Annotated in this window: 51 protein-coding genes and 1 tRNA gene (1 of these 52 only partly in view); 23 read left to right on the forward strand and 29 right to left on the reverse strand. The window is 65.8% G+C overall.

The window, feature by feature from the left end:
• The 9 genes from ACIBG0_RS30545 to ACIBG0_RS30585 form a co-directional block, all read right to left on the reverse strand.
• Positions 1-683 carry the 5' portion of an exopolyphosphatase gene (locus ACIBG0_RS30545; RefSeq protein ID WP_397037122.1) on the reverse strand. Its footprint begins 265 nt before the window's first position, so 683 of the gene's 948 nt are visible here — the first part of the coding sequence; the start codon lies at positions 681-683; its stop codon lies off the left edge, out of view.
• A 372-nt stretch (positions 684-1,055) separates the two neighbouring features.
• Positions 1,056-1,586: a DUF501 domain-containing protein gene (locus ACIBG0_RS30550; RefSeq protein ID WP_397037123.1), complete on the reverse strand. Its 531-nt coding sequence runs from the start codon at positions 1,584-1,586 to the stop codon at positions 1,056-1,058.
• Positions 1,583-2,218, reverse strand: a complete 636-nt coding sequence (locus ACIBG0_RS30555) for a septum formation initiator family protein (RefSeq protein WP_397037125.1) — start codon at positions 2,216-2,218, stop codon at positions 1,583-1,585. The genes ACIBG0_RS30550 and ACIBG0_RS30555 overlap by 4 nt, the downstream gene beginning before the upstream one ends.
• Before the next feature lie 17 nt (positions 2,219-2,235).
• Positions 2,236-3,522, reverse strand: a complete 1,287-nt coding sequence (eno, locus tag ACIBG0_RS30560) for a phosphopyruvate hydratase (protein ID WP_397037127.1) — start codon at positions 3,520-3,522, stop codon at positions 2,236-2,238.
• Between the two features lie 157 nt (positions 3,523-3,679).
• Positions 3,680-4,405, reverse strand: a complete 726-nt coding sequence (locus ACIBG0_RS30565) for a lytic transglycosylase domain-containing protein (protein ID WP_397037128.1) — start codon at positions 4,403-4,405, stop codon at positions 3,680-3,682.
• 213 nt (positions 4,406-4,618) lie between these two features.
• Positions 4,619-6,211, reverse strand: coding sequence for an ABC transporter ATP-binding protein (locus ACIBG0_RS30570; protein ID WP_397037130.1), 1,593 nt, complete (start codon positions 6,209-6,211; stop codon positions 4,619-4,621).
• Positions 6,208-7,065: an ABC transporter permease subunit gene (locus ACIBG0_RS30575; protein WP_397037132.1), complete on the reverse strand. Its 858-nt coding sequence runs from the start codon at positions 7,063-7,065 to the stop codon at positions 6,208-6,210. The genes ACIBG0_RS30570 and ACIBG0_RS30575 overlap by 4 nt, the downstream gene beginning before the upstream one ends.
• A 28-nt stretch (positions 7,066-7,093) precedes the next feature.
• On the reverse strand, positions 7,094-8,017 hold the full coding sequence (locus tag ACIBG0_RS30580) for an ABC transporter permease (protein WP_397037134.1): 924 nt from the start codon (positions 8,015-8,017) through the stop codon (positions 7,094-7,096).
• Positions 8,017-9,534 carry an ABC transporter substrate-binding protein gene (locus ACIBG0_RS30585; RefSeq protein WP_397037252.1) on the reverse strand — a complete coding sequence of 506 codons (1,518 nt, stop codon included), beginning with the start codon at positions 9,532-9,534 and terminating at the stop codon, positions 8,017-8,019. The genes ACIBG0_RS30580 and ACIBG0_RS30585 overlap by 1 nt, the downstream gene beginning before the upstream one ends.
• A gap of 301 nt (positions 9,535-9,835) precedes the next feature.
• On the opposite strand from ACIBG0_RS30585, the gene ACIBG0_RS30590 reads away from it, so the two are divergent.
• The 6 genes from ACIBG0_RS30590 (at position 9,836) to ACIBG0_RS30615 (ending at position 17,147) form a co-directional block, all read left to right on the forward strand.
• Complete coding sequence (locus tag ACIBG0_RS30590; RefSeq protein ID WP_397037136.1) at positions 9,836-11,029, forward strand: TauD/TfdA family dioxygenase; 1,194 nt, start codon at positions 9,836-9,838, stop codon at positions 11,027-11,029.
• Positions 11,001-12,011, forward strand: a complete 1,011-nt coding sequence (locus ACIBG0_RS30595; protein WP_397037138.1) for an ornithine cyclodeaminase family protein — start codon at positions 11,001-11,003, stop codon at positions 12,009-12,011. Before ACIBG0_RS30590 ends, ACIBG0_RS30595 begins: the two co-directional genes overlap by 29 nt.
• Before the next feature lie 149 nt (positions 12,012-12,160).
• The gene (locus ACIBG0_RS30600; protein WP_397037254.1) at positions 12,161-13,522 is read left to right on the forward strand and encodes an alanine racemase; all 1,362 of its coding nucleotides are present in this window, start codon (positions 12,161-12,163) and stop codon (positions 13,520-13,522) included.
• A 51-nt stretch (positions 13,523-13,573) separates the two neighbouring features.
• Positions 13,574-14,605, forward strand: a complete 1,032-nt coding sequence (locus ACIBG0_RS30605; protein WP_397037139.1) for a PLP-dependent cysteine synthase family protein — start codon at positions 13,574-13,576, stop codon at positions 14,603-14,605.
• A gap of 150 nt (positions 14,606-14,755) precedes the next feature.
• On the forward strand, positions 14,756-16,162 hold the full coding sequence (locus ACIBG0_RS30610) for an MATE family efflux transporter (RefSeq protein ID WP_397037141.1): 1,407 nt from the start codon (positions 14,756-14,758) through the stop codon (positions 16,160-16,162).
• Positions 16,163-16,229: 67 nt separating this feature from the next.
• Entirely contained in the window at positions 16,230-17,147 is a 918-nt protein-coding gene (locus ACIBG0_RS30615) for a putative PEP-binding protein (RefSeq protein WP_397037142.1), read from the forward strand.
• Here ACIBG0_RS30615 and ACIBG0_RS30620 read toward each other — a convergent pair.
• Positions 17,129-17,704 (reverse strand): TerD family protein, encoded by a 576-nt coding sequence (locus ACIBG0_RS30620; RefSeq protein ID WP_040695304.1) that lies wholly within the window; start codon positions 17,702-17,704, stop codon positions 17,129-17,131. The genes ACIBG0_RS30615 and ACIBG0_RS30620 overlap by 19 nt on opposite strands.
• 75 nt (positions 17,705-17,779) lie before the next feature.
• Positions 17,780-18,265, reverse strand: a complete 486-nt coding sequence (locus ACIBG0_RS30625) for a hypothetical protein (protein ID WP_397037144.1) — start codon at positions 18,263-18,265, stop codon at positions 17,780-17,782.
• Between the two features lie 655 nt (positions 18,266-18,920).
• Between ACIBG0_RS30625 and ACIBG0_RS30630 the strand changes: the two genes are divergently transcribed.
• Positions 18,921-20,363, forward strand: coding sequence for a stealth family protein (locus ACIBG0_RS30630; RefSeq protein ID WP_397037255.1), 1,443 nt, complete (start codon positions 18,921-18,923; stop codon positions 20,361-20,363).
• On the opposite strand, the gene ACIBG0_RS30635 is transcribed toward ACIBG0_RS30630, so the two are convergent.
• The 6 genes from ACIBG0_RS30635 to ACIBG0_RS30660 form a co-directional block, all read right to left on the reverse strand.
• A complete protein-coding gene (locus tag ACIBG0_RS30635) occupies positions 20,314-21,264 on the reverse strand; it encodes a phosphodiesterase (protein WP_397037146.1) in 951 nt (316 codons plus the stop codon). The two genes, ACIBG0_RS30630 and ACIBG0_RS30635, sit on opposite strands and share 50 nt — an antisense overlap.
• 363 nt (positions 21,265-21,627) lie before the next feature.
• Positions 21,628-22,719 carry a glycerol dehydrogenase gene (locus ACIBG0_RS30640; RefSeq protein WP_397037148.1) on the reverse strand — a complete coding sequence of 364 codons (1,092 nt, stop codon included), beginning with the start codon at positions 22,717-22,719 and terminating at the stop codon, positions 21,628-21,630.
• 159 nt (positions 22,720-22,878) lie between these two features.
• Positions 22,879-23,574 carry a MazG family protein gene (locus tag ACIBG0_RS30645; protein WP_397037257.1) on the reverse strand — a complete coding sequence of 232 codons (696 nt, stop codon included), beginning with the start codon at positions 23,572-23,574 and terminating at the stop codon, positions 22,879-22,881.
• A gap of 95 nt (positions 23,575-23,669) precedes the next feature.
• On the reverse strand, positions 23,670-27,284 hold the full coding sequence (gene mfd, locus ACIBG0_RS30650) for a transcription-repair coupling factor (RefSeq protein ID WP_397037149.1): 3,615 nt from the start codon (positions 27,282-27,284) through the stop codon (positions 23,670-23,672).
• Between the two features lie 218 nt (positions 27,285-27,502).
• Entirely contained in the window at positions 27,503-28,150 is a 648-nt protein-coding gene (locus tag ACIBG0_RS30655) for a TetR/AcrR family transcriptional regulator (RefSeq protein WP_364341149.1), read from the reverse strand.
• Between the two features lie 181 nt (positions 28,151-28,331).
• Complete coding sequence (locus ACIBG0_RS30660; protein WP_397037258.1) at positions 28,332-28,946, reverse strand: TetR/AcrR family transcriptional regulator; 615 nt, start codon at positions 28,944-28,946, stop codon at positions 28,332-28,334.
• Between the two features lie 410 nt (positions 28,947-29,356).
• On the opposite strand from ACIBG0_RS30660, the gene ACIBG0_RS30665 reads away from it, so the two are divergent.
• From ACIBG0_RS30665 to ACIBG0_RS30690, 6 genes are all read left to right on the forward strand, one after another.
• A tRNA-Gln gene (locus tag ACIBG0_RS30665) sits at positions 29,357-29,427 on the forward strand.
• Between the two features lie 116 nt (positions 29,428-29,543).
• Positions 29,544-31,034, forward strand: a complete 1,491-nt coding sequence (gene glmU / locus ACIBG0_RS30670) for a bifunctional UDP-N-acetylglucosamine diphosphorylase/glucosamine-1-phosphate N-acetyltransferase GlmU (RefSeq protein ID WP_397037151.1) — start codon at positions 29,544-29,546, stop codon at positions 31,032-31,034.
• Positions 31,031-32,011 (forward strand): ribose-phosphate diphosphokinase, encoded by a 981-nt coding sequence (locus tag ACIBG0_RS30675; protein ID WP_397037153.1) that lies wholly within the window; start codon positions 31,031-31,033, stop codon positions 32,009-32,011. Before glmU ends, ACIBG0_RS30675 begins: the two co-directional genes overlap by 4 nt.
• A gap of 221 nt (positions 32,012-32,232) precedes the next feature.
• Complete coding sequence (locus ACIBG0_RS30680) at positions 32,233-32,493, forward strand: hypothetical protein (RefSeq protein WP_397037154.1); 261 nt, start codon at positions 32,233-32,235, stop codon at positions 32,491-32,493.
• A 39-nt stretch (positions 32,494-32,532) separates the two neighbouring features.
• A complete protein-coding gene (locus ACIBG0_RS30685) occupies positions 32,533-33,234 on the forward strand; it encodes a hypothetical protein (protein ID WP_397037156.1) in 702 nt (233 codons plus the stop codon).
• A gap of 108 nt (positions 33,235-33,342) precedes the next feature.
• Complete coding sequence (locus ACIBG0_RS30690) at positions 33,343-33,993, forward strand: DUF2461 domain-containing protein (protein WP_397037157.1); 651 nt, start codon at positions 33,343-33,345, stop codon at positions 33,991-33,993.
• Positions 33,994-34,021: 28 nt separating this feature from the next.
• On the opposite strand, the gene egtD is transcribed toward ACIBG0_RS30690, so the two are convergent.
• From egtD to egtA, 4 genes are all read right to left on the reverse strand, one after another.
• Positions 34,022-34,993: an L-histidine N(alpha)-methyltransferase gene (egtD, locus tag ACIBG0_RS30695; RefSeq protein ID WP_397037159.1), complete on the reverse strand. Its 972-nt coding sequence runs from the start codon at positions 34,991-34,993 to the stop codon at positions 34,022-34,024.
• Positions 34,990-35,823: an ergothioneine biosynthesis protein EgtC gene (gene egtC / locus ACIBG0_RS30700; protein ID WP_397037161.1), complete on the reverse strand. Its 834-nt coding sequence runs from the start codon at positions 35,821-35,823 to the stop codon at positions 34,990-34,992. Before egtC ends, egtD begins: the two co-directional genes overlap by 4 nt.
• Positions 35,824-35,941: 118 nt before the next feature.
• Entirely contained in the window at positions 35,942-37,282 is a 1,341-nt protein-coding gene (gene egtB, locus ACIBG0_RS30705) for an ergothioneine biosynthesis protein EgtB (RefSeq protein WP_397037163.1), read from the reverse strand.
• A 55-nt stretch (positions 37,283-37,337) separates the two neighbouring features.
• Complete coding sequence (gene egtA / locus ACIBG0_RS30710; protein ID WP_397037165.1) at positions 37,338-38,669, reverse strand: ergothioneine biosynthesis glutamate--cysteine ligase EgtA; 1,332 nt, start codon at positions 38,667-38,669, stop codon at positions 37,338-37,340.
• A 267-nt stretch (positions 38,670-38,936) separates the two neighbouring features.
• Between egtA and ACIBG0_RS30715 the strand changes: the two genes are divergently transcribed.
• On the forward strand, positions 38,937-40,115 hold the full coding sequence (locus ACIBG0_RS30715; protein WP_397037167.1) for an aminotransferase class V-fold PLP-dependent enzyme: 1,179 nt from the start codon (positions 38,937-38,939) through the stop codon (positions 40,113-40,115).
• Entirely contained in the window at positions 40,116-41,033 is a 918-nt protein-coding gene (locus ACIBG0_RS30720) for a ribonuclease Z (protein WP_397037168.1), read from the forward strand.
• A 61-nt stretch (positions 41,034-41,094) separates the two neighbouring features.
• Here the strand turns inward: ACIBG0_RS30720 and ACIBG0_RS30725 are convergent, their stop codons facing one another.
• Complete coding sequence (locus ACIBG0_RS30725; protein ID WP_397037170.1) at positions 41,095-41,682, reverse strand: TetR/AcrR family transcriptional regulator; 588 nt, start codon at positions 41,680-41,682, stop codon at positions 41,095-41,097.
• A gap of 113 nt (positions 41,683-41,795) precedes the next feature.
• Here ACIBG0_RS30725 and ACIBG0_RS30730 point away from each other — a divergent pair, with 113 nt between their 5' ends.
• Both ACIBG0_RS30730 and ACIBG0_RS30735 read left to right on the forward strand, forming a co-directional pair.
• A complete protein-coding gene (locus ACIBG0_RS30730) occupies positions 41,796-42,476 on the forward strand; it encodes a lysophospholipid acyltransferase family protein (RefSeq protein ID WP_397037172.1) in 681 nt (226 codons plus the stop codon).
• A 125-nt stretch (positions 42,477-42,601) separates the two neighbouring features.
• The gene (locus tag ACIBG0_RS30735) at positions 42,602-44,239 is read left to right on the forward strand and encodes a fatty acyl-AMP ligase (protein ID WP_397037174.1); all 1,638 of its coding nucleotides are present in this window, start codon (positions 42,602-42,604) and stop codon (positions 44,237-44,239) included.
• Positions 44,240-44,251: 12 nt separating this feature from the next.
• Here ACIBG0_RS30735 and pth read toward each other — a convergent pair whose 3' ends face one another.
• Together pth and ACIBG0_RS30745 are read right to left on the reverse strand one after the other, a co-directional pair.
• Positions 44,252-44,833: an aminoacyl-tRNA hydrolase gene (gene pth / locus ACIBG0_RS30740; protein WP_397037176.1), complete on the reverse strand. Its 582-nt coding sequence runs from the start codon at positions 44,831-44,833 to the stop codon at positions 44,252-44,254.
• A gap of 24 nt (positions 44,834-44,857) precedes the next feature.
• Positions 44,858-45,466, reverse strand: coding sequence for a 50S ribosomal protein L25/general stress protein Ctc (locus tag ACIBG0_RS30745; RefSeq protein ID WP_397037178.1), 609 nt, complete (start codon positions 45,464-45,466; stop codon positions 44,858-44,860).
• A gap of 302 nt (positions 45,467-45,768) precedes the next feature.
• Here ACIBG0_RS30745 and ACIBG0_RS30750 point away from each other — a divergent pair, with 302 nt between their 5' ends.
• Positions 45,769-47,412, forward strand: coding sequence for a peptide chain release factor 3 (locus ACIBG0_RS30750; RefSeq protein ID WP_397037180.1), 1,644 nt, complete (start codon positions 45,769-45,771; stop codon positions 47,410-47,412).
• Positions 47,413-47,472: 60 nt separating this feature from the next.
• Here ACIBG0_RS30750 and ACIBG0_RS30755 read toward each other — a convergent pair whose 3' ends face one another.
• Together ACIBG0_RS30755 and ACIBG0_RS30760 are read right to left on the reverse strand one after the other, a co-directional pair.
• A complete protein-coding gene (locus ACIBG0_RS30755; RefSeq protein WP_397037182.1) occupies positions 47,473-48,027 on the reverse strand; it encodes a nuclear transport factor 2 family protein in 555 nt (184 codons plus the stop codon).
• Between the two features lie 99 nt (positions 48,028-48,126).
• The gene (locus tag ACIBG0_RS30760; protein ID WP_397037184.1) at positions 48,127-49,005 is read right to left on the reverse strand and encodes an Abi-alpha family protein; all 879 of its coding nucleotides are present in this window, start codon (positions 49,003-49,005) and stop codon (positions 48,127-48,129) included.
• Positions 49,006-49,337: 332 nt separating this feature from the next.
• Between ACIBG0_RS30760 and ACIBG0_RS30765 the strand changes: the two genes are divergently transcribed.
• Complete coding sequence (locus ACIBG0_RS30765; protein ID WP_397037186.1) at positions 49,338-50,660, forward strand: DUF445 domain-containing protein; 1,323 nt, start codon at positions 49,338-49,340, stop codon at positions 50,658-50,660.
• Positions 50,657-51,580 carry an Abi-alpha family protein gene (locus tag ACIBG0_RS30770; RefSeq protein ID WP_397037188.1) on the forward strand — a complete coding sequence of 308 codons (924 nt, stop codon included), beginning with the start codon at positions 50,657-50,659 and terminating at the stop codon, positions 51,578-51,580. Before ACIBG0_RS30765 ends, ACIBG0_RS30770 begins: the two co-directional genes overlap by 4 nt.
• Positions 51,581-51,729: 149 nt before the next feature.
• Here the strand turns inward: ACIBG0_RS30770 and ACIBG0_RS30775 are convergent, their stop codons facing one another.
• Complete coding sequence (locus tag ACIBG0_RS30775; protein ID WP_397037190.1) at positions 51,730-53,592, reverse strand: ABC-F family ATP-binding cassette domain-containing protein; 1,863 nt, start codon at positions 53,590-53,592, stop codon at positions 51,730-51,732.
• 271 nt (positions 53,593-53,863) lie between these two features.
• Between ACIBG0_RS30775 and ACIBG0_RS30780 the strand changes: the two genes are divergently transcribed.
• On the forward strand, positions 53,864-54,712 hold the full coding sequence (locus ACIBG0_RS30780) for an LLM class flavin-dependent oxidoreductase (protein ID WP_397037191.1): 849 nt from the start codon (positions 53,864-53,866) through the stop codon (positions 54,710-54,712).
• A gap of 58 nt (positions 54,713-54,770) precedes the next feature.
• Here the strand turns inward: ACIBG0_RS30780 and ACIBG0_RS30785 are convergent, their stop codons facing one another.
• The gene (locus ACIBG0_RS30785; protein WP_397037193.1) at positions 54,771-55,706 is read right to left on the reverse strand and encodes a 4-(cytidine 5'-diphospho)-2-C-methyl-D-erythritol kinase; all 936 of its coding nucleotides are present in this window, start codon (positions 55,704-55,706) and stop codon (positions 54,771-54,773) included.
• A gap of 76 nt (positions 55,707-55,782) precedes the next feature.
• Positions 55,783-56,547: an SDR family oxidoreductase gene (locus ACIBG0_RS30790; RefSeq protein WP_397037195.1), complete on the reverse strand. Its 765-nt coding sequence runs from the start codon at positions 56,545-56,547 to the stop codon at positions 55,783-55,785.
• A 76-nt stretch (positions 56,548-56,623) separates the two neighbouring features.
• Between ACIBG0_RS30790 and ACIBG0_RS30795 the strand changes: the two genes are divergently transcribed.
• Together ACIBG0_RS30795 and ACIBG0_RS30800 are read left to right on the forward strand one after the other, a co-directional pair.
• On the forward strand, positions 56,624-57,271 hold the full coding sequence (locus ACIBG0_RS30795; protein ID WP_397037197.1) for a TetR/AcrR family transcriptional regulator: 648 nt from the start codon (positions 56,624-56,626) through the stop codon (positions 57,269-57,271).
• A 112-nt stretch (positions 57,272-57,383) separates the two neighbouring features.
• Positions 57,384-57,590, forward strand: coding sequence for a heavy-metal-associated domain-containing protein (locus tag ACIBG0_RS30800; protein ID WP_397037199.1), 207 nt, complete (start codon positions 57,384-57,386; stop codon positions 57,588-57,590).
• Positions 57,591-57,671 lie beyond the last annotated feature (81 nt).

Consider the following 57,671-nt stretch of genomic DNA (forward strand, 5'->3'; position numbering starts at 1 on the left):
TCGAGGGCGACCGCCGCGATCGTAGTCATGGTGCCCGCGACGCCGACCCAGGTATGCGCACCCTCGACCGGCACCATGGCGAATGCCTCATCCAGTCGTTCGGTGGCGAATGCCCGTGCGGCGGAGACCTCTTCGGCGGTCGGCGGATTGCCCGGCAGGCATCGCTCGGTAATGCGGACGCAGCCGATATCGGCGGAGAATGCGGCACGCACACCATCGCTGTCGCCGACGACGAGTTCGGTGGATCCACCGCCCAGATCGACGACAACGAAAGGTCCTGCCTCGCTGGCCAATTCACCAACCGCACCGCTGAAGGACAGCCGCGCTTCCTCGTCACCGGTGATCACCTCGGCCTCCGCACCCGCCACCACGGTGCCGAGTTCGGCACGGGCCATGGCGAAAAAGTCCTCGCGGTTGGCGGCATCGCGAGTCGCGGAGGTCGCGACCATCCGCACTCGACTGACCCCCGCCTCCCGCATCAGCGCGACATAATCGGCGAGCGCAACCCTGGTGCGCTCGATCGCCTCCGGCGCGAGTGCCCCCGTCGCATCCACCCCCTGACCCAGCCGCACAATGCGCATCTCCCGATGCACATCCACCAACCGCCCATCGCCGAGCACCTCGGCGATCAATAGTCGGATCGAATTCGTCCCGCAATCAACTGCCGCTACCCGATCACTCATGCTCAGCTCCGCTCCTATCAGCCACGGCCAATCTCCCACTCGCGCTCACCGGAGCGCCCGCTCATCCCAGCACCTCCGCCGCGCGCGTCAGCGGCCGCGCACATCGCACCGCCCACTCTCATTCCAGCGGCCGCGCACATCGCAGGACCCCCGCACAATCCCACGCCCGCCCATGTCGGAGCGGCCACGTTCATCAGAGCACCAGCACTGATCGCAGCATCCACGCTCGATCCAGCACCCGCGCATTCCAGTGCCCTAGCGCCCCACGGCACTTTCATGATCGGGGCGCCTGAGCCGTTTTCATCGCCCACGCTCACCACAGCGCGCACGTTCCTTCCAGCGCCGGTGGTCATTTCGAGCGCGGCGGTCATGTCATTGCGCGTCGGTCGGGGCGTGGGGCGGCTCGTATTTCGGCCAGTCCGCCGGGATGGCGGTGCCGCGGAGGCCCCTATCAGCCGCCAGGGATACCGCTTCGTCGCCGAAGGGGTTTACGCCCGGCCCCTTGGCGAGGGAGTGGGCGATGAGGACGTGCAGGCATTTCACTCGTTCGGGCATACCGCCGCCGGTGAAATCGGTGCCGAGGGATTCGATCTCATCGCGCTCGGCGAGGTAGCTCTCGTGGGCGGCGCGGTAGGCGGCGGCCAATTTCGGGTCAGTGGTGAGGCGTTCGGTCATTTCCCGCATGACGCCCGCGGATTCCTGCCTGCTCGCCTCAGCGGTGAGGCGCGGATCGGTCAGGTAATAGAGGGTCGGGAAGGGGGTGCCGTCGGGCAGCCGCGGCGCGGTCTTGACCACCGCGGGCAGACCGTCCGGGGTGCGGTAGGCGACGGCGAGTACACCGCGCGGCTCGCGTCCCAACTGCTTGGCGATGATCTCGAGATCGCGGTCGTTCGGTGCGCTCACCTGGGTCCTTCCGGTGCTGGCTGCGGAGCGGCGGGTGCGGCCGCGGGCGCCGGGGCCTGCTGCGGTTGCGAAATACTGCGCCACAGTTCGGTGTACCAGGGCTCGGGCGCCTTCGACTGGGTCGGTGCGGCGGGCGGCGCGGGCGCTTCGATACCCGGCACCTGGACGATATAGGGCGTCTCACCCGGCATCACCAGCCGCAACCGGTCCCTGGCCTCGGAGCGCACATAGGCCGGATCCTGTTGCTGCGCGCGGCGATCCCGCAATTTGGCGAGATCGGCCTCGAGTTCGATGCGCTCCTGCGCCAAATGCGCGGCCTCGGCGCGCTGGGTGAAATATGTGCGTAGTGGCACAGCCAAAGTCAAGGCGAGTGCGCACAGAACAATGGCCAGGATGACCGCCTTACCGGTGGACAGGCCGAGGATGGTGCGATCGTGCTTGTCCTCGTGCCCACCGGAGCGCAGCCCTATCTTCTGCGGCTTGGTCTTCTCGGCGGCTTCGGACCGCCTGCGGGTCGTCCGCTTCGGTGCGGCCGCCGGCGATTCGGCGGCCGGGCGCGATCTGGCAGAGCGCGACGTGCGGCGATTCCCCCGTCCGGCCGGACTGGATCCACGCGCACGCCGCTCTGTCATACCGCTCCCCTAGCTGGCTAGCCTTCGAACGCGAACCGCGGGAACGCGACGTCACCCGCGTACCGTGCGGAATCGCCCAGCGCGTCCTCGATGCGCAGCAGCTGGTTGTACTTGGCGACGCGCTCGCTGCGCGCCGGGGCACCGGTCTTGATCTGACCGCTGCCGACCGCGACGGCAAGGTCGGCGATGGTGGTGTCCTCGGTCTCGCCGGAGCGGTGGCTCATCATCGTTTTGTAGCCGTTGCGGTGCGCGAGCTCGACGGCATCCAATGTTTCGGTCAGCGTGCCGATCTGGTTGACCTTCACCAGCAGCGCATTGGCCGCGCCCTTGGTGATGCCCTCCTCCAGGCGCTCCGGGTTGGTGACGAACAGGTCATCGCCGACCAGTTGCACCTTGTCGCCGATCTGATCGGTCAGCGCGACCCAGCCGTCCCAGTCGTCCTCCGAGAGCGGGTCCTCGATGGAGACCAGCGGGTATGCGGTGAGCAGTTCGGCGTAGAACTGCGCCATCTCGGCGGCCGAGCGGACGCTGCCCTCGAACTTGTAACCGTTGCCCGCGGTGTAGAACTCGGTGGCGGCGACATCGAGTGCGAGCGCGACATCGGTGCCCAGCTTCAGGCCGGTTTTCGCGATGGCGACACCGATCAGGTCGAGCGCTTCCTTGGTGCCAGCGACCGAGGGCGCGAAACCACCCTCGTCACCGAGACCGGTGGACAGACCCTTGGCCTTCAGCACCGACTTGAGCGCGTGGTACACCTCGGCGCCCCAACGCAGCGACTCCTTGAAGGTGGTCGCACCGATCGGGGCGACCATGAACTCCTGGACGTCGACGCCGCTGTCGGCGTGCGCACCACCATTGAGGATGTTCATCATCGGCACCGGAAGCACATGCGCATTCGGACCGCCCAGGTAGCGGAACAGCTCGAGGCCCGAGGATTCGGCGGCGGCGCGGGCCACCGCGAGCGAGACGCCGAGCAGGGCGTTCGCGCCGAGGCGGGACTTGTCCGGTGTGCCGTCCAGATCCAGCAGGACCTGGTCGACGGTGCGCTGCTCGACCGCGTCCAAGCCGATGACGGCGGGCGCGATCTCGTCGAGTACACCCTCGACGGCCTTCTGCACACCTTTGCCGCCGTAGCGCTCGCCGCCGTCGCGCAGTTCGACGGCCTCATGCTCACCGGTAGAGGCACCGGAGGGCACGGCAGCCCTGGTCAGGGTGCCGTCGTCGAGGGCGATCTCGACCTCGACAGTGGGGTTTCCGCGAGAATCGAGGATCTCGCGAGCTCCGACCTGTTCGATGATGGCCACGAAAACGACACTCCTTCGGCTGTTGGCACGGTAGGTCTGACGGGAAGGGCCGTGCGCCTGCGAGCCTAGCGTCCTCGACGATTGCGCAGTAACCGGCACTCCGACGAATCGCATCGCACTGTCGCGACGAGCACCTGTTGCTTCCTCCGACGAGTGCTCATGCCCGGCGCCCGACGCTGTAGGCGGCAGCGCGATCGCGGACGGTCAATAGATAGGCATTGGACTGGTTGTAGGTCAATAGGGCCTGTTGCCAGCCGCGCTCGGAGGTCAGATCGCCACCACTCGCGCACAAGTAGCGGGCCGCGGTGAGTGCGGCGTCATCGATATTCTGCGGATCGGCGACGCCATCGCCGTTCGCGTCGACACCCCAGCGCTTCCAGGTCTCCGGAATGAATTGCAGTGGGCCCAACGCCCTGTCGAACTCCGGATCGCCGTCGAGCATGCCGGCGTCGGTGTCCTCGACCAGTGCTACTCCCGGCGCACCGTCGAGTGGGATGCCGATGATCGGCGGGCGCACGGTGCCATTCGCGTCGACCGCCGAACCGCGATGGGTGCCGTGCTTACTTTCCACGCTGGCGATTCCCGCGATGGTGGTCCAGGCGATGCCGCAGTCGGGCCGGGACCGACCCATGATTGCCGCAGCGTAGCCGTAGGCTTCCAGCGCGACACTCGGAATGCCGAGTTTGTCGGATTGCTCGTCGGCCCAGTCGCGCAACTGCGCTGCGGTGCGGCCGGGCGCGTCCAGATCGATCAGCGGTAGCGGCGTACCAGGGCCGGGCGGAATGCCTTCGGGAATCGGCGGCAGATTGCGTTCGGCACCGCAACCGGCGAGCACGAGGGTCACCATAGCGGCGACCAATACGCCGGTCAGCTTCGCGAGCATTCCTCCATCATCCGGATTCGAACGACCACCCCCGCGAAGCATGCGTCGCGGCAAGCCCGAATTCATATGTCCCTCCCCCTGCAGACCCAGCATGCCCGGGGGGGGCATGCGCTCCGTGAACCGAGATTACCGAGCAGATCGTCGATTACGCAGCCACCGATTCGTCCTCGCAGAACTAGCGCGCATCACGCACAACGCGTGTGCGGGAAACGCCTAGCCGAGCAGTTCGTGGGTCGCGGTGTGTGCCGGAGTGGTGAGGACCGCTGTCGCCGAGCCTGACTCGACAATGCGCCCGTGGTCGAGGACGACGAGGTGCGAGCAGTGCCCGGTGACCAGGGTCATATCGTGGGTGATGACGAGCAGGCCGGTGCCGTGTTCGGCGCGGATGCGGTCAAGCAGGGTCATGATCGAGACAGCGGTGTTGTGGTCCAGTGCCGAGGTGATCTCGTCGCAGACCAGGACGGCGGGCTCGGCCGCGAGTGCCCTGGCCAGCGCCACCCGCTGGCGTTGGCCGCCGGAGAGTTCGTGCGGGTAGCGGGTGGCGAGTTCCGGTGCGAGTTCGACCGAGTCGAGTAGCTCGGTAATGCGCTGCGCCAACTGTCGTTTCGCAATCCCGCCGATTCGGCGCAGCGGACGGCCGAGGGTCTGCGCGACGGTACGCCGAGGGTTGAGCGCGGACCGGGGGTTCTGCGTAACCAGCTGAATACCGTTGCGACCGTCGCGAGTGCGACGACCCGGTCCGACCGGGATCGATTCACCCCGCAATACCAGCGATCCGGTCGCTTCCGGGTGCAGGCCGGCGACCACCCGAGCGAGAGTGGTCTTACCTGCTCCAGACGCTCCGACGATCGCCAGCGCCGCGCCGCCCGGCAGCACGAAATCAATGTCCGCCAGCACCTCGTGCCCGCCGATCGAGGCGCCGATATCCTGCGCACGCAGAATGGGTCCCGCAGCCGACTCCACCGTCCTGGACCGCACCGCTACCGCCGCCCACCCGCCGCTCGGCTGCGGAGCCGAGCCTCCGGTGTCGACGTCGAGCGCAAGCTCCGGAGCCGTCGCCACCCGCCCGATCGACGCGGCACCCCCATTCGATTGCGATGAAGTCGACATCCCGAAACGAGCCGGCAAGGGTGTGCGCCCGATCACATCGGAATGCACCGCACCCAACTCGACCACATCATCGGCGATCGCTTGGATAGTCGCGGTGTCGTGCCCGGACAGCAAGATCGCCGCAGCGCGCTGAGCGGCGACATCGGCGAGCACACGGGCGATTTCGGTGCGCAGGGATCCGTGCAGCCCGGCCAGTGGTTCGTCGAGAATAAGGATCCCGGTATGGCGAACCAGCGCACGCGCGAGGGCCACCCGGCGCTGCTGACCGCCGGAGAGTTCGCCCGGGCGACGGCGCAAGTGCTCATCGGATAGGCCGACCAGCTCCAGGGTCTCGGGCACGGCGGCATCGGGATGGCGAACCTCGTTCAGCAAGGCACGCACCCGCATCAATGGATTGAGCGCCGAGCCGGGATCCTGTCCGACATAAGCGATATGGTCACGTCGGAACTGTTGCAGTGCACCAGGATTCAAGGCGAATATGTCGTGCCCGGCCACAACGGCCGACCCCCCGGATCGCCGCGCTCCCGCTGGCAAGTGCCCGAGCAGTGCCCGCATCAACGTGGTCTTGCCCGATCCGGACGGACCGGTCAGGGCGGTGACCTTACCCGCCGCGACGCGGAAACTGATGGGCTCGAACAACTTTTGACCATTCGATCCGCATACTGTCAACGCATCGACGACGACCGATCGATTCATCCCCGCTCCTCCCCAACCGGCGACTCCGCACCGGCCAGTGTCTCGGACCCGCGCGTTACCCGGATAGCCCGTCGTCGCGGACGATGTTGATCGAACGAGGTCACCGCGAGATTCACACTGACCGCGACCACCGCGATCGCCAGGCTCGGCGCCAGCACGGACCAGGGGTTGAGGAGCATGCCGGAGGAGTTCTCGCGCACCATGACCGCCCAGTTGCTCGCGCCCAACGTGGTCGGCAGCTGCAGAAACGATGCGGTGCTGACCACATACACGCCCTCTACGAAGCGAAGACCGAGTTGCGCGGCCAAGACCTCGCGCAGATTCGGAATCACCTCGCGAAATACCAAGTGCGGCAGAGTTTCACCGCTGGCTTGGGCGACCTCGACATAACCGCTCGCCGCAACTCCGGCGGCGGCCGCGGCAAAAACCCTTGCGCAGTAGGGAGTTCCGAAGAGCAGCGCGACCACCACAAGACCGTAGACACCTGCATCGGGCCACGCCGTCAGCACCAACAAGATCCCGAGCACGGCCGGCAGCAGGATCGCGAAATCGGCGCCGCCCTCGATCAATGCACCGACCCGTGGACGCAGTGCCGCGACGGCACCGAGCACGCACGACAACCCCGTCACCGCGAGCGCGATCACACCCGCCAGCAACAGCAGACCCCAACCGCCATAGAGCAGTTGCGCCAGCACATCCCGCCCGAGCCGGTCGGTACCCAACAAGGTGTCCGCACCCGGCCGCGCGAACGGTATCCCGATCGCCTCCTCGGCAGATCGAGTCGCCAGGCTGGGCCCGAGCGCGGCAGCGATAACCACCACCAGCGCGGGCAGTACCGTGAGGAAACGCTTCATTTGCGACCTCCGGGTCGTCGGAATCCGGTCATATCCGCCCCCGCACTGCCCAGGCCCGAACCCCGTCCGCCATCGCCAACATGGCCATGATGACCACCCCGGTCAGCGCCACCACCGCGGCGATCAGGGAGGTGTCCCGATCGGCCACCGAACCCGCCAGCACCGCACCCAGTCCCGGGTAGTTGAAAATGGTCTCCACCACCAGCGCACCACCGAGCAGCATGCCGACCGTGGTCGCGAAACTCGCCACAATCGTCGGCAGCGCGAATGGCAGCACATGCCTTGTGAGCACGGTGGTTGTCGAAAGTCCGTCCAGCACCGCAGTTTCCACATGCGGCGAGCGCGCGGAATCGAGTAGCGCTGCGCGCACCACCCGGGTGTTCCAGCCGGTCTGCGGTATCGCCAGTGCGAGCACCGGCAGCACCAGCATGTCCGGACTGGCCGGAAAACCGGAACGCCCGGTAATGGTGACGGCGGGCAACCAACCCAGGCCCAACGAGAACGCCAGGATCAACAAGGTCGCGATGACGAACTCCGGAATCGCCGCAGCCGCAGTGGTGCTCGGCTGCAACAACCGGGTAGTCGGCCCGCGCCGCGCCGCCCACCAGCTGCCGAGCAGCAGCGACGCGACCACCGTCACCAGGAACGCGAGCCCACCGAGCAGCAGCGTCGGCGGAAACTTGTCGGCCAATAGCTCATTGATCGAACGCCCACGCGCGGTACGACCGAAATCGCCGGTCACCACACCGGATATCCACTCGAGGAAGCGCATCGGCAGCGCACGGTCGAGGCCGAGTTCGTGTTCCTTCGCCGCGATCTGCTCCGCGGTGGCGTCGCGGCCGAGCACCGCGCGGGCGGAATTGCCCGGCAGCAGGTCGACTGCCGCGAACACCGTGGCCAGCAGCGCGACCAGCAGGACGACGCGCCGGATAAGGAGTCGCGCGAAGGACATCACTCCGCGAGCCAGGCTCGTTCCAACTGCACCCTGGCGAAGCCGCCGAGGGTCGGCACATCACGCACCCGGGACGTCGCGATATCGATACCGTCGGCCATGCCCCACACCAGATAACCACCGCGGGCGTACTGGATCCGCTGCACGTCTCGGCAGGCAATCGTGTATGACGAGTCATCGGGAGCAGCAAGGGCTTTCGTGGTGGCGGCGTCGAATTCCGCATCCTTGAACGCGGTTTCGTTGCGATTGGAAGCCGAGGACATCAGCTTGGTCGCGAAGAAAAGTGTGGAATCATTGGTGCCCCAGGAGACCGTGTACAGCGGCGCCTTCAACCAGGTCTGGTCGTAGAAGGTGTTCGACTCCTGCGTCACGACATCGAGGCGCAGCCCGATATCGGCCAGCTGGGTCGCGATCACCTTCGCCGATTCGACCTCGCCCGGCGCCTCGGCCTTGGTGAGGAACTGGTAGCTGCGCCCGGTATCGAATCCGGCATCGCGCAACAGCGACTTCGCCCGATCCACATCGCGGACCCGCTGCGCGACCGTGTTGTCGTACAGCGGATCACCGGTGCCGAGGATGTCGTTCGCGACCGTGCCGTAACCCGAATGCACCTGATTGACCAAGGCCTTGCGATCGACGCCCAACCGAATGGCTTCGCGTACCCGCGCATCGGCGAACGGTCCGTCGGAGGTCCGCATCGCGACCCCCACCATGGTGTCGTTCGATCGCCGCACCACCCGCAGATCGCCGCGCCCCTCGGCGGTGCGTCCCGCGATCGCACCAACATTCGATGCCAGATCGATCTGACCGCCGAGCACCGCATTGCCCAGCGCCGTCACGCTGTCGAACATGGTGACCTCGATGGCATCCAGCAGTGGCACCGGACCGTGCCACCGATCGTTGCGCACCAGCCGGGCATTGCCACCTTGATAGGACTCCAACCGGAACGGCCCGGTGCCGATGGCCTTGGTGAAATCGGTGGTGTCCTTCCTGACCGTGAAGGTCATCAACCGAACCAGCAGCGGCAGTTGCGAGTTCGGCTCCGGAAGCGCGATGACCACCCGATTCGGGCCGTCCGCGGTGATGTCTTCCACGGCGGCAGGCATTTTCGACGCACCGCCGACGGTCCGCAGTCGACGCAGCGACCACACCACATCATCGGAGGTGACGGGGGTGCCGTCGTGGAAGGCAGCGCCATCGGCGATGGTGAAACTCCAGCGACGTCGCTGCGCATCGGCTTCCCACCGACTGGAAAGGCGCGCAGCAACATTCGGGTTCGCGCCCGGTACCGTGAGCGCGTCGTAGACCAGCGAGGTGATGAGGAAGTCGCTGTCATTGCTGAGATTCGCATGCGGATCGCGTTCGATGCGCGCCGCGCTGCCGAGCGCACCGACCCGCAGGGTGCCGCCGCGCCGCGCCGGGCCGTCCGAATTGCCGCCGTCCGAACATGCGGCGACCACCAGCACCGCGCCGACACCGAGTCCCGATCGCAGGAGTTGTCGTCGATTCCATTCCATGGTGCTGCCTTCCTCGAACCTCAACGAGTAACCCTCGCGCGACCGCGAAACCTAGCGCATCTAGCTAGGACAGGCTAGCCTAATAGAGTTCCGGGCGTTGAGTTTTGCCGCAGCACAGCTATCCACCACCAGCTCGAAGACGATGCCGCAAATTAGCCACAATCTGTGATCTCAGACATGCGTATGTGCTATTTTCGAGACTTGCTTAGGTAAGCCTTGCTTTAGATGGCAAGACCCACTAGCTTCGCAGATCGAATCGTCATACCCCGCTTTTCGACCCGATGCGAAGAAGGGATTCCTGGTGAAAGGCGTTCTCTCCGAACGTAAGACGCTTCACCCACTGGATATCGAACGGCGCGAGCTGCCGACCACCGCCGCACAAGCGGTGCGCGCGCTCGCCCGTGAGATATGTATCACGCTCGACACCCGGCCCGATGGCACGGCCGATATCGCGCGCACGCTGACCGATCCGGCATTACTCGAGCAAATCGATGCGCGCGTCAGCGAGTTGCCCAACGCGGTGCGCGTCGCCATGCGACCGCCCGCCACCGCCGCGGGCGCCACGATCGTCGGCAAATTGCCTTTGCGCGATACCGAATTCGGCCCGACGCCACCGAGTTGGGTCGAGGCGGCCCGCTGGAGTGGTGAATCGGGCCGCCCTGCGAGCTCATTCGAACTCGATATCGCGATGCTGCTGCTGGCCCGCAGCGCCGGTGAACCGTTCGGCTGGCAGGGGCAACAGGGCGGACGGCTGGTCAACAACATCGTGCCATCGCCGGGTCACGAACACGAGCAATCCGGCGCGAGTAGTAAAACCCTGCTCAGCCCGCATACCGAGGACGCATTCCACCCGGAACGCGCCAATCTGCTGATGCTGGTCTGTCTGCGCAATCCGGACGGCGTCGGCACCACCGTCTCGTCGGTGCGCCGGACCGAGCTCTCCGATGACGAACGCCGACTACTCGGTACGCCGACCCTGCCGATCCTGCCCGACGTCTCCTACGGCACCGGGCACGAGCACTACTGCGCACCGCCGTTGCCAACCCTGTGGGGCACCGAATCGGGCTATGACACAGCAGATTTGACGCTTCGCTACGATCCGGCATACACCCCGCTCGACGATGCCGATACCGAATTCCGGCTGGCGTACGCTCGGCTCACCGCGGAACTCGAACGCGTCTGCGTCACCGCTGCTCTGGCCCCCGGTGAGCTACTGCTGGTGGACAATGATGTGGCCGTGCACGGTCGGGTACCGTTCACCGCGCGCTACGACGGCACCGACCGTTGGCTCAAGCGCGTCAATGTCCGCCTGCCCGAACGCCGACGGCGGTCCGCCGAGGCCGACGAAAATGGTTATGGGCAACGGATCGTCGCCCCGTTCCGAGCGGCAAGCAACCCGCTCGCGATCGACGGTGTACCGGCCCGGGCCGACACCCGGACCGCAGTAAGGCTGGATACGACACAACATGATCGAGGAACCGTTGAGCACCCGTGACCGGAGCACACCACTGCGTGTGCTGAGCCGAAGCGACCTCGCGGACGTGCCCATCACGCCCGCCGATGTCGTGCGCGCGGTAGAGGACGCGTATCTCGCCTTCGCAGCGGGTGATTCGGATAATCCCCGCAAACTCAGCGTGGCGAATCCGGACGGCTGGTCGGTGGCCTACGCCATGCTCGGGCGCGACGGCCGCCGCCGGGTGGTCGCGATGAAGACCTCCTACAAATTCGATCCCGGTCACGACCGCAGCACCAAGCGCTACTACACGACCATCACGCTCTACGACGACAGCACGGGCGCACCGATCGCCATGATGGACTGCGCCAGGGTCGGCGCACTGCGCACACCGGCGGTTTCGGCGCTGCTGGTGCGCGAGACCGCGCGCCGTGGCGCGGAGAGCGTGCTGCTGATCGGCACTGGTACTCAGGGCCGAAACGCGCTGCCGCACTTGCTCGCCGCCAATCCGCAGCTGCGCAAGCTGATGCTCTACGGCACCCATCCGGAGGGGCTGGCGGCGGTGCGCGACTACCTCGCCGCATACAACCCGCACGCATTGCTGGAGACCGTCGAGGACCCGCGCGCGGCCGCCGGTGTCGCCGACGTGGTGTTGGCGACGGCGGGGCCGGGTACCGAAGTAGCGATCGAATCCGATGATCTCGCACCGGGTTCCACCGTCGTTCTCGTTGGCTATGGCCTGGCCCCGTCCACCCTGGTCGACGCCGATCGGGTAATCGCGACCAGCGCCGAGCAAATGGCGCTGACCGGCACCGATATGGCCGGTCCTGACGGCAGGTTGCGCGGCGTCGACGCCGAACTGCCGCATATCCTGAGCCGCCGCGCGATCGCCCGACGGTCCGATGACGAGCGGATCTTCGTCTACAACAGCGGGTTGGTGTTGACCGATATCGCGGTGGCACACGCACTCGCCGAACGAGCCATTGCCGAGGGCCGCGGCACGGAGGTGCCCCTGTGGGACTAGACATCAGCGCCGTCGAGTTCGACAAGAAGGTCCGCGACCCCGGCACCGCCGAACCCGACGGCACGCTGCTGTTCGACCACGGCTCGATCCGCGACAAGGTCGAACTCGGCGACCGTCCGGCGAGCACCGGCGCTGCCCCCGACCCCGCCGTGCTGGCGGCTGTGCAGGGACTGCTGAGCATTTGCGCTCCTGCCCTGCCCGCACGCACCGATGACTTGGAGCGCAGGCTACTCGCCGATCCGAATCTGCTCGGCGATATCGCCTTTGCGATCGGCGGGCCGTTCCATGTGATGTATCCGTCCCGAGTGGCACTGAATATCAACGGGTTCCAGCGTGCATTCGAACAGGCCGGTGTGGATGGCGTTGTCTACTACGGAAAGAAGGCCAACAAGGCGGCCTGTGTGTCTCGCGCCTGCGCCGAATATGGTGCTGGCGTGGATGTTTCCAGTGTCGGTGAACTGAATGCCGCACTGTCACATGGCGTTCGCGGTGACGAGCTCATGGTCACGGGCCCTGCCAAATCCGACGACTTGCTGTGGTTGGCGGTGCGGCACCGCGCATTGATCGCCGTGGACAGCCTCGACGAGCTCGACAGGTTGGCTGGGTGCGCCACCCCGGCCGCCGCGGCTCGCGTGCTACTTCGCGTGCTGCCCACCGGATCCGCAAGCCGATTCGGCATGACCGCCGCGGAATTGGACCGCGCGATCTCGGTGATCGGCGCATCCGGAACCGTCGGCCGCGAATCGATCCGACTGCAGGGCTTCAGCTTCCACCTTTCCGGCTACGACGCCGTCGCACGCGCCGAACAGGCCGACGAATTGATCACCCGCTGTCTGGATGCCCGCACACTGGGGCATCCGGCCAGCACCATCTCCATCGGCGGCGGATTCGGCGTCGATTATGTGTCCGAGAGCGCCTGGTCGAAGTTCACCGAACACGCCAACAGCCGGTGGTTCCATGCGGGGAAGTCCTTCGATTCGTACTACCCCTACCATTTCCCGGCACCGGGTCCGGCCATGCTCACCGCCATTCTCGAACACAATTCGCTCGCGGAACGGTTGCGCGACAACGATATCCGACTCGCCATCGAACCCGGTCGGGCACTGCTCGACCGCGCGGGGTCCAGCGTCTTTCGAGTGCAGGGCAGCAAAACCCGCCACGTCGACGGTGCCCCATACCAACTGCTCACCGTGGACGGAACCAGCCTGAGCCTGTCCGAGCAATGGTTCGACAGTGAGTACCTCCCCGATCCCATACTGTGGCCGCCGCGTCCTGGCGAGCTCACCCCGACCTGCGTCGGCGCGGCAAGCTGTCTGGAGTCCGACATGCTCAGCTGGCGGCGCATCCCGTTACCGCGACGAGCCGAGGTCGGCGATTTGCTGATCTACCCCAATACCGCTGGTTACCAAATGGATTCGAATGAATCGGCCTTCCATGAATTGCCGATTCCGCCGAAGGTGGTGCTGCACGACACCGGCGATCGACTCCGCTGGACGCTCGACGCCGGATGATCCGGCACCCCATTCGACCAATACCCTTACGGCCCGAACGAGGAGACCTCAATGCCGCTCGTCACGCGCGTGACGGATCTGATCGGTCGCACCCCGCTATTCGAACTGGCGACCACCCCGACCGGCACCCGGCTGCTGCTCAAACTCGAGCAGTTCAATCCGACGGGTGCGGCCAAGATCAGGATGGCGCGCGCGATGATCGACGATGCCGAGCGGCGCGGTTTGCTGAGTAATGGCGGGCATATCATCGAATCCACATCCGGGAATACCGGGCTCGGCCTCGCGGTAGTAGCCGCCGAACGTGGGTATCGCTTCACCGCCGTGGTCGATCACCACGCATCTAAGGACAAGCTGCGCGCGATGCGAGCAATGGGTGCGGAATTGGTATTCGTCGCCGATGAGGGCGATGACAACCTGGCCACCTCGGCGCGGGAGGACCTGGCCGAGGCAATGGCGGCCGGACAGTCGGATGCGTACTTCACCGAACAGCACAACAACGACGCGAACGCGGTCGGGTACTACGCGGTGGCCGAAGAATTGCTGGAGGACGTGGAGCGCGTCGATATCCTGCTCTCCGCGGTGGGCACCGGCGGTTCGCTGTTCGGCACCGCGACCCGACTGCGCCAACTCGGGTGCACGCCACGGGTGATCGGTGTGGAGCCCGTCGGATCGATTGCCTTCGGTGGGCCGGGCGGCCCGTACTGGCAGTCCGGCACCGGCACCCCGCCCGGCGCCACCATCGGCACCGCCGTGGACTACGCGCTGCTCGACGAGGGCGTCAAGGTCTCCGATATCGCGGCTTTCGCTACCGCCCGCGCGGTGGCGGCCGAACTCGGTCTGATGATCGGCGGCTCCGCGGGCGGCTCGGTACACGCGGCGCTCACCCGTCTCGAGGAGTTCCCGCCCGGCTCGACCGTGGTCACCATCGTCTGCGACGGCGGCGAGAAATATCTCGACACCGTCTTCGACGACGAGTGGATGCGCGAGCGCGATCTACTCGACGCGGACACCGAAAGCGATGTGCGCGCTATGCTCGGCCGCTACGCTCCCGCCCACCGCGACCAGCTCGTCGAGGCGCGATGAAGCACATGCGTGCTTTCGATCACCGTTGCGCGACATCCCGCACGTCTGAAATGATCATCCAGTTAGGGTTACCTAAATTTCGGAAGCTCAGCGACGAGTTGGGATTGGACTCATGACGATCGGTTCAGCGATTCGACCGGTGGAGGTGCGATGGTGAATCTGTCCACCTTCCGGGCTGATGGGCGACAGCTCACCGCACTGGCCGCACCGATCGCGCTCACCCAGCTCGCGCAGATCGCGGTGTCCACGACCAATATCGCGCTGATGGGCACACTCGGCGTCCGCGACGTCGCCGCGGGCGGGCTGGCGATGGTGCTGTTCAACCAAATCCGCACCATGTGCGTCGGGTTGATCACCGGCACCGGTAATCAGATCGCGTCCTCGGTGAGTGCCGCGGATAAGCGCGGCGAGTCCGCGGACGGTGAGGTTCGCGATATCGTCCGGTCGAGTTTCCTGATCGCCACCTTCGCCGGGATCATCGGCGGTGCGGTGCTGATCGGACTCGGCTGGTCACTACAGTGGCTCGGCCAGGACGCGGGCGTGCTCGCCGACGCGCGACCACTCATGCTCGCCCTCGCACCCGGACTGCTGCCCTGCCTGTGGTTCCAAGTGCTGCGGCAGTACACCGTCGGTATGCAGCGTCCGCAAGCGCTGCTGCTGGTCACCCTCGGCTCGGTGGCGCTGAACCTCGTACTGGCCCTTATCTTCATGCACGGCTGGGTCGGACTGCCCGCACTGGGATTGACCGGCATCGGCATCGCGTCCTCATTGGTCCACCTGATCACCTTCGCCGCCTTCTCGGCGATGGTGCGCGCCGATGCCACGCTCGGTGCGACCCTGCCGCGGCGTCCGTGGCCGGTGCACATACAGACCATCCAGGCCGAGCTCGGACTGGGTACGCCGATCGCACTCACCTACGGTTCGGAGGCGGGCATGTTCTCCGTGCTCGCCCTGGTGATGGGCAGCATCGGACCGGCCGCGCTGGCCGCGCACAATGTGGTCTACCAGATCATCTACATCGTCTTCCAGGTCGCGATCGGTCTGTCGCACGGCGCGTCCATTCTGGTCAGCCATGCCGTCGCGCGTGACGAATTCGGCCACGCCCGCGCGCTGGCTTGGCTGGCGCTGCAACACGCGGGCATCGTCGCCGCGCTCACCGGCGTGGTCTATATCGCCGCGCCGAAGCTAGTGCTGAGCCCCTTCCTCGAACCGAGCGACACCGCGACGGTGGAGCTGGCCCGCTCGCTACTGCTCATCGGCATCGTGCTCCAATTCTTCGATGCCGCACAGAACATCGGTACCGGCCTGCTGCGCGGTCTGCAGGAAACCAAGGCAGGCTTCCGCCTTTCCCTGGTCGGCTATTGGCTCGTCGGCCTGCCCACCGCGCTGCTGCTGGCTTTCCCGCTCGGCCTCGGCGCCGCGGGGGTCTGGTGGGGTCTGAGCGCGGGCCTGGCCAGCACCGCCATCCTCATGCTCCGCCGTTACTTCGCCCTGCTCGATACCGCCGCCTCCGCCCGCCCCCATCCGCTCCCACAATCCCTACCCACCCCGTCCTGACCTCGTGAAATCCGGAGTCAACGGGCGGCGGAAAAGTGTTGTGCAGCAACCTGATAGCGTGCGGGGAATGCGGCAGAGCCTGGCATTGAGTTGTGAGCGGATCTCCGCTGAACTGCTCGACCACTTCGATGGGGTCGGGATGGTGCGCGGCGAGTACGTGTTCCGCGCGGCCGGGAAATATCCGACGCCCGAATCGGTTTCCGGTTACCTCGTGCCATACCTGCGCCATATTGCGAGACGGACCAGCGGCACCACGATCTGGTATCGAACGATGGAAGCCGATACCGCCGAATGCAATATCCTCGACGGCGTCGAAGAGATCATCGACGAGCCGCATAAACTGCTCGGCCTGCGCGGTATTCGCCGAGCGCGTCGCTTTCCCGACGCATTCGTCGCCGAACTCGAGGGCATTGCACAGGTGCGTGACGAGGGCGCGGATATCGGCGTGCTTTTCCCCTTCGTCACCTATGTCGACGAATTGCAGTGGGCTATCGAGCAAACCAGGGCCGTGATCGGCGACTGCCCGGTCGCCACCATGATCGAGATACCGTCGCTGCTGCTCGAGGTCGACCGGGTGGTCACCACCGGAGTGTCACGGGTGGTGATCGGCTGCAACGATCTGTCCTCGCTGCTGCTCGGCCAAGCCCGCGCCACGCTGCGGCCGGTTCGCCCAGTACCGCCGCTGCTGCGCGCGATCGAACGCGTCACCATGGTGGCCGCCGCCGCGGGCGTGCGGACCGCGGTCGCGGGTTATCTGCATCCCGACCTACTCGCGGCCTGCGCTGACCTCGGCGTCGACGAATGCGTGCTGCACTACTCCGATCTGCCCGAAGTGCTGGGCGAGCAGTTCGCGGACCTACCGGATCTCGATGTGCTACAGGCGATCAAGCGCAAGACCCGCGCCGCGATCGCGCTGTACGAGGCGGAGCGGGCGGCCGGATCCGATCCCGACCACCCGCACGCCCATCAGACGTTGACGCCGTAATCGCGGGCGATACCCGCGAGCCCGGAGGCATAGCCCTGACCGATGGCACGGAACTTCCATTCGTTGCCGTACCGGTACAACTCCCCGAACACCATGGCGGTCTCGGTGGACGCGTCCTCGGTGAGGTCATACCGGGCCAGCTCGGCGCCCGTGGTCGCATCGACCACGCGGATGTAGGCGTTGCGGATCTGGCCGAACGACTGGCCGCGTGCATCGGCGTCGTGAATGGACACCGGGAAAAAGATATTGGTGATCGTCGGTGGCGTCGCCGCCAGATCGACATTGATCACCTCGTCATCACCTTCGCCCTCGCCGGTGAGGTTGTCACCGGTATGTTCGATCGTGCCCTCGGGCGAGCGCAGATTGTTGTAGAACACGAAGTGCTGATCCGACAGCACGCGCTGATTCGGCCCGGTGGCGAGCGCACTCGCATCGAGGTCGTAATCGGCCCCGGTGGTCGTTCGCACATCCCAACCGAGCCCGACCGCAACCTTGGTGAGGTTGGCGGCCTGCTTCGACAGCGAGACATTTCCGCCTTTGGCCAATGTGACGCTCATGATCCCCTTCCATTCGACGCGTTCGCGCCGCCTTTCATCACGATTATTACTCTGTACCGGACTGGTTGTGCCGGTTCAGTTCTGGATATCGGCCCAGGCGCGCAATGTCTGCACGCGCCCTTCGAGCGCATGCAATTCGCTCGCGTCCAGTACGGTGCGCTCGATTCCATGCGCCACCGCGAAGGCCGACTGCCGGTGGTCGTCAATGACTTCGACATCGATCTGGACCGCGACATAGTCTGTCGCACCGGGCATTTCCTCGGCGATAACACTCGCCTGCCCGCGCGCGCACAACGCGACATTGCCGCCGCCGAGAATCAGCAGTGCGACATCGGGCCGTTCGCGTAGGCGGGCCAGCGAACCGCGATCGAATTTCAGGCTCAGCAGGATTCGCCGATCATCCGCCCGCACCGGCCAGGACACCGGAATCGCATGCGGCGCTGGATCGGTGGTGACCAGCACCGCGATCGTCTCCTGGGGCCATTCCGGGAGTACGTCCAGTTCGGGATGATCGGCCGTAGAGTGGTCTTGACGTTGCACGGGGCTCGCTCCGGCTGCCATGTTCGTCACCTCTTGATCGCTGCAACGCGGCGGGCTGTGCCACGTTGCCCGCAAGTCTAAGGTGCTGTGTCCCTTGTTCGCTGACGCTGCGACCTTTGTCCGAAGTGCTCTCAGCCACCTCTCAGGACACCGATTCGGTGTCGTAGCGTCCCGACGCCAGCTCCTCGAGGATTATGCGGTGAGGCTACCCTCATCCGAAAGGGACAATTCCGCCCAGGCACCTGTCCGGGACACCACAGCCCTGTCCGGTTGACGGGCCGTCACAAGTCGATGCATCATTTCTGACAGCACTCTGTTCAGCAGATGCTTCTCCATTTCGCCGGCCGACGACTGTCCGGCCCGGCGTGCTGCTCCGGTCCTGCTCGGCCGCTGTGCCGTGCCGCACCGGCAGCACTACCCCAAGCAGACGCGATGGCGTCCGGCCGTGAGTGAGGTGAGAACGACATGGTGTACCGATCGTCTGAGACTCGGCTGATCACTTCGTTCCTGCACTACGGCATCGTCCCGAACTTCTGAATTCGGCCGCGCCGGGCGCGGCAGCCGAGGACGGCGCCGACGGCGTCGTCCGCAGCGGTGCTCGGGTGTAGCGCGGCACCACAGGACATTTCGGCACATATTCGGACGTGGGAGCAGACACATGGTTGATATCGGGGCAATGGATTCCGAAGCGGTCGATATGGTGGCGTGGCCGACGGCGGGCAATCTCGTCGTCTCGCCCGCGATGCTGGACGATCTGGGTTATCTGCGGGGCGAGTTGGCGGCAGCGGAGGTGCCGTTCCTGCTGATTCGCGATGGCGAACATCGGCTGGCACTGGCCGCGGATGCCGCACACCAGAAGATGGTGCGCCGGGTCACGGCCGCCGCGATCGCCGCGGGTTTCGCGTGTGCCGAGGTGGGGCACAATGTCTTTCGGTTGAGTCGCGATGCCGATCCGGCGCATTACGTGGATCTGGAGCTGTGGGAGTACCACGGCGACACCGTCGAATGCCCGCGGCCGAACGCCTTCACCCGTACTGTGTTCGACCTAGCCGATGTCGAACGCACGGAAATCCGCCTGTTCGAACGCAATTGGCCGACCTTGACGGATATGTTCGCGCCACAGCCGACCGATGTCGGATTCGATATCGATCTGGTGTTCTCCTGGGTCGATGGCACCGATCCCGAATTCCGGGCGCGCCGTGCCGGAATGCTCGCCCAGGTCGTGGTCGGCGAGGGTGATGACGCGGACGCTCGAATCCGGCAGATCGACGAATTGAAGTACGCACTGCGCTCGGTGTACAAGAATGCGCCGTGGATCCGCCGGATCTTCATCGCAACCGATTCCGCGGTACCGGAATGGCTCGACGAGCATCCGCGGGTGACAGTGGTGCGCGCGGTCGATCACTTCAGCGATACCAGCGGCCTGCCCACCTTCAATTCCCATGCGGTGGAATGCCAACTGCAGCATATCGATGGGCTCAGCGAACATTTCCTGTACTCGAACGACGATATGTTCTTCGCCCGACCGGTGCGTCCATCGATGTTCTTCAGCCCGGCCGGGGTGAGTCGGTTCATCGAGGCAGGCACCCGCATCGGACCCGGCCGAAATAACGAGCGGCGCAGTGGTTTCGAGAATGCGGCGCGGGTGAACCGGGAACTGCTCGCCGCGCGATTCGGACATGTCATCACCCGACATCTGGAACACACACCGGTTCCATTGCGGCGCAGCGTACTACTCGAAATGGAGCAGGAGTTCGCGACCGAATTCGCACGGACCAGGGCGAGCAGATTCCGTGCGGCAACCGATATTTCGGTGACCAACTCGCTGTACCACTACTACGCCATGCTCACCGGGCGCGCGGTGCCCCAGGAGATGGCGCGGATGCGCTATGTCGACACCACCAGTGAACGTGGGCTCGCACTGCTCGACGGACTCGCGCGACATCGGGATATCGACTTCTTCTGCCTCAACGACGGCAGTTTTCCGGAGGTCGCGGAGGCCGACCGGGTGCGCGTGGTGTCGGAGTTCCTGGCCGTCTATTTCCCGGACCCCGCGCCGTGGGAACGGGTCAGTGCACGGCCTCGTCATCTTCCGGAGTCTGCGCCTGGCGCCGCATGACTCGCGGAATGCGGGCGGCCGGCGGGATCACGATGCCCTCCTCGGCGAGCTTGCGCGCCGCCTCTTCCGGGGTGGATGGCGAGCCAACGGTCGGGCCGCGATCGATCGGGACCACTGAGTGGACGATGGTGTCCGGGTAGATGTGCACGTAGTTGAAGGCCTGGGCGCCATCGCGGCCGCGCAGGCCGCCCTCGGCCACGGCCAGATCCTGGCTGTAGCAGGTCGCCGAGGCGACCGAGACCGGGATGCCCGCGAAGGTGGCGCTGGTCGAAAAGTGCAGGTGTCCAGCAAGTATCGCGCGCACATCGGTGCCGTCGAGCACATCGGCCAGCCTGCGCTGATCGCGCAATTCGACGGTGACGGCGAGATCGAGCACGCACGGTACCGGCGGGTGGTGCATCGCCAGAATCGTGCCGAAGGGGGCTGGTTCGGCCAGTAGCGATCGCAGCCAGGCCAGTTGTTCGTCACGGATTTCGCCGTAGTGGTGGCCGGGGACGCTGGTGTCCAGGGCGATGATGCGCAGGCCGTCGATCATGTGCACCCGGTCCAGCGGCTTCGTCGACGGACGCTCACCGAGCAGGGTACGACGCAGTTCGCCGCGATCGTCGTGATTGCCGGTGACCCAGACGATCGGCGCTCGCAATCGGCGCGCGAACGGTTCCACGATGCCGCGCAGCTTCTCGTATGCGTCGGGCTCGCCCCTATCGGTGAGGTCACCGGTGAAGACGATCGCGGTCGGGCGGATGCGGCTGGCCGCGGCCTGATCGAGCAACTGTCGAAGACGCTGATCCGCGTCCACGTCGCCGTACAGCGCGTCGTCACCGCCGATCAGATGGGTATCGCTGAAATGGAACAGCACGTGATTCGGTCGCGGGTGCTCCGCGACTCTGCTGGTGGGCACCGGACCGAACGTCCTCCCCGGCGGATTCGCCCGCCATTGGCTTCGGGTTCCATCGCCAGGATAGCGAAGCCGTATTGACAGACCGCCAGCCCACGGTGACAAACTGCTTGCGGGTAGGTGAGAGTTCGGTGTCATTGGAGCCCGCCGCAATCCGATTACTGCGGCCCCGGGACTGCAGCCCGCAGCGGATCCCGCGCGAAATTCCACTCCCGCTGATTGCGTGAGCGAGCACGCTCGTCGTCGAGCTCTGGGGTTCGTCGGCAAGCTCGAGGTCGAGCCGAATTCAGCCGAGAAGTCCGTGCGGAGGGGCCTTAGCAGCGATCCTCGACAACGGTCCGATCGTCGCGGCTGAGACGTCGGCGCTTACTTTCTACCGAGGGTGTCGGCGGTGCGGAGGGCGTCCAGGACCATGGGTGTGTCGACGGGGAAGGGTTCGTTGTGGATGGTTTCGCCGGGGGCGGTGGCACGGGTGGCGATGGCGGTCAAGGTTCGGTTGTCGGGGTCGGTCAGGCCGAGGGCGGCGAAGGTGGTTGGTAGGCCGACCGATGCGCAGAATTCGAGGACCGTTGAAATCTCTTCGGTGGGAGCGCCTTCCAGGACCAGCTGGGTGAGGACGCCGAAGGCTACCTTTTCGCCGTGCAGGTACGGGTGGGTTCGGGGGGCGGCGGTCAGCCCGTTGTGGATGGCGTGCGCGGCGGCGAGGCCGGAGGATTCGAAGCCGAGGCCGGAGAGCAGGGTGTTGGCTTCGACGATGCGTTCGAGGGCCGGGGTGACGGTGTGGTTGCGCACTGCGGCGAGTGCGTGGGTTCCGTCGGCGAGCAGGGTGTTGTAGCAGAGCTCGGCCAAGGCGGTGGCACTGCGGGTGGATGCGCCGCCACGCATATTCCGGACTCGGGCGGCACTGCAGGTCCGCGCCTCGAACCAGGTCGCGAGCGCATCGCCCATCCCCGCGGTGAGCAGCCGCGCCGGAGCATGCGCGATAGCGGAAGTATCGACGAGCACCAAGGCGGGATTGCGCCGAACCAGCTGATAAGCCTCGAATTCCCCAGCGTCGGTATAGATCACCGACAACGCACTGCACGGCGCATCACTGGATGCGGTAGTAGGACAACTGATCATCGGCAGTTCCAGGTCATCCGCCACCGCCCGCGCCGTATCGAGCACCTTGCCGCCACCGGCCCCCATGACCACCGTGCTCCCACTCTCCTGCACGGCCGCGCTCACCCGCGCGATCTCCGCCCGACTGCACTCACCCCCGGACCGATGCACCGAATACTCGATCTTCGCCTCGGTCAGCGACTCCCGCCACGTCTGTGCCAACAATCGATACGCACTCGACCCCGCCACGATCATCACCGGCCCCCCGATCCCCAACCGCGTCATCTCCGCCCCGAGCGCCGTCGTCGCATCTCGCCCCTGCACATAGTGCCCCGGCGAAGAAAACACACTCAGCATCTGCCACCTCCCGATCCCGGGTACCGCCGATTCGCCCATACCCCGGCTGCCCGACAGCCGACTCCGTATCGCAAACGCTACGCGCCCTATAGCCCCGCTGACCGCGGTTGAGCCATCAAGCCTCGATGCCGAGTGACCGTCACGGGGCTTCCCGACCTCCTACTGCGACCAGTACTTGCGCCAATCGGCAGCCGATAAAGGAGCACGTTCGCCGCGGGCGGCTTCGGCGGCGTCTTCGGCGGCGCGGATTTCCGATGCGAACGACAACGTTGCCTTGCGAAGGCGTTCTTCGGCGCTGTCCTCGCCGCCCAACTGGACAGTGCGAAGGGTATCGGGGATCAGGTCTTCGGGCAGGCCCGCCTTGAGACTGCGCGAGCGGATCTTCTCGGCCAAGGCGAGGGCAGGTTGGGCCATGGCTATGCCGTCGAGGCATGAGCGGCGGGACTTTTCCGCGGATTTGCGTTCCTCCCAGGCTTTTTCCTGGGCGGCGATTTTTTCGGCGATGGTGGCCGACGGGTCGATGGGCTCGTCGGCGAGGTGCGGGCTGCGGTTGACGAGTTTGGTGACCAGCGCGGCGGCGACATCGTCGACAGTGAATTCGCCTGCGGCCTGCGCGATCCGGGAGTGGAACAGCACCTGCAGCAGCAGGTCGCCGAGTTCTTCCTTGATGGTTTCGGCGTCGTTGTGCTGGATGGCGTCGAGCAGTTCGTAGGTTTCCTCGAGCAGGTAGGGACGCAGCGAGTCGTGGGTTTGCGTCACCTCCCAGCCGCCGAAATTCCACAGCCGGTCCATCACCTCGACAGCGCCCGCCAGCCCCGCCGCCACCACAGCGGTATCGGTGCGGCCCGATACCATGGACGCCCGCCCCGACACCGAGTGATCCTCGGTTCGTCCAGCCTCCGCCGCCGCATGCCGGGCGGCCCGAAGCACGGCCTCGTCGCGGTTCGAACTCATCGAGCCGCCGTGGCTTCGGTGGCGACCCGCAGCTCGACGAAGCCCTTGGGCTTGCCATCCAACTGCAGCAACAGGTCGGCAACGAATTGCAACAGGACGACGTCGCGCACCCGGTCCGCCCCCACACTGTCCTCCACCCGAGGCAGCGGCAGTTGCACAACCCCACTTGCCGCGCGATAGCCCGCGCTCGGGTACAGGCGCTTCAAACGCATCTGCTTGGAGTCGGGCAGACTCATCGGCGAAACCTTCAATGTGGTTCCGGTGACCGCGATTTCGGTGACATCGTATTCGCGGGCCAGCAGGCGCAGTTTCGCCACCGACACCAACCGGCCGACCTCGACGGGCAGCGGCCCGTACCGGTCGACCAGTTCCTCGACAACCGACTCCAGCGCCGGACCATCTTGCGCCGCGGCGAGTTTGCGATAGGCCTCCAACCGGAGCCGATCGCTGGTGATGTAGTCGGGTGGAATGTGCGCATCCACCGGCAGGTCGATGCGAACCTCCTTGACCTCCTCGGTGGTAATCGGCTTACCGTCGGCGGCGGCCCGATATGCCTCCACCGCCTCACCGACCAGGCGCACATACAGGTCGAATCCGACACCGGCCACATGCCCGGACTGTTCGGCGCCCAGCACATTTCCGGCACCACGGATTTCGAGGTCCTTCATGGCCACCGCCATACCCGCGCCGAGATCGGAGTTCTGCGAAATGGTGGCGAGCCGGTCGTAGGCCGTCTCGGTGAGCGGCTTCTCCGGCGGGTAGAGGAAGTACGCGTACCCGCGCTCACGACTGCGGCCGACGCGCCCACGCAACTGATGCAGCTGCGAAAGACCCAGAGCATCCGCGCGTTCCACGATCAACGTATTCGCATTGGAAATATCCAACCCGGTTTCGATGATGGTGGTACAGACCAGCACATCGAATTCGCGCTCCCAGAACCCCTGCACGGTCTGTTCGAGCATGTCCTCGTTCATCTGACCGTGCGCGACCAGCACCCGCGCCTCGGGCACCAGATCCCGAATCCGCTTGGCCGCCTTATCGATCGACGACACCCGGTTGTGCACATAGAAAACCTGGCCGTCGCGCAGCAGCTCACGTCGAATCGCCGCGGTCACCTGCTTGTCGTTGTACCCACCGACATAGGTGAGCACCGGATGCCGCTCCTCCGGCGGCGTGAGGATGGTCGACATCTCGCGAATGCCCGCCAGACTCATCTCCAAGGTGCGCGGAATCGGCGTAGCGGACATGGTCAGCACATCGACGTGCGTGCGCAGCGCCTTGATGTGCTCCTTGTGCTCGACACCGAAACGCTGTTCTTCGTCCACGACGACCAGGCCGAGATCCTTCCACCGCACCCCCGTCTGCAGCAGCCGATGTGTGCCGACCACGATATCGACGGAACCGTCGGCCATCCCCTCGAGCACGGCCCGGGATTCGGCCGGATCGGTGAAGCGGGACAAACCCTTCACGGTCACCGGGAATCCGGCGACGCGTTCGGTAAAGGTCTGCAGATGCTGTTGCGCCAGTAGAGTTGTCGGCACCAGCACGACGACCTGCTTACCGTCCTGCACCGCCTTGAAAGCGGCGCGCACGGCGATCTCGGTTTTGCCGTAGCCGACATCACCGCAGACCACGCGGTCCATCGGGACCGCCTTCTCCATATCGGCCTTGACCTCGGCGATGGCGGTCATCTGGTCGACGGTCTCGGTGAATGCGAACGCGTCCTCCATCTCCTTCTGCCACGGACTGTCCGGACCGAACGCATGCCCCGGTGCCGCCTGGCGCGCGGCGTACAACTGCACCAGCTCACCGGCGATCTCGCGAACCGCCTTGCGCGCCTTGCGTTTGGTATTCGCCCAGTCGGACCCGCCGAGCTTGGACAGACTCGGCATCTCACCGCCGACATAGCGCGAGAGCTGATCCAGCGATTCCATCGGCACGAACAGCCGGTCACCCGGCTGACCACGCTTACCGGGCGCGTATTCGATAACCAGGTACTCTCGCCGCGCCCCGCCGACGGTGCGCTCGATCATCTCCACGAACCGGCCGATGCCGTGCTGATCGTGCACCACCATGTCCCCGGCATTCAGCGCCAGCGGGTCGACCTGGTTGCGGCGCTTTGCCGGTAGTCGCTTCCCCTCCGCCGGCGCGGTGACCCGGTTGCCGGTGAGATCGGATTCGGCGACGACAACCAGACCGGCGTCATCGAAGACCAACCCGTCGTGCAGCGAACCGCACAGCACACCGACGAGTCCGGGTGCCGGTTCGGCACCGGCTGCCAGCGCAGCCGCGGGCACCTCGGCATCCGAGAGGCGTTCCAGAATGCGTTGCGCCGTACCCTGACCCGCGACGACCACGACCGCGCGCCCACCGGTCAGCACATGCGCGCGCAATGACGCGAAGATCGTCGCTACCAGCTCATCGGAGCCGCGCGCGGCCGGACCGGCCAGCACCGGCAGCACGACCTCGGCGGGATCACCGGAGGTCAGCGGGCTCAGCGTCCACCAGGGCAGACCGTGTGCGTTTGCGCTGTCATGGATTTCGGGCAGCGCACGGTAACCCGAGGCGGCCAGATCGAGTCCGTGCCCGCCCAGCGGCGCCGCACCGCCGAACGAAGCCGCGGTCCACGATGCCTCCAGGAACTCCTCACCGGTGCGTACCAAATCGGCGGCGCGGGTGCGAATCTTCTCCGGATCGCACAGCAGCAGCTGGGTGCCCTCCGGCAAAACCTCGGTGAGCAGCCGCAATTCGCCGGGCTGCAGCACCGGCAGCAGCGCCTCCATACCTTCGACCGGAATGCCCTCCGCGAGCTTCTCCAACATCTCGACCAGCGCCGCATCGGCGGCGTTGGCCACCGCGACCTCGGCGGCACGATCGCGAACTGCCGGGGTGAGCAAGAGTTCTCGGCACGGCGGCGCGACGACCAGATCCACCGTCAGATCGGTCAGCGAGCGCTGGTCGGCGACCGCGAAGGGCCGCAGCTCGGTCACCTCGTCGCCCCAGAACTCCACGCGCACTGGATGATCCGCGGTCGGCGGGAACAGATCGAGGATGCCGCCGCGCACCGCGAACTCACCGCGCTTACCGACCATATCGACGCGGGTGTAGGCGAATTCGATCAGGCGCAAGAGCAGTTCGTCGAAGTCGAACTCCGCGCCGACGCGCAGCACGATCGGTTCGATATCACCGAGGCTCGCGGCCATCGGCTGCATCAGGGAACGAACGGTCGTCACCACGACCCGCAGCGGTTCCGGGAATACCGGGTCCTCCGGATGCGCGAGCCGCCGCAGCACCTCGAGCCTGCGGCCAACAGTGTCGGCACCCGGTGACAGCCGCTCATGCGGCAGCGTCTCCCACGACGGGAACTGCGCGACCGCCGCGCCGAGGATTTCCTCCAGCTCAACCGTCAGATCATCGGCTTCCCGCCCGGTGGCCGTCACCACCACCAGCGGCCGCTGGGCCGCGATCGTCGCCGCGACGAACGGGCGCACCGCCGACGGCCCGACCAACTCGACCGGCGACTTCCCGACGAGGTCAGCGACGGTCCGCAGGGCCGAATCGGCCCCGGCCACCGCGGCCAGTCCGGCAAGAGGTGGACGGTGGGTGGACATCGAACACTCCCTGAGCTCGGGCGGGGTTTTAGGACGGCCAACCGAGTCTAGGCTCCCCCGCCTCCCCGAGTCTGCTGCCGGTCGTCAGGTGCCACGACACCGTCGTAGCGGGCCAGCGGTCGAGCGGGAAGTAGAGTTCTGGGCGTACCCGACGAGTTACCCATGCGCTCACGAAATCAGTCGACCAGTCACAACCTACCAACGCCCTGTGACAAGTTTTATGGCACGTAGCGGCGTAGGCGACGGGCGGCGAATTCGCGGAAGTACGAGAGCTTCTCCGGGGGCACGATCGACGGGAGCAGGAAGTACCAGGCCCGTTCCATCCGCGTCGCCATCTGATCGATCGAATCGGTGCCGACCGCCGTGATATGCACGCCCGCGGTCATTTCCTGCAGCAGCAGGCCGATCACCTCCGCGTCCAGGTCGGCCTCCAGGTCGCCCTGGGCGATAGCCCGCTCGGAGAGAACACGGTAGGTATCACCCCAGGTCTTGGCGATATTGTCGCCCTGGGCACCGCGGTAGTCGCCGATCTGATGGGTCAGCTTGAGCATCGCGCCAACCATCGGATCATTCATGGATAGGTCCGCGACGACATAGGTGATCCCGATACATGCCTCGAGTGCGGGCACTCTGGGATCGAAGAAGCCCTGACACGAACTGACCAGGCGTTCATTGCCCTGGTCGACCACGGCGCGCGCTAGCTCTTCCTTCGAACCGAAGTGAAAGTACAAGGCGCCCTTGGTCACGTTCGACTGCGCGATGATCTCGCTCAGGCTCGCATTCGCATATCCCAAGCGCAGAAAGACATCGGCAGCGCCCGCCAGGACGGAATCGCGGGTGATCTCCGCGCGCGCTTGCCTAGCCATCAGATCCGCCTGTCATCCTTAAAACCAGCCATCCTGAAGTAGACCGACATCCCGAAGTAGACCGACTTACCGCTCGAACAGCACCCTGAGGATGGGTGAACCGTACCACCAGGCGAGCGCCCGCCAGGGAATTCGAGCATTCGGACCGGCATACCGCGCAATTCATTGGCTAACAATGCGGTCAGTCCCCCGTACCGGCGCGCCATTCCGAGCTCAGCTGCGGGTGGGCTTCCAAATGACTGAGTCCGTTCCAGCACAGATTCACCAGATGTGCCGCGACAACCTCTTTCGACGGTGTGCGCTCGTCCAGCCACCACGTGGCGGCGGTCGAGACCATGCCCACCAATGCCTGCGCGTACAAACCGGTCAGACTGGTATCGAAACCGCGACGCTCGAAATCGCCGCCGAGAATATGCGCGACCTGGTTGGTGGCCTCGTTCAGCAGGCTCGAGTAACGGCCCTCCGCGGTAGCTGCGGGCTGATCGCGCACCAGGATTCGGAATCCGTCGGTGCGTTCCTCGATATAGGTCAGCAGAGCGAGCGCGACCCGTTCGAGCCGGATCCTGGATCGGTTCTGCGTGAGCGAGGAGGTGATCATGTCCAGCAACATCGACATCTCGCGGTCCACGACAACGGCGTAGAGCCCCTCCTTGCCGCCGAAGTGTTCGTACACCACGGGTTTGGAGACCTGGGCCCGCTGTGCGATCTCCTCGATCGATGTCGCGTCGTAGCCGCGCTCGGCGAACAATGCGCGACCGATCTCGATCAACTGCTGCCGCCGCTGAGTTCCCGTCATCCGCGGCCGGGACACCTTGGGCGGCTCACTGGAAGACACCGTCCCGCCTCCTCGCGCATGCCAATAATCGTCGACACCAACTGTTCCAGACAGCTCTTGGTTCCCTGCCGTCACCCCCGGTCTCGCCAGCGCGACAACTGATCTCGCATGAACGTGGGTAACTCGTCGGATATGCCCAGAATCCGGCCCCTACCTGGCCGACGGCCCGCGACGAACTGGCGGAGCACCCAATGGCCGGTAAAAGTTCCGGGGAAGCGTTCGCCCAGATAACGCGACCGGTGTGAACAGGTTGCGGAGACGGGTATGCACTAATTCGGCGAAGCAGTTCGACTAACCGGAGGTCTTCATGCGAGGATTCATGCCGTGCCGCTGGCGCAGCGGCGGGTTTCGCAGATCCGCCGGTGTGACGATCCGCCGTAGTGTAATGGCAGCACCTCTGATTTTGGTTCAGATAGTTCAGGTTCGAGTCCTGGCGGCGGAGCACACCGGCACGATGGCTTATCGTTGGCCGCGCACATCGCTGACCAAGCACGACGACAGCGCTGACCAAGCACGACGACAGCCCCAAGCACGATGACAGGCAGCCGAGGGAGATCCATGCCACAGCAGACCGCCGTCGTCGTTCTCGCAGCCGGTGCCGGGACGCGAATGCGGTCGAAGACTCCTAAAGTGCTGCATTCGCTGGCCGGTCGAAGCATGCTCGCGCACGCGCTGCATGCGGCCAACGAGATCGACCCCGCGTTCCTCATCACCGTGGTAGGACACGATCGAGAACAAGTCGGCGCCGCGGTCGCCGCCGTCGCCGCCGACCTCGGCCGCGAGATCACCACCGCTATCCAGGAACAACAGCTCGGAACCGGCCATGCCGTGCAGTGCGCGCTCGCCGCTGTCCCCGAAGATTTCACCGGTGATCTGCTGGTCACCTCGGCCGATGTGCCGCTGCTGGACGGACACACCCTGTCCGCGCTGCTCGACGAACACCGCAGCTACACCGAACGTTCCGCGGTCACCGTGCTGACCTTCGAACCGGACGACCCCAACGGCTACGGCCGCATCGTCCGCAATGCCGACGGCCAGGTCACCGAAATCGTCGAACATACCGACGCCACTCCGGCGCAGTCGGCGATCACCGAGGTAAATTCGGGTGTCTACGCCTTCGACGCGACCGTGCTGCGCACCATGATCAGCCGCCTGTCCACCGCCAACGCCCAGCATGAGCTGTACCTGACCGATGTGCTGCGGCTGGCTCGCGAGGCCGGACATCCGGTGCATGGCGCCCGGTTGCTCGACGCGGCCAAGGTCACCGGCGTCAACGACCGGGTGCAGATGTCCGAGGCCGCGCGCACGCTCAACCGCTACATCCTCGAACGGCATATGCGCGCCGGGGTCACGATCATCGATCCCGCGACCACGTGGGTCGACGCGAGCGTGCGGATCGCCAGGGATGCCGAAATCCGGCCGGGCGTGCAGTTACTCGGTGGCACCGTCATCGGTGAGGACGCGGTGATCGGACCGGATTCCACACTCACCGATGTCATCGTCGGCAATGGCGCACACGTTGTTCGCACCCACGGTGATCAGGCCGTGATCGGCCCCGGTGCGAGTATCGGGCCGTTCAGCTATCTGCGTCCCGGCACCGTTGTCGGCGATTCCGGCAAGCTCGGCGCATTCGTCGAAACCAAGAACGCATCGATCGGCGCGCACTCCAAAGTGCCGCACCTCACTTATGTCGGCGATGCCACCATCGGTGAGCACAGCAACATCGGCGCCTCCAGCGTTTTCGTCAATTACGACGGTGTGAAAAAACATCACACCGTGGTCGGCTCGCATGTGCGGACCGGCAGCGACACCATGTTCGTCGCGCCGGTGACGGTGGGTGACGGCGCGTATACGGCGGCAGGTACTGTGCTGCGTAGAAGCGTTCCGCCGGGGGCACTCGCGGTTTCAGGCGGGCCGCAGAAAAACATTGAGGGCTGGGTGCAGCGCAACCGTCCGGAGACGGACGCGGCACGGGCGGCGGCGGAAGCCATCGCTGCCAAAGAGATGTCGGGTCAGGCAATCGAGCAAAAGGATGGCAAACAGCAGTGACCGCGTCATGGATCGACAACCAGAAGAACCTGATGCTCTTCTCGGGACGCGCCCATCCTGAGCTGGCCGAGCAGGTGGCCAAGGAACTCGACGTCCACGTCACACCGCAGACCGCGCGTGACTTCGCGAACGGCGAGATCTTCGTCCGGTTCGAGGAGTCCGTGCGCGGTTCGGATGCCTTTGTGTTGCAGAGCTTTCCGGCTCCGCTGAACCAGTGGCTGATGGAACAGCTGATCATGATCGACGCGCTCAAGCGCGGTTCGGCCAAGCGGATCACCGCGGTGCTGCCGTTCTACCCGTACGCCCGTCAGGACAAGAAGCACCGCGGCCGCGAGCCCATCTCCGCCCGTCTGGTCGCCGATCTGCTCAAGACCGCTGGCGCGGACCGCATCATCACCGTGGACCTGCACACCGATCAGATCCAGGGCTTCTTCGACGGCCCGGTCGATCACATGCACGCGCAGCTGCAGCTGGCCGAGTACGTGCGCAACAACTACAGCCTCGAGCACATCACCGTGGTGTCCCCCGATTCCGGTCGGGTGCGCGTCGCGGAGAAGTGGGCCGACTCACTGGGCGGCTCGCCGCTGGCGTTCATCCACAAGACCCGCGACCCGCTGGTGCCGAACCAGATCAAGGCCAACCGCGTGGTCGGTGAGGTCGAGGGCCGCACCTGCATCCTGATCGACGACATGATCGACACCGGTGGCACCATCGCCGGCGCTGTCAAGGTGCTCAAGGCGGCCGGCGCCGGTGATGTGGTCATCGCCGCGACGCACGGCGTGCTGAGCGATCCGGCCGCCGAGCGCCTGGCGAACTGCGGCGCCAAGGAGGTCGTAGTCACCAATACGCTGCCGATCAGCGAGGAGAAGAAGTTCCCGCAGCTGACCGTGCTGTCGATCGCGCCACTGCTGGCTCGCACGATTCGCGAGGTCTTCGAGAACGGTTCGGTCACCGGACTTTTCAACGGCAACGCCTAGATTGCTCGACCGCCTCCTCGGATACTCAGGCCATACCAGCTGCGTACAGCTCCTGCGCCGAGTGGGTGGCTTATTCTCGCGCTTGCCCGATGAGTTGCCCATGTGCTCGGGAAATCAGGCGTTACGTGGAAGTTTGTAAGAATGGCGGCTCGGACATGGTCCGAGCCGCCATTGCCTTACCGCTGCCGTTTGCCCGCGACGGCGAGGGGGATACTGGGGGTATGGACCGTGACCCGCTCGATATGGACATGGGGGACGACGACCAGGAAGACGAGATCCGCGCATACCGGCGCAATGTCGAGGATCCGCCCGATGACCTGCGCATTCGCTACCGCGAAAATGATGATGACGGTCGACTGGGCATCGGTGAAGAACTCGAACAGGAGTGGACCCCGCGTGGTCAGAAATCCGAACTCGCCGAGGAGGACGAGCGGCCGGCCGAGGTCGCCGCGATAGAGATCGTCGACGATTCGGACCTATAGCCCGCCGCCCCGCCGACCGGACGATATGAGGAGAGTTCGATGACCACTCCGCAGCATCCCGAGCGAGACGATGCTTCGCCCGAGAAACCGGCCGACAAAACGAACGAATCCGAGTCGCTCGACCCCTCGGGCACCGCTTGGGCCGCCCCGGCCGCCAGCGGACCGTGGGAGGCGCAACCCATCGAACCCGCCGAGCCGCTACCGGCCCAGCCCGCTGTTGGGGATTTTTCGGCGCGACCATGGAGTGCTGGGCCGGGCGCGCAACCACCGGCCCAGCGCGCGGCCGCCGAAACGGCCCCCGATCTCGTCGTACGACCGCAACCGTCGAACCCGGTGTCGGGTGACCCAGCGCCGGAGTGGGCGCAACCGGAGCCGTGGGATGACGCTAGCGCGGCACGTTACGACCAAGACCGGCCCGGCACCGTCTATCCGCCGATCAACGATTCCACCACGCCGACCACGCTCGGCGGCTACCCCCAAGACTCCTCACAGTCGTACACACCGGGACCGCGATCGGGTTCCCAGCCGCTGTCGATCATCGGCTTCGTCTGTGCGGGCATCTCATTGCTCTTCTGCCCCTACCTGTTCGGCCCGGTCGGCATCATTCTGGGGATCATCGGTCACAAAAAGGGCGAATCCCTCGGTAAATGGGCCGCCATCGCATCCGCCATCTCCCTGATCATCGGAATCATCCTCTTCTACGCGGTCTTCAGCGGGAGCATGATCCCGGACACCGAATGACCATGTTGGATAGCGTCCCAGCGAATGGCAGCCGGCGGGGTGGGCAAGGCTAGCGGGATGGCAGCAGTCGGCGAAGCCAACCGGGTGAGTACGGCTAGCGTGGTCAGCATGAGTCGATTCGGTGGGTTCCCACTCGCAGGGCTGGACTTTTACGAGGATCTGGAAGCCGATAACTCGAAAGCCTTCTGGACCGCCCACAAAGATGTCTATGAGGAGTCGGTCAAGGCGCCGATGGTCGCGCTGACCGCGGAGTTGGAGGCGGACTTCGGGACCGCCAAGATCTTCCGCCCGTACCGGGACGTGCGCTTTTCCAAGGACAAGGTGCCCTACAAGACGGCACAGGGCGCGGTGGTCAGCGTGGCACCGGGTACGGGCTGGTATGTGCAGATCAGCGCGGCCGGACTCTTCGTCGGCGGCGGATTCTATGCGGGATCGCCCGCCCAGATCGCCCAGTTGCGCGCCACGATCGATGACGAGGTCCGCGGGCCGGAACTCGAGGCGATTCTGGCCGAGCTCACCAAGGCCGGATTCACCATCGGCGGCGAGCAGCTGAAGACCAAGCCGAAGGGGTACGACGCCGACCATCCGCGCATCGATCTGCTGCGGCACAAATCGTTGACCTGCAGTAAGGAATACGGCGCACCGCCCTGGTTGGACAAACCCCGCGCCGCGAAGGAGGTCCGCACCGCCTGGGAGACGATGCGGCCCTTCATCGAATGGCTGGGCGCGGTGGTCAGTGGTGCGCCCGCCCGGACCTAGGGGATGGCAGGCGGTGGGGCGGGCAACCTCAGCCGCGGGCGGCTAGGACCAGGGCGAAGCGGTCCTCCGGATCGGTCCACACCTGTTCGGTCTCGAATCCCGCCGCCGCGAGTTCGGCGTCGAGTCCGTCGATGCGGAATTTGGCCGAAATTTCGGTGCGCAGCTGTTCGCCTCGCGCGAACTGGACGGTGAGGTCCAGCTCGTGGACCGTGACAGTCATATCTTCGGTGGCCTCCAGGCGCATCTCGATCCACTCGCGTTCGGCATCCCAGATCGCGATGTGCTCGAACTTGTCCGGCTCGAAATCGGCATCGAGGCGACCGTTCAAGACATGCAACACATTTCGGTTGAATTCGGCGGTGACACCAGCCGCGTCGGCATAGGCGGGGACCAGCACGGCCGGATCGATGACCAGGCCTGCGCCGAGCAGCAACTGCTCACCCGGCTCCAGCACCTCATAGATGCTGGACAGGAATTCGGCCCGCTCGGCGGGAACGAGATTGCCGATGGTGCCGCCGAGGAAGGCGATCATCCGGCGGCCGCCGCGCGGCAGATTGTGCAGGGTATCGGTGAAATCGCTGACCACGCCGTGCACCGCTAGGCCCGGAAATTCCGCCGCGATCTCCGCGGCGGCAGCCCGCAGCGCCGAGGCCGAGACGTCCTGCGGAACATAGGTTTTCAGCGGCCCCTCGGCGGCCAGTGCGGATAGCAGCAGCCGGGTCTTGGCGGCCGAGCCCGAGCCGAGTTCGACCAGGACCTCGGCCTGGGCGGTGCGGGCGATCTCGCCGACGACCCGCTCCAGCAGCGCGCGTTCGGTGCGAGTCGGGTAGTACTCGGGCAGTTCGGTGATCTGCTCGAACAGTTCACTGCCACGGGCGTCGTAGAACCACTTGGGCGGCAGCCACTTCGGGTCCGCGGTTAGGCCGAGCCCGGCATCCGTGCGCAACGCCGAGGTGAGGTCGTCGTCGGATAGATGGATCTCCAGCGTCGGTGCGGTCATAGGAGCGAGCCTTTCGTGCTTGGAACGTCGAGAAGCGGTGTGACGGACAGCGCGCCGGGACGGGCACTGACCAGCTGGCGATCCGGAATCGGCTGCCAGCGCGGGTCGTCGTCGAAGGGTTCCGAGGACAGGATGGCGAAATCATCAGTGACCAGGGCCGATAACGAGTGGTAGACGGTGGTCGCCCACAACTGCTTGCCATCACCGAGCAAGAAGTTCAGTCGGGCGCCTGGCGCTTGGGCCAGTACGGCCGCGACCAGCAGATTCAATGCCGCCGGTGCCGCCGCCCACGAACCATCGGGGGTATCGGTCGAGAGCAGACTGCGCAGCAGCACCCAGAGCGTGGCCGAATCGGTCGCGGATTCGGCCTCCAGCAATCGCACCGAGTCGAACAGCTGATCCGCGTCGAGTTCGGTTGCGGTGGAGGCGAACTCCTCGGCGACCGCACTGAGGGCGCGCCGCCAATCCGGCACCACGCCGTTGTGGCTGAATGCCCACCGACCGTGCGTGAACGGCGCACAGGCGTTCCGCTCGACCGGCATACCTATGGTCGCCGAGCGAACCGCCCCCAATACCGCCCACGACGACAGTTGCGGCAGGACCTCTTCCACTGCCGGATCGGTCCAGATGGGTGCGGAGTTGCGATACCGGCTGACGGACACCCCGTCCTCGTCACGCCACCACGCCACCCCGAACCCGTCCGCATTGATCGTCCCGCCCCCGCGCATATCCTTCGGCGCCCACGCCTGGGTTCGCAGGGAATGCGAACCGAGCGTCAACATGTCGCCCACGCGCACGGGAGGCCCGATATAACCGAGTTGACGACACATCAGTGCGCACCTCCCACCATCGCGCGTCGGGCGCGGGCCGGACCGCTAGTAGCCCGTTGTGACGACTCGGCCGAGTGCGCGCCAATCGAATTCGACTGTGCCTCAGCACTCGATACCCTCACTCGCCCTCGCCTTTTCGCAGGTCGCGGGCCAGACGGAAGCCGGAGAAGATCTGGCGGCGGATGGGGTGGTCCCAGTTGCGGAAGGTGCCGCGGCAGGCGACGGGGTCGGTGCCGAAGGAGCCGCCGCGCAGGACCCGGTAGTCGCCGCCGAAGAACACATCGGAGTATTCGGCATACGGGAAGGCGCGGAAGCCCGGATAAGCCTCGAAGCCCGATGCGGTCCACTCCCATACATCGCCGATGAGCTGGTGTACACCGGTCGGGGAGGCACCGGCCGGATACGCACCGACCTCGGCGGGTTCCAGGTGCCGCTGCCCGAGATTCGCCGTGGCGGAATCGGGTTCGGTATCGCCCCACGGGTAGCGCCGGGACGTGCCGGTCGCCGGGTCGAAGCGCGCCGCCTTCTCCCATTCGGCCTCGGTAGGCAGGCGCTTACCGGCCCAGTTCGCGTACGCCTCGGCCTCGAACCAGCAGACGTGCACCACCGGCTGCTGGAGACGCACCGATGTCATCACACCGAATACCCGACGCCACCAGTGTCCGGCCGGATCGCACTCCCAGAACTGCGGCGCCATCAGGCCCGCCTCCTGCCGGTGCGCCCAACCACGTTCGGACCACAGCTCGGGCCGCTGGTAACCGCCGTCGGCGATGAAAGCCTGGTACTGCGCGTTGGTGATCGGTGCGACATCGATGGCGAAGGCGGGCACGTGAACCGGATGCGCCGGGCGCTCATTGTCCAGTGCCCATGGGTCGGTCGAGGTACCCATGACGAATTCACCTGTGGGAATGACGACTTCGCCAGCGACCCGAGTCGCCGCCGAGGGCGCGTCCGGTGCGGAAAGCACCGCCGGGCCGGTGCGCAATTGATGGGTGGCGAGCATGGTTTCGTCGTGCTGCTGCTCGTGCTGGGCGATCATGCCGAAGGCGAAGCCGCCGTCGACCAGCGGATCGCCGCGTAGAGCGTTGGTTTCCAATACATCCCACACCTTGTCGCGCACCGTGCCGACATAGCCACGGGCCTGGGTGGGGTTGAGCAGCGGCAGTTCGGGGCGGTTGGCGCGCGCGTGTTTGAAGGCGTCGTACAGGTGGTCGATATCGGCGCGCACCGCTTCGCGGCGGCCGACATCGCGCACCAGCCAGAGCTCTTCCTGATTGCCGATATGGGCGAGATCCCAGACGAGCGGGCTCATCAGTCGCGAATGCTGGGCGACCAGCTCCGCTTCATCGAGGGTGGTGAGGCCGGTGGTGCGATCCCTTGCGCGGGTGAGCACTTCGGCGATCCGGTCACGCAATTGTTCGGTGCCGGAATTATCCGTTGCGGGGTACTGAATGGTCACGATGGGTATCTCCGGAACTCGTTCTGGTCGGCGACTCGATGCTGCGGTGCCGCGGTCACGGATGGTCCTCGGGCTGATCCGCACTGCGCGAAACGAGTTCATCGATCGGGGTGCGACCGCTGCGACATCGTTCGGCCGCGGATTCGATCTCGCGGGCCGCCACCGGAGTCACCGCATGTGCCGCGGCCAGGGTCAGCAACCCGACCGCGACGCCGCGGATCTCCGGATCGGCCAACCCGCGGCGCGCCGCATCGATCCAGCGACCCCCGAGTGGCGCGGCGAGCGCCGTCGCCTCGGCGACCACTGCCGGAGACGACAGCAAAGCGTCGAAGACATGGATCGGGACGGTCCAGTCGTTATCCGGCTGGGCGTCCAGATAACGGACCTCGAGGTGTCCGGAAGCTCGTACCGGCGGGAACAGCGTGGTCAGGTGATAGTCGAGATCGCCGACATCGGGACGCCGGCCGATCTCGTCGTCCAGCGCACCGGACAACCAATCCGCGAAGGACGCCTCCGGCGGCGCTGACCAGCCGATACCGCTGGCGTTGTCGGATACGCCATCGTGGCGACGAACGCACAGCAGCGGGACATCCAGGGCCCAGCGCGCATAGCCGCTGACCGGATCCGGCCAGGACTCCACTGCGGGACGAGTGCGGGCGTGGTCGAGACGCAACCAGGTCCGCATGCGTTGTGATGCCCACGCGCCCACTGGCGCACCGCGCAATTCGGGTGAGCAGGCGAAGGCGGCCAGTAGCGCGGGACCGACCGCGTACAGCGCGTTCCACCGGGCGGTCACCTCGGCACGGTCCGCACCGGCATCGACGCTGACCTGCGTCGCGGCGGTATTGCACATCATCAATTTGCCGAAGGGGCCGATACCCGCGAAGGACTCTTCCATGGCGTGGTAGCGCGGTAACCGCAGCACCCGTTTCGGGCGGCGGTCCGCATCGGCGGCGGCGGAGACGGTGCGGATGGATCGGGATTCGAGTAGATCCCGCAGCATCCGAGCATCGGCGTGCAAACCCTCGCACAACTGCGCGGCAGCGGCGAACGGGGCGCTGGAGAGTTCGATCTGACCGCCGGGTTCGATGGTGACCCGACTGCCCCCTGGCAGCGGAAGTGCCGGTGAATCGGGGGCTATGGACCTCGGTGCATAGGGTCCGAGCGCATCTGCGAATGCAGCCAGTTGCGGGCGGGGGGCGGCCAATCGGCCGGACGACGAACACTCACCCTGCACGGTGAGCCATTCCAGTTCGGCGCCGATGAGCGTTGGTGGGCCCAGTTTGAAACAGATTTTCTCGAGATAGGCCTCGGCCGCGGCCCGCGAGGAGAGCTCGCCATTTTCCAGCGCGATGACGCGCTTCGGATGCTCGAGCGTGACTGCCATACCAACCTCCACCATGTGAAACCAGGTAACCGTGGCTGTGCTGCGTGGCGCTGCCGGTCGTTGTCCAGGTAGTTCTGTATCGCCGTGCATGCCGGTCGTATTCCAGTGCACCGACCCGATCCAGCGTAGCGAGGGGCACCGACAAGAGATGTGACAAGAATCTGAATTCGTGGTCATGCACAGCGGGGACTCGCGCACCACGGCCCGGGACCTGCGTCGACTCGTGCGACGGCCCAATGCGGCGATTTCGGCGATACTGTCGAGGCCATGCTCGACGAGAATCGCGTACGTGCCGACATACCGGGCTACGGCACCGGATCCGATTTGGTCTTCCTCGACAGCGCGGGCTCCTCGTTACCACCCCGAGTCGTGGTCGATACCGTTGTGGCGCATCTACGACGCGAGGCCGATATCGGCGGCTACCGTGCGGCGAACGAGCGACTCGATGACCTCGCCGCGGTGAAAACCGATATCGGCCGGCTCATCAACGCCGATGCGGCCAGCATCGCGCTCAGCGATAGCGCGACCCGCGCCTGGGCCGACTTCTTCTATTCGGTGCCACTCGCACCCGGTGACCGCATTCTCATTTCCGGCGCCGACTATGCGAGCAATGCCATTGCGGCGCTACAGCGGGCCGAGGCGACCGGCGCGGTGGTCGAACAGATTCCCAGTGACGGCAGCGGCCAGCTCGACCTCGACGCGCTCGCCGATATGGTCGACGAACGGGTCAAGTTGGTGTCGGTGCTGCACGTCCCGACCAATAGCGGTCTGGTCAACCCGGCCGCCGACGCCACCCGGATCGCGCATTCGGTCGGCGCGCTGGTGCTGCTCGACGCCTGCCAGTCGGCCGGACAGCTGCCGATTGATGTGGCCGAACTCGATGTCGACGCGCTCTCGGTCACCGGTCGCAAATGGCTGCGCGGGCCGCGCGGCACCGGATTCCTGTATGTGCGACCGGAATTGGCCGCATCCATGCACCCGCAGCGGCTGGACCTGCACAGTGCGCAATGGACCGGCCCGCAGGAGTACGCGTTGGTCCCGGACGCGAGTCGCTTCGAATTCTGGGAATGCGATGTCGCGGCGCGACTCGGTCTCGGCGCGGCCGTGCGCTATCTGCTCGAACTCGGGCCCGAGGATGTCTACGAGGCGATCGCGGTCCGCGCGGAACATCTGCGCAAGTCACTGCCGGATATCGCTGGAGTGACCGTGCGCGATATCGGGATTCGGCACAGCGGCATCGTTTCCTTCACCGTCGACGGGAAATCCGCCGTCGAGGTGCGCGATCGTCTTGCGGCACGGAATATTACGGTGACGGCGAGCCATGCCAGCTCTACGCTGCTGGATATGACCGCCCGTGGCCTGGATTCGGTGGTGCGCGCCTCGCCGCACTGCTTTGTGAGTTTCGAGGAGTTGGACCGGTTCGTCGGCGCGGTCGCGGCGCTGTAGATGTCACCTCGCGAACTGGTCGTCCTCGGCACCGCGAGTCAGGTTCCGACCAAGCAGCGCAACCACAATGGATATCTGCTGCGCTGGGGCGAGGAGGGCATTCTCTTCGATCCGGGCGAGGGCACCCAACGACAGATGACCTACGCTGGCGTATCGGTCACCGATGTCACCCGGATCGCGGTGACGCATTTCCACGGCGACCACTGCCTCGGATTACCCGGCATCATCCAACGGATCAATCTGGATAAGGTCGCCCACCCGGTCGACGTGTACTACCCGGCCTCGGGTGAGGTGTTCTTCGATCGGCTGAGCAATGCCAGCTCGTTCTATCGCACTGTCGAGCTCCGGCCGCACCCGATCGCCGATCCCGGTGCGCTGGACGCGCCCGGTGCGCCGTTCGTCCTCGAGGCGGACACGCTATCGCACCCGATCGACACCTTCGGCTACCGGCTCACCGAACCGAGCGGTGTGCGCATCCTGCCGGAGCGGCTCGCCGCATTCGGCCTGCACGGTCCGGCGGTCGGACAACTGCAGCGCACGGGCAGTATCGAATACGCCGGGCGCACAATCACGCTGGCCGATGTCAGTGAGCCGAGGCCAGGTCAGAGCTTCGCATTCGTGATGGACACTCGCCTGTGTCCAGGCGTGCTGTCGCTCGCCTCGGGCGTGGACATGCTGGTGATCGAGGCGACCTTCCTGGACGCCGACGCCGCGCTCGCCGAGGAATACGGCCACCTGACCGTGGGCCAAGCCGCCCGAGTCGCCGCCGAAGCCGGTGTGCGCACCCTGGTCCTGACCCACTTCTCTCAGCGCTACCGCGACCTCGAGGCCCACCGCGCCGAGGCGGCCCTGCACTTCACCGGCGAGACCGTCGTCGCCACAGACTTGGCAAGAATCCCCCTACCGCCCCGCCCCTGAGGCTCTTGTCGCATAAGTAGTCGCACTGCCGAACCCCAACCAAGTGACGGACCTACGTCTGTCAGGCCAGGTGCAGTGCAAGAATTTGGGAGACGAGAGCGGGGGTGCTCGTCGCCGGGCCGACCAGGCGCAGACTGCGGTTGGCCTGGAGGGCGGCGATGCCATGCAAGTTGGTCCACAGCGCGATGGCGACGGCTCTCGGGTCGATGGCGGTCGGCGCGGCCGCGGCGACCAGCGTCGCGAAGCGCTCGAACAGCGGCAGGGTGATCCCGCGGAGATTCTCGCCGGAGCCCTCGAGTAGGTCGTGCCGGAACATGAGCGTGAACATTTCCGGGCGCTCGCCGGCGAATTCGACGTACTCGGCGGCCATCCGTTCCAGATGTTCCCTCGGCGTGCTGGCGCCCACCTCGACCTTCGCGAACCGCTCGATGAGATCGGCGAAACCGCGCGCGGCGATGGCGGCCAAGAGCGCACGGTGCGTCGGAAAGTGCCTGCGCGGCGCACCGTGGGAGACCCCGGCCGCGCGGGTGATCGCACGCAGCCCCAACTGGCCCGCGCCGACCTCTTCGAGCATGTCGACCCCGGCGCCGACCAATCGTTCCCGCAACGGCTCACTTCCGACCATGCAGACATTGTCTACGGTGCCCATCGAATCACTTCCTCCGACTACGTCACATAAGTGGAAATACCCTTCCGACAGCCGTAGACAATGTCTACGCTCTTTGGTAGACATTGTCTACGTCAAATTCTCGGGAGGCTCATGTGTGGTACCGGTTGTTCAAGTACGTTCTGCTCGGCCCACTGCTGCGGCTACTCGGCCGCCCCGAGGTAGAGGGACTGCGGCACGTACCCCGCACCGGACCGGTGATCATCGCGGCCAACCATGTGGCGATGCTCGACTCGATGTATCTCGCGCTTGCCTTGCCGCGCCGGGTCACCTTCCTGGCCAAGCAGGAGTACTTCACCGGGACCGGCTTCAAGGGCCGGTTCAAGCGCTGGTTCTTCACTGTCGCGGGTCAGGTCCCGGTGAACCGTACCGGCGGCACCGCCGCCGCGGACGCACTGGCCGCCGCCACGAGAATCCTGGAATCCGGTGACGTCTGGGCCATCCACCCAGAGGGCACCCGCTCCCCCGACGGGTGCATCTACCGCGGCCGCACCGGCGCACTGCGCGTGGCCATGGCCACCGGCGCACCGGTCATCCCGGCGGTGCTCTCCGGCACTGACAAGGTGAATCCGCGCGGCCGTCGCCTGCCGCGCTTCGGCAAGGTGCGCATCAGCTTCGGCACGCCGCGCTACTACCCCGAGCTCCCCCCGACCCACCCGGCACCGGACCCCTGCCACGTCCGCGCGGCGACCGACGAACTGATGCGGGAACTGGCCGCCCGATCCGGTCGGCACTACGTCGATCGCTACGCGGCCACCTTCTCGAATCGCCCATAACGCCCCCGCGACACGGACACGTCCTCGTAATGGTTAACGCGGGGACGAATTGGCGGGATAGTTGGGGAGCAGGCCGGTTCACCCATGTCCGGCCCACCGCATCGGGGTGACAAGGGAGTTGGATTTTGAGCAGGTTCACCGACGAGATGTACGCGACGGCACAAACCTCGGACCGCGGATTGGTCACCGGGGAGCCCAACGCGCCGTTTCGGCAGACCTGGGGTGAGATCCATCGCATCGCACGACGAATGGCGGGCGGACTCGCCGAGGCCGGCATCGGACACGGTGACGCCGTCGGTGTGCTGGCCGGGATGCCGGTCGATATCGCACCGGCCTGTCAGGCGATCTGGATGCGCGGCGCGTCGATCACCATGTTGCATCAGCCGACGCCGCGCACGGATCTGGTGGTGTGGGCGCGCGATACCGAGACCGTGCTGTCGATGATCGAGGCGCGCGCGGTGGTAGTCGGCGCGCCCTTCGAGGCCGCCGAACCACTGCTGCGCGAGCGCGGCATCACCGTGGTGCGCATCGATCAGTTGCGCGAGAGCCCCGAGACCGATCCGGTGCCGACCGTCGAATCCGATATCGCGCTGCAGCAGTTGACCTCCGGTTCGACCGGATCGCCGAAGGCGGTGCGGATCACCCACGGGAACTTCTACGTCAACGCCTACGCCATGTTCGATCGGGTGAAGTTCCAGCTCGACGAGGATGTAATGATCAGCTGGCTGCCGCTGTTCCACGATATGGGGATGGTCGGATTCCTCAGCGTCCCGATGCAATTCGGGGCCGAAGTGGTCTGCGTGACGCCGATCGACTTCCTGATGCGTCCACTGCTGTGGGCCGAGCTGATCGATAAGTACCGTGGCACCGTCACGGCGGCACCGAATTTCGCGTACTCACTGCTGGCCCGCCGACTCAGGCAGGCCGAGGACGGCGCCTTCGATCTCAGCAGCGTCCGCTACATGTGGAACGGCGCCGAACCCGTCGATCCGGACACCATGGAAGCCCTCGCCGTGGCGGGCGCACGCTTCCAACTCAATCCGATGGCCCTCACGCCGGTCTACGGCATGGCCGAAACCACACTGGCCGTATCGGTTCCGGATCCCGGACACGGTCAGGTACTCGATGTCATCGATGGCGATCTGTTGGAGGCGCTCGGCAAGGCCGTGCCCGCTCACGATCATCACGGCAATATCCGCCGTATGCCGACGCTCGGCTACCTGGTCGACAATTTGGAGGGCAGGGTCGTCGATGCCGAACGTCAGCCACTGCCGACCCGTTCCGTCGGCGTAATCGAACTGCGCGGTCCGGCAGTCACTTCCGGCTATGTCACGGTCAACGGGTTCCGTCCGGCGCAGGATGCCGACGGCTGGCTCGACACCGGCGATATCGGCTACTTCACCGAGGAGGGCCTGATCGTGGTGTGCGGGCGGCTCAAGGACGTCATCATCATGGGCGGTCGCAATATCTATCCGACCGATATCGAGCGCGCCGCCTTGCGCGTGCGGGGTGTACGTCCCGGCAATGCCGTCGCGGTTCGCTTGGACGCGGGTGAGAAACGCGAAAGCTTCGCCGTCGTGGTGGAAAGCAACGACCACCAGAATGCCGATGAGGTCAAGCGCATCGAACGCGAGATCGTGCACGCGGTGTTCTCCGAGGTCGGCGCCCGCCCTCGCACCGTCGCGGTCCTCGGCCCCGGCGCCCTGCCCAAAACCTCCTCGGGCAAGCTGCGCCGCGCCGCCACCGCGATCCATCTGCGGTGAACCCCGGTCGAATCAGTGCAATTGGTTCTGGGCCGGTTCGAGGCCAACGCGCAGTAGTAGTTCGACCGCATCCGCGGCCTGTTCGACGATCACCGGCACCTCCTTGCGCTCCACCGACGAAAACGGTTTGAGCACATAGTCCGCCGGGTCCTGGCGACCCGGCGGACGGCCGATGCCGATGCGAGTGCGCAGGTAGTCCTTGGTGGTGAGGGCACTGGAGACCGAACGCAATCCGTTGTGCCCGCCTTCACCGCCGCCGCGCTTGAGCCGGACCTGACCGAATGCCAGATCCAATTCGTCGTGCACGACGATCACCTCGGTCGGCGGCACCGAGAAGAATTTCGCCAGCAGCGCCACCGGACGCCCGGACAGATTCATGAACGAGCGCGGCTTGGCGATCAATACCTGACGCCCGTCCAGCCGCGCCTGCAACAGATCCGCACCGGACTTCTTGTGCACAGCAAAACGGCCGCCGACGCGCTGCGCGAGCACGTCGGCGACCAGAAAGCCGATATTGTGCCGGGTGCGCTCATACTCCAGACCTGGGTTGCCAAGTCCGACCACGAGCGCTGGCCCGGTCGAGGATTCGGTCATTCGGATAACCGAGCCGAGGAGTTCTTACTCAGCGCTCTCGGACTCCGCGGCGGCCGCCGCGGCAGCCTCTTCGGTCTCCTGCGCGGAAGCCGGGGCCGCAATGATGTTGACGATCAGGGCCTCCGGGTCACCGGCGAGGGTGACACCCTTCGGCAACGCGATCTCGCCCGCGGTGATCTGGGTGCCCGCTCCGACGCCCTCGATCGAGACCTCGATGGATTCCGGAATGTTCAGCGCGTCGGCCTCGATGGACAGCGTGGTGACGTCCTGGGTGACCAGGGTAGCCGGGCCGGCCTCGCCGATCAGCGCGATGTTCACATCGGCGGTGACCTTCTCGCCGCGCTTGACGATCAGCAGGTCGGCGTGCTCGATGTAACGGCGGATCGGATGCACCACAACGGATTTGGTCAGCGCGAGCTGCTTCTTGCCGTCGATGACGAGGTTGAGCACCGCATTGGTGCCGTGCTCGCGCAGGATGGCGGCGAAGGCCTGGGCGTTGAGCGAGAGGTGCTGCGGGTCGGCGGCGTGGCCGTACAGCACGGCGGGAACGTTGCCCGCGCGACGGGTGCGGCGGGCGGCGCCCTTGCCGAACTCCGTGCGGACGGCGGCTTCGAGAACGTTGGCGTCGGACATGACTGGATCTACTCCCTACGGCTCTTCCGGGCTGTCAACAGTGCGCCAGGGACTGTTATCCCCCCTGGCAAATGGTTGGTCTACTCGTCGGGCGAAGACCGAACGAGGACGGCCGAGAGCCGAGCCGCGTCGATCACGGTGAACGCATTACGTCTGCGGTCACCCTCGCCGAGACAACCCGAACACCATAGCGCAAGTGTTTATGTCCAGCTGAATCGGGTGGTCGGACTGGCCGGATTGCCCACACCCCGGTCGCGTACGCTGGAGCGGTTGCCGATCGGCCGTCTGAAAGGTTGTTGCAGTTGACCGCCTCCACTGAGGGTGTCGTCACGCCCGCCCCGCGTGGGTTGCCCGCCGAGGTCGCCCGGCGACGCACATTCGCGGTGATCTCCCACCCCGACGCGGGCAAGTCGACGCTCACCGAGGCGCTGGCATTGCACGCCAGAATGATCTCCGAGGCGGGCGCCATCCACGGTAAGGCCGGACGCAAGTCCACCGTGTCGGACTGGATGGAAATGGAGAAGGCGCGCGGAATCTCGGTGAGCTCGACCGCGCTGCAGTTCAACTACCGTGCCGCGGGCTCGGATATCGACAACGTCATCAACCTGGTCGACACCCCCGGCCACTCGGATTTCTCCGAGGACACCTATCGTGTGCTCACCGCCGTCGACGCCGCCGTCATGCTCATCGACGCCGCCAAGGGCCTGGAGCCGCAGACACTGAAGCTGTTCCAGGTGTGTCGCCATCGCGGCATTCCGGTCATCACCGTGATCAACAAATGGGACCGTCCCGGCCGTGCGCCGCTGGAATTGCTGGATGAGATCAGCGAGCGGATCGGGCTCACACCTACGCCGCTATTTCTGCCGGTCGGCATCGCCGGTGACTTCCGCGGTCTGCTGCGTCGGGGCCCGGAGGGCGCGGCGGTCGAATACATCCACTTCACCCGGACCGCGGGCGGCGCGACCATCGCACCGGAGGAATCGATCGATCCGGAATCGGCCGAGGCGCGCGAGGGTGAGGCTTGGACGACCGCTGCCGAGGAGAGCGAACTGCTCTCGGCCACCGGACAGGACCACGACCAGGAGATGTTCCTGGCCGGGCAGACCTCCCCGGTCATCTACGCATCCGCGATGCTGAATTTCGGTGTGCGACAACTACTCGAGAGCCTGGTCGCGCTCGCGCCCCCACCCGGCTCGCGTACCGATATCGGCGGCACACCGCGCAACACCACCGATCCGTTCAGCGCGGTCGTATTCAAGGTGCAGGCCGGAATGGATGCGGCACACCGTGATCGGCTCGCGTTCATGCGCATCGTCTCCGGTGAATTCGAGCGTGGGATGGTCGTCACGCACGCCCAGACCGGTCGGCCGTTCGCGACCAAATACGCGCTCACCGTGTTCGGTCGGGAGCGCTCCACCGTCGACACCGCCTATCCGGGTGATGTGGTCGGCCTCGTGAATGCCACCGCGCTTGCGCCCGGACACACGCTGTTCGTGGACAAGAAGGTGGAGTTCCCGCCGATCCCGTCCTTCGCACCGGAGCATTTCGCGGTGCTGCGGGCGCAGAGTGCGGGTAAGTACAAGCAGTTCCGCAAGGCCATCGACCAGCTCGATTCCGAAGGCGTGGTGCAGGTTTTGCGCAATGACGCGCGCGGTGACGCCTCCCCCGTGCTCGCGGCGGTCGGTCCGATGCAGTTCGAAGTCGTGACCGCGCGGATGCTCGCCGAGTTCAATGTCGAGACCCATATGGAGCACCTGCCCTACACGCTGGCCCGACGCACTGATGCGGAATCGATGGTCGAACTCGATCGGCAGCGCGGAGTCGAGGTGTTCACCCGTTCCGATGGTGCGCTGTTGGCGCTGTTCAGTGATAAATGGCGGCTGCAGTACATCGAGAAGGAGCATCCGAAGCTCACACTCGAACCCCTGGTCGCTGCGGCGGATTAGCCTCAGGACCCCGGCCCCGATTCGGAAAATCCGGCGAAGTCGGTGCTCAGGCTGATGCGCTCACCCGGCCTCTGGCTCCGCCGCCTCCGGCGCGGACTCCCGCCGCGGCTCGGCGGTACCGGGTTCGCGTTGGACCGATGCGATGCCGTCCTCCTGCGCGATCAGCCCCCAGCGACTCGATGTCAGCCGCAGGCTCGGCAGATCGCTGAGCGAAAGCACCACCTCATAGGTGCGCTCATATCCGGTATGCGCGATGCGCCAGCGACCGTCCGTGCACCGGACGTAGCGATCGGTGTAGAACGCCGCGCCGCGCAGCAGCATATTATGCGCCGGTATCAGCACGGTATCGGCGAGATACCAAGTGCCGGTGGCGGTGTCGCCGTCGACGTCGATCTCCGGATGGTCGCATCGATGCTCGGTGATGACGTGCGGGCCGAGGGTGTTGCGCATGAACGCCAGGAACGCATCCCGCGACTCGAACGACAGGTATTCGCTGTAGGTGGCGGTCGCCTCCGGGATCATGGTGTCCGCGAATTCGTCCCACGACTTGGTGTCGAGGGTGCGCAGATACCTGAACTTCAGGCGACTGATCGCTGACACAGCATCCCGGTCCATATCTCAACAATCCCATTCGAAGCCGCCGCGCTACAGAGATTGGGAGATTTGTACCAGATTGCTATCACTTCGAGCCGAAATCGGCGGTCTGCCGCAGGGTCAGTTCCCGATGGTGAAGCAGGTATGGCAGAAGTCGCTGCCGAATTCGGTCAGCCGCAGACTCTTGCGCACGATCTTGGGCGCGCGTCCTGCCTTCTTCAGCGCCGCCTCGACCACCGGCTGCACCTCGAGCACCATGTACCGGCTGAGTACCACCGGATCATCGGAAACCTGGGTCAGACCGAGGCGGTTGAGGTTGATCAGATAGGTGCGGGCGCGGTCCGGATAACGGACACCGGCCTGTTCTGGAACCGAAGTGAGATCACCGGTCACCAATTCCGAGCCGATACCGAGTGGACGGTTGGTGCGCACATCGACCGTCGGCTGCGGGCCGTTCAATGCCATGAAACGCAGAATGCGCGCCTCGTCCGGCGCCAACTCGTCGATGATGCGGTCGTAGGCGGGGTGCACGTCCTCGGTGAAGTAGACATCGGCCGAGCGGGCGAGCAGCGCATCGCCACGACGGCGCAACTCTTCGCTACTGGCCGAGCGCAGCGGCGCGCCGATGCCGACCGGCGCTGCTTGCGGCGCGCCGTTGGAAGTCGGTACGTAGCTGACGATTTCGCGCACCGACCCCTCGGTGACGCCGAGCGCGCTGCGCGCGATGGAGCGCAACGCATTACCGGTACGCTCGGCGATATCCGCCGACGACTCACCATCGAGCGCGGCCTGGGTGATCTCCTTGGTCACCTCGTAGGTCGTCTCGACGGCCCACTGACTGCCGCGCACCACCGTGCCCGCCGCGAGCCCCGCCGCCCGGAACACACCGCGAATCAGCCGTGCCTCATTGCTGATCTGCCGCTGTTCGACATCCGAGCTGCGCTCCACCGAGCGGGAACCGGCCCGGCTTATGCCCTGTCCGGTCCTGTCGTCTGTCACGTTCTCTCCGATGTATTGCCAAGTGAACGAATACGCCCACAGATTATTGCCCGCCAGCCTTCCAGGTCTGCCATACCGTGAGCCGATTGGGCCAGCGAAACACGCCGACCCCTGCTGTCGGACGCGCGCTGGTCGCCATTGTCTCCGCCGCTGGTTGACACTACGACATTCTGGACACACAGTGTGACTGATGTCTCAGACAATCCACTGTGGCCCGAGACACTCGCGTTGGACCAGCATCTCGGCCGCACAGTAGGGTCCGTCTGCCGACTGGGTGCTAGTTTGGGTTGCCGGTGAGGCGGCGGTCACCGGTATATCGGCAGGAGGGTGTCGTGTTGGAGAGTGTTTTCGGGATACATCCGACGGTCCTCCTGGAGTTAGTGACTATCCCCCTTTTCACTGGTGTCATCGGTTACATCACCAACTGGACCGGCATCCTGATGTTGTTCAAGCCGGTCGCCTTCCACGGTATTCGTTTACCCGGATTGCGTGCATTGTTTCCCTTCCTGCCCAAGCGAATTCAGGTGCTGCCGCTGCTGAGCTACGACGGCCGAATCGGCTGGCAGGGCATCGTGCCATCGCGTGCGGACAAAATGGCGAGCATCGCGGTCGACAAAGGGCTGGCGAAACTCGGCAGCGTCGCCGACTTCTATCGCGAGCTCGAACCGGACAAGCTCGCCGAACACCTCGCCACTATTGCCGATGCGCAGATCAAGGACATAGTCGAAGAAATCCTGCGTCGCGAGCATCCGCAACTCTGGTACAACCTGCCGACCGGGGTGCGCGACATGATTCACGCGCGAGTCCGCCAGCAGCTGCCCGATATTCTGCGCGAGCTGACCGAGGAATTGGGCGCCAATATCGATCAGCTGCTCGACGTCAAGCAGATGGTCATCCGTTATTTCCAGGCGCGTCCGCATCTGCTCAACACCCTTTTCCAGGTGCTCGGGGCCAAGGAACTGCGCTTCATGCAGAACTTCGGCTTCTACTTCGGCGCGCCGATGGGTGTGGTGCTGGTCGCTGTTTTGCATGTGACCGGCTGGTCGACGCTGGTGGTGCTGCCGGTCGGCGGCGTCATCATCGGCTGGGTGGTCAACTGGATCGGTCTGAATATGATCTTCGCGCCCGCCTACCCGAAGTGGTGGTGCCCGTGGCGGCAGGGTCTGCTGATCAAGCGGCAGCTCGAAATCACCGACGGCTACGCGGAATTGGTCTCCAGCCAGGTGATGACCGTCGCCAATATCGGTGACGAACTGCTGAACGGCCCACGCTCGGACCGGACCATGCAGATGCTCGAGGACACGCTGCGCCCCGCCGCGGACCGGGCGCTCGGGCCGGCGCGACCGGCGGTGAAGTTCATGCTCGGCAGCCGGGAGTACGACTCACTGCAGTCGACGCTGACCACCGAGGCGATGACCATCGCGCCGATCGCCTTCGCGGATCCGGACTTCAACATCCAGCAGGGCAGACAAATCAACGACTACATCGCCAAACAGATGTCGGCCCTATCGCCCCCCGACTTCGTGGATATGCTGCGAGCGGCCATCAAACAGGACGAATGGCTCCTTTTTCTGCATGGCGGCGTGTTGGGGCTCTTCGCCGGATACGCTCACATCCTGATCTTCGGAACGGGAGTGGCGACAACATGGCTATGACGGAAGCTGACGGCGACGATCCGCGGGCCGCCGGGCAGGGCTCAGCGCGAACCGAGCAGTCCGAAGTGGCCGAAACCCCAAGAACTTCCGAGTCGTCGATATCCGAGCAGTCGACCGAGATCGCCCGGTTGCCGCTCGGCGCGGTCGAGCGGAAGCGGCAGGTGAGCTCGGTCCGCAAAACCGTTCGCGCGACCACCGGGGTCGCCCGCGTCGCGGTGAGCGCGGCGGCCGAGGTGACCGCGTGGAGCATCGACACCGCCCTCGGCGTCGGGGCCACCGTGGTGCGCGGCAGTATCGCGGGGAATCCCCCGCGTGAAGTGCTCGCCGAGGCGGAGGCCGAGGTTCGTGACGCGGTGCGGCGTGCATTGCGTCTGCCCGTGACGCCCGAACAGCCCGCGCCCGATGCCGTTCCCACTTTGCGTGAGCAGGGGGCCGCACTGCTGCGGCTGTCGGCCAGTACGCAGGGTGAGCACCACGAAACCCACCCGGCCTTCGCGCGCATGCTCGAGGAGCTGACCCCCGATGAGGCACGCATCCTGCGCTTCCTGCACCTCGACGGTCCGCAGCCATCGATCGATATTCGCGCCGGACGACCGCGCGGCATCGGTGTCGAGCGAATCATCTCCGGACTCAACCTGATCGGAGAGCATGCGGGGCTGCGCTTCCCCAATCGGATCCAGCAGTATCTGCCCAACCTGCGCCGGCTCGGCCTGATCGAATTCGTCAAGGAACCGGTGGGAAACCCGAACCGCTACCAACTCCTCGAGGCCCAATCCCCGGTCCGAGAAGTATTGAAGCGTTCCGGTTTCGGCACCAAGGTCTACTACCGCAGCATCTCACTCACCGGCTTCGGTGCCGATTTCGTACAAACCTGCCTGCCGGTTGTGGTCCAAGACGGCCGCGCCTCCGGCACCGACTAGCCGCCGCACCGAGTCCGCCGCCGCGCAGTCAAAGGTTGTCCGGCCCCATCGGCGTAGCGAAATGCGGGCTCGAAAGGCCGATGTCTACGGCATGTCGACTACCGTCGACGGAAAATCGAACAACGCAGGCCGCCATCTCTCGGGCCTGGTCAGGCGCCGTCGGCGAGTTCTAGCCAGCGCTCCTCGGCAGCTTCTTTTTCGGCGAGGACCTGCTTCAGTTCGGTGCCGAGGGTGATGAGTTTATCGGGCTCGGTGGCGGCGTTGGCGAGGGCAGTGTGCAGGCGTTGCTCGCGTTCGGTGAGTTTGTCCATGGTGCGCTCTAGTTTTGCCAGCTCCTTGCGGGCGGCGCGGTAGGCGGCCGAGTCGGTGGCGGGAGCTTCGGCGGACTTGGAGTCGGTGGATCGCGTTGCGGCGGAGCTCGATGCGGCGCGCTTTTTCAGGTATTCGTCGATGCCGCCGGGGAGATTGGTGAGCTTTCCATCGCCGAACAGGGCCCAGGTGGAGTCGCAGATGCGCTCGATCAGATAGCGGTCGTGGCTGATCACGACCAGCGTGCCGGCCCAGTTGTCGAGCAGGTCTTCCAGTTGTTGCAGGGTATCGATGTCCAGGTCGTTGGTCGGCTCGTCGAGGAGCAGGACATTCGGCTCCGACATCAGGATTCGGGTCAGTTGCAGCCTGCGGCGCTCGCCACCGGATAGATCGCCGACCGGGGTGCGCTGACGGGCCGGGGTGAAGCCGAGACGCTCGGCCAGCTGGCCAGCGGAGATTTCCTTATCGCCCAGCATGATTCGCTGAGCGATCTGCTGCACCGCCTCCAGCACGCGAAGATCGGTCGGTAGGTCGTCGAGTTCCTGACGTAGCCAACCGATCTGTACCGTCTGCCCCTGAATGCGTTTGCCCGCCGCGGGTTCGACGGCACCGGCCAGCGTGCGTAGCAGGGTCGTCTTGCCGGAGCCGTTCACACCGACCAGGCCGACTCGCTCGCCCGGCGCCAGGCGCCAGGTCAAATCGCGGACCAACTCGCGGCCGTCCGGGGTGGTGAGGGTGGCATCCTCGAGTTCGATAACGACGCGACCGAGGCGCTTTCGCGCGAATGCGGCCAACGAGACGCTATCGCGCGGCGGCGGCACATCGGCGATCAGCTCCTCGGCCGCCTCCACCCGATAGCGCGGCTTGGAGGTGCGGGCCTTCGCACCGCGGCGCAACCAGGCCAACTCCTTGCGCGCCAGATTCGCGCGCCTGGCCTCGGAGGCATCGGCCTGCCGCGCCCGCTCGGCGCGTGCGAAAATCCAGTCGCCGTAACCGCCTTCATAACTTTCGACCTTGCCGCCGACGACCTCCCAGGTGTTGGTGGCGACCGTGTCGAGGAACCAGCGATCGTGGGTCACGACCACCAGCGCGCTGCGGCGCTCGAGCAGATGCTGGGCCAGCCACTGCACGCCCTCGACATCGAGGTGGTTGGTTGGCTCGTCGAGGACGAGCAGATCCAGGTCGCGGACCAGCGCGGCGGCCAGTGCGACGCGGCGGCGCTCGCCACCGGAGAGATTGTCGACCGAAGTGTCCAGGCCGAGGCCATCGATGCCGATACCCGCCATTACCGAACGGATGCGGGGGTTCGAGGCCCATTCGTGTTCGGCGACGCCGTAATCATCTCGGCGCTCCTCGGACCCTGCGCCGTCACGCAAGCCACCGCCTCCGTGCCCGTCGCTCGCGCCGGAGGGCATCGCGTCATCGGCCAATCCGGCCAGCACGACGGATCCAACGGTCGCGCCGACCGGAAGTACGCCGCGCTGGGTGACCACCGCCATGCGCAGCCCGCCGACCCGGCTCACCCGGCCGCTGTCTGGCGGCTCCAGCCCGGTCAGCACCTCCAACAGGGTGGTCTTGCCGCCGCCGTTCAGGCCGACGACACCGATTCGCTCGCCCGCGTGGATGCCGAGCGAAACATTGTCCAGGAGCGGTTTGATGCCGAAGCTCTTGGAGACCTGTTCGAGATTGATCAGGTTGGACATGGATCCTTCCGAGTCATGCGCCGGGCGAGTACTCGCCCCGCGCAAGCGTACCGAGCACGCCGAACCCACCGTCGCCCCACCGAACGCGTCGCCCTTTCGGAGAACTTCGCGACTTGCATGACGAACGGCGTTCGTTTACAGTCGACCGCAGCGAACAGCGTTCGTTACGAACGATGTTACGGCGCTCCTGAGACACAGCCGCAGAATGGGAGCCCTGCCTCGAAGCCGAGGTGAGTGGGCGGCACGATTTCCACTACCCCTGGAGGTTCTCATGCATGTCGGACTCGGTCTGCCCATCTCCGATCCCGCCGCCCTGCTCGACTGGGCGCGCCGCGCCGACGCGGGGCCGTTCTCCACGCTCGGCCTGCTCGACCGGCTCGTCTACGACAATCCCGAACCACTGGTCGCGCTCGGCATGATCGCCGGTGCCACCAACCGCATCAAGGTGCAGACCGAGGTGCTCATCGCGCCGCTGCGCGAGCCGACGCTGCTCGCCAAGCAGGCCGCCACCCTCGATCGCATGTCCGGCGGCCGCCTGGTGCTCGGCCTCGGTGTTGGTGGTCGCGAGGACGATCACATCGCCTCCGGCACCGAGCTGCGCTCCCGCGGCCGTCGTCTGGACGAACAGCTGGAGATCATGCGCCGCCTGTGGTCGGGCCAGCCGTACGGCACCGACTGCGGACCGATCGGTCCCGCGCCGCTGCGTCCGGAGGGACCGGAGTTGCTCTTCGGCGGCTTCCAGCCCGCCGCCATCGATCGCGTTGGCCGTTGGGGTGGCGGCTTTCTCGCGGCTGCCGCACCGTCGTGGGCCGGTGGCCTGTTCGACCTCGCTCGCCGCTCGTGGAAGGAACACGGCCGCGACGGCGCGCCCCGCATTGTCGCCCAAGTCAATGTCGCACTCGGTGCACCAGACCTGATCGAAGACGCCCGCGCCTCGATGGGCGCGTACTACGAATTCAGTGGCCGCGCCGAGTTCATGCTCGCCGGAATGCTCACCACCCCCGCCGAGATCCGCACGGCCATAGGCCAATTCGAGGATCTGGGCGCGGACGAGGTCATGCTCTATTGCTACGGCCGCGACGCCGACCAAGTCGACCGCCTCGCCGACGTGATCGCATAGTCAGCGAAACACACCGACGGTCACGGTCGGGCGCGACCTAGTGGTCGAGGCCGAACCTTCAGCGCTTGCCGGGCGTGCCGCTGCTGATGACCCGAGCGCCGGATACCGGTCCGCTGGCGGTGCGCACGCTGCGGCACACGCCCGCACCCGCGAGCTCGGCCGCGACCGCCACCGCGCCGTCCTCGCTGTCACAGAGGAATGCGCAGGTCGGACCGGAGCCGGAGACGAGCCCGGCTAGCGCCCCCGCACCGACGCCCGCGCGCAATGTTCGTCGCAACTCCGGCTTCAGCGACAGCGCGGCGGCCTGCAAATCGTTACCCAGCAGGGGCGCAAGTTGTTTCGGGTCACCGGAGGCGAGCGCCTGCATCAGCGCCTGCGGCTCACCCAGCCGGGGCGGACTGCCGAGCTCGCGTAGTCGGTCGAGTTCGGTGAAGACCGCAGGCGTGGACAACCCACCCTTGGCCAGCGCGAGCACCCAGTGAAAAGTATTGCGGGACAACACCGGAAGCAGTCGCTCGCCCCGGCCGGTGCCGAGCGCCGTTCCACCGTGCAGCGCGAACGGCACATCGCTGCCGAGTTCGGTTGCGACGGCGAACAATTCTTCGCGAGTCAACCCGACATCCCAGAGTGCGTTCAGGCCTACCAGCGCCGCGGCCGCATCCGCACTCCCGCCCGCCATGCCACCGGCCACCGGAATGCCCTTGTTGATGGCGATTTCCACCAGCGGCGCGCGGCCGGCCAGATGGGCGACGCGCACGGCGGCCTTCCACACCAAATTGGTGCGATCGGTCGGTACATCGTCGGCGCCCTCGCCGCTGACCCGCACGGTCAACGACGCGGCGGGTGCGAGTTCCAGATCATCGCTGAGCGAGAGGGCTTGGAACACCGTGGTCAGATCGTGATAGCCGTCCGCGCGCACGTCACCGACGCCTAGGTGCAGATTCACCTTGGATGGCGCGCGCACGATGACGGGACTTGGCACAACTGACAACACGGTGCTCAAGCCTATCCCGTGGGTACGACAGGTGCTCAGCTCGAGATGAGACATTCACCGCCCATGCGTCGGACGGTTACAGCAGCGCCCCGCCGGTGGCATCGATCCACTGGCCGGTAACCCACCGCGAATCGTCGGAGGCGAGAAAAGCGATGATATCCGCGATATCACCGGGCTGGCCGACACGATTCAAGGGCGACCATCCCGCCACCAACGCCTCGGTCTCACTATTGCGCAACCAGTTGGCATTCATATCGGTATCGATCACACCCGGCGCCACGGCATTCACCGTGATACCGCGTGCGCCGAGTTCCTTTGCCAGCGTTTGGGTGAAGGTATCGATCGCACCCTTGGTCATCGTGTAGGCGATCAGCTGCGGCATTCTCGCTCCGTGCGTGAGGCCGGTGGAGATATTGACGATGCGGCCGCCGTCGCGCAGTCGATCCAGGCCCAACTTGGTGACGAAGAACGGCGCCTTCGCATTGACGGCAAAGACCCGGTCGAAGGCGGCCTCATCGGTGCCGCCGATCGGTTCGCGGATGCCGTCGATGCCCGCGTTGTTGACGATGACGTCCACGCCGTCGGCGTGTGCGTCGAATGCGGACCACAGCGCCGCCGCATCGCCGGACACACCGAGTTCGGCCTTGATCGCGAAGCCGGAACCGCCCGCCGCCTCGATGGCCGCGACGGTTTCCTTCGCCGCCTGCTCGTTGCCGTTGTAGTGCACGGCGACGCGCGCGCCCTCCCGGCCAAGTCGCTGCGCGATGGCCCGGCCGATGCCGCGGCTGGCACCGGTGACCAGCGCGGTCTTGCCCTCGAGTCGGCCGGATTGCGCACCCATGACGGGCCCCTTTCTCTAGCGGTCACTACATAAAGAACGTTAGCACGTTCTCTAGTGACCGCTATAAAATGACGATATGAGTGCACCGGCCAGAGGGCGCCCCCGCTCGTTCGACCGCGACGCCGCGCTGGAAAAGGCACTGTGGCTGTTCTGGGAGCGCGGTTACGAGGCGACCTCGATCGGCGATCTGACCGCGGCGATGGGCATCGGCGCGCCGAGTCTGTATGCCGCATTCGGCGATAAGGCGACGCTGTTCGACGAGGTGGTGCAGGTCTTCGGTGCGCGCTATGGCAGTTTCATTCCACGCGCGCTCGCCGAAGAGCCGACCGCCGAGGCGGTGGTGCGCCGCATTCTGCGCGCGGCGGCGACGGAGTACACCCGTCCCGATTGCCCGCACGGCTGCCTGGTGACCAGCGCGGGCCTCAACACCACCAACACCGAGATCGCCGAAATGCTGCGCACCCTTCGCAATCGGAATATGGCGGCTTTTACCGAGCGCATCCAGGCCGATATCGATGCGGGCTTGTTGCCACCGGATGCCGATGCGGCGACGCTCGCACGGTATGTCAGCACCGTTATGCAGGGCATGTCACAGGCGGCCAGGGACGGCGCAGGGCGCGCCGAATTGGAGCGGGTTGCCGAAATGGCCACGCACGGTTGGTCTTCCGCCGTTCGTGACCGAGTCAGCCGGACCGGGAACTATCCGGATGTTCGTAGCGACTAGTCAACGAACCCGCGGAACGACAGGGCACCCCCACTTGCGTTCGATACCCGCCGGGGGTATGTTCTAGGCGTCGGGGATATACCCCCGCACCGTATGACCGAAGGAGTCGGAGATGGCCACGAGCACTTACACCGTCACGGGGATGACCTGCGGACACTGCGTCAACTCGGTCAAGACGGAGATCGGCAAGATCGATGGCGTGACCAGCGTGGACGTCGACCTTGCCAGCGGTGCGGTTCGGGTGGACAGCGCCGCCCCGCTCGCCGACGCCGATATCGTCGCCGCCGTCGACGAGGCGGGATACGAAGTCGCCGTCTGATGTAGACCCGGCTGAGATTCGCCGCGGTCGGCGGCGGTCTCGTCGCACTGTTCGGTGTCGCGCCCGTATCGGGTCCTAAGG

The sequence above is a fragment of the Nocardia sp. NPDC050630 genome (assembly GCF_044457245.1).
Taxonomy (GTDB): Bacteria; Actinomycetota; Actinomycetes; order Mycobacteriales; family Mycobacteriaceae; genus Nocardia.

Bases quoted from the DNA above. Each gene is read 5' to 3' on its own strand.
- ACIBG0_RS30595 (WP_397037138.1), top strand. From the start codon at position 11,001: ATGATCGAGGAACCGTTGAGCACCCGTGACCGGAGCACACCACTGCGT.
- ACIBG0_RS30725 (WP_397037170.1), bottom strand. From the start codon at position 41,682: ATGGGCACCGTAGACAATGTCTGCATGGTCGGAAGTGAGCCGTTGCGG.
- ACIBG0_RS30610 (WP_397037141.1), top strand. From the start codon at position 14,756: ATGGTGAATCTGTCCACCTTCCGGGCTGATGGGCGACAGCTCACCGCA.
- ACIBG0_RS30685 (WP_397037156.1), top strand. From the start codon at position 32,533: ATGACCACTCCGCAGCATCCCGAGCGAGACGATGCTTCGCCCGAGAAA.
- ACIBG0_RS30570 (WP_397037130.1), bottom strand. From the start codon at position 6,211: ATGAATCGATCGGTCGTCGTCGATGCGTTGACAGTATGCGGATCGAAT.
- egtC (WP_397037161.1), bottom strand. From the start codon at position 35,823: ATGTGTCGTCAACTCGGTTATATCGGGCCTCCCGTGCGCGTGGGCGAC.
- egtD (WP_397037159.1), bottom strand. From the start codon at position 34,993: ATGACCGCACCGACGCTGGAGATCCATCTATCCGACGACGACCTCACC.
- ACIBG0_RS30720 (WP_397037168.1), top strand. From the start codon at position 40,116: ATGTCACCTCGCGAACTGGTCGTCCTCGGCACCGCGAGTCAGGTTCCG.
- mfd (WP_397037149.1), bottom strand. From the start codon at position 27,284: ATGTCCACCCACCGTCCACCTCTTGCCGGACTGGCCGCGGTGGCCGGG.
- ACIBG0_RS30660 (WP_397037258.1), bottom strand. From the start codon at position 28,946: ATGACGGGAACTCAGCGGCGGCAGCAGTTGATCGAGATCGGTCGCGCA.
- ACIBG0_RS30715 (WP_397037167.1), top strand. From the start codon at position 38,937: ATGCTCGACGAGAATCGCGTACGTGCCGACATACCGGGCTACGGCACC.
- ACIBG0_RS30655 (WP_364341149.1), bottom strand. From the start codon at position 28,150: ATGGCTAGGCAAGCGCGCGCGGAGATCACCCGCGATTCCGTCCTGGCG.
- ACIBG0_RS30565 (WP_397037128.1), bottom strand. From the start codon at position 4,405: ATGCTCGCGAAGCTGACCGGCGTATTGGTCGCCGCTATGGTGACCCTC.
- ACIBG0_RS30620 (WP_040695304.1), bottom strand. From the start codon at position 17,704: ATGAGCGTCACATTGGCCAAAGGCGGAAATGTCTCGCTGTCGAAGCAG.
- pth (WP_397037176.1), bottom strand. From the start codon at position 44,833: ATGACCGAATCCTCGACCGGGCCAGCGCTCGTGGTCGGACTTGGCAAC.
- ACIBG0_RS30625 (WP_397037144.1), bottom strand. From the start codon at position 18,265: ATGGCAGCCGGAGCGAGCCCCGTGCAACGTCAAGACCACTCTACGGCC.
- ACIBG0_RS30585 (WP_397037252.1), bottom strand. From the start codon at position 9,534: ATGGAATGGAATCGACGACAACTCCTGCGATCGGGACTCGGTGTCGGC.
- ACIBG0_RS30555 (WP_397037125.1), bottom strand. From the start codon at position 2,218: ATGACAGAGCGGCGTGCGCGTGGATCCAGTCCGGCCGGACGGGGGAAT.
- egtA (WP_397037165.1), bottom strand. From the start codon at position 38,669: ATGGCAGTCACGCTCGAGCATCCGAAGCGCGTCATCGCGCTGGAAAAT.
- ACIBG0_RS30780 (WP_397037191.1), top strand. From the start codon at position 53,864: ATGCATGTCGGACTCGGTCTGCCCATCTCCGATCCCGCCGCCCTGCTC.
- ACIBG0_RS30580 (WP_397037134.1), bottom strand. From the start codon at position 8,017: ATGTCCTTCGCGCGACTCCTTATCCGGCGCGTCGTCCTGCTGGTCGCG.
- ACIBG0_RS30800 (WP_397037199.1), top strand. From the start codon at position 57,384: ATGGCCACGAGCACTTACACCGTCACGGGGATGACCTGCGGACACTGC.
- ACIBG0_RS30605 (WP_397037139.1), top strand. From the start codon at position 13,574: ATGCCGCTCGTCACGCGCGTGACGGATCTGATCGGTCGCACCCCGCTA.
- ACIBG0_RS30640 (WP_397037148.1), bottom strand. From the start codon at position 22,719: ATGCTGAGTGTGTTTTCTTCGCCGGGGCACTATGTGCAGGGGCGAGAT.
- ACIBG0_RS30755 (WP_397037182.1), bottom strand. From the start codon at position 48,027: ATGGACCGGGATGCTGTGTCAGCGATCAGTCGCCTGAAGTTCAGGTAT.
- ACIBG0_RS30790 (WP_397037195.1), bottom strand. From the start codon at position 56,547: ATGGGTGCGCAATCCGGCCGACTCGAGGGCAAGACCGCGCTGGTCACC.
- ACIBG0_RS30690 (WP_397037157.1), top strand. From the start codon at position 33,343: ATGAGTCGATTCGGTGGGTTCCCACTCGCAGGGCTGGACTTTTACGAG.
- ACIBG0_RS30645 (WP_397037257.1), bottom strand. From the start codon at position 23,574: ATGGTATCGGGCCGCACCGATACCGCTGTGGTGGCGGCGGGGCTGGCG.
- ACIBG0_RS30775 (WP_397037190.1), bottom strand. From the start codon at position 53,592: ATGTCCAACCTGATCAATCTCGAACAGGTCTCCAAGAGCTTCGGCATC.
- glmU (WP_397037151.1), top strand. From the start codon at position 29,544: ATGCCACAGCAGACCGCCGTCGTCGTTCTCGCAGCCGGTGCCGGGACG.
- ACIBG0_RS30680 (WP_397037154.1), top strand. From the start codon at position 32,233: ATGGACCGTGACCCGCTCGATATGGACATGGGGGACGACGACCAGGAA.
- ACIBG0_RS30575 (WP_397037132.1), bottom strand. From the start codon at position 7,065: ATGAAGCGTTTCCTCACGGTACTGCCCGCGCTGGTGGTGGTTATCGCT.
- ACIBG0_RS30795 (WP_397037197.1), top strand. From the start codon at position 56,624: ATGAGTGCACCGGCCAGAGGGCGCCCCCGCTCGTTCGACCGCGACGCC.
- ACIBG0_RS30615 (WP_397037142.1), top strand. From the start codon at position 16,230: ATGCGGCAGAGCCTGGCATTGAGTTGTGAGCGGATCTCCGCTGAACTG.
- ACIBG0_RS30630 (WP_397037255.1), top strand. From the start codon at position 18,921: ATGGATTCCGAAGCGGTCGATATGGTGGCGTGGCCGACGGCGGGCAAT.
- ACIBG0_RS30745 (WP_397037178.1), bottom strand. From the start codon at position 45,466: ATGTCCGACGCCAACGTTCTCGAAGCCGCCGTCCGCACGGAGTTCGGC.
- ACIBG0_RS30770 (WP_397037188.1), top strand. From the start codon at position 50,657: ATGACGGAAGCTGACGGCGACGATCCGCGGGCCGCCGGGCAGGGCTCA.